The 57,671-nt window shown below is 39.0% G+C and carries 36 protein-coding genes and 1 pseudogene (2 of these 37 only partly in view); 15 read left to right on the forward strand and 22 right to left on the reverse strand.

Going from position 1 to position 57,671, the window contains the following annotated elements; all coding sequences use genetic code 11:
* Window positions 1-523, reverse strand: partial view of a recombination mediator RecR gene (gene recR, locus A9996_RS00765; protein ID WP_066429807.1) — the 5' portion only. It extends 95 nt beyond the left edge of the window; 523 of the gene's 618 nt are visible here — the first part of the coding sequence; the start codon lies at window positions 521-523; the stop codon falls past the left edge of the window.
* A 122-nt stretch (window positions 524-645) separates the two neighbouring features.
* Between recR and A9996_RS00770 the strand changes: the two genes are divergently transcribed.
* Window positions 646-2,088 carry a sodium:solute symporter gene (locus A9996_RS00770; RefSeq protein WP_066429809.1) on the forward strand — a complete coding sequence of 481 codons (1,443 nt, stop codon included), beginning with the start codon at window positions 646-648 and terminating at the stop codon, window positions 2,086-2,088.
* Here the strand turns inward: A9996_RS00770 and A9996_RS00775 are convergent.
* Window positions 2,059-2,430 (reverse strand): CoA-binding protein, encoded by a 372-nt coding sequence (locus A9996_RS00775; protein WP_245905330.1) that lies wholly within the window; start codon window positions 2,428-2,430, stop codon window positions 2,059-2,061. The two genes, A9996_RS00770 and A9996_RS00775, sit on opposite strands and share 30 nt — an antisense overlap.
* A gap of 118 nt (window positions 2,431-2,548) precedes the next feature.
* Here A9996_RS00775 and A9996_RS00780 point away from each other — a divergent pair, with 118 nt between their 5' ends.
* Window positions 2,549-5,008: a TonB-dependent receptor gene (locus A9996_RS00780; RefSeq protein WP_066429813.1), complete on the forward strand. Its 2,460-nt coding sequence runs from the start codon at window positions 2,549-2,551 to the stop codon at window positions 5,006-5,008.
* 720 nt (window positions 5,009-5,728) lie between these two features.
* On the opposite strand, the gene A9996_RS00785 is transcribed toward A9996_RS00780, so the two are convergent.
* Window positions 5,729-6,739: a 3-oxoacyl-ACP synthase III family protein gene (locus tag A9996_RS00785; RefSeq protein ID WP_066429815.1), complete on the reverse strand. Its 1,011-nt coding sequence runs from the start codon at window positions 6,737-6,739 to the stop codon at window positions 5,729-5,731.
* 177 nt (window positions 6,740-6,916) lie between these two features.
* Between A9996_RS00785 and A9996_RS00790 the strand changes: the two genes are divergently transcribed.
* From A9996_RS00790 to A9996_RS00830, 9 genes and pseudogenes are all read left to right on the forward strand, one after another.
* Window positions 6,917-9,367 (forward strand): alpha/beta hydrolase family protein, encoded by a 2,451-nt coding sequence (locus A9996_RS00790; protein ID WP_066429816.1) that lies wholly within the window; start codon window positions 6,917-6,919, stop codon window positions 9,365-9,367.
* A 169-nt stretch (window positions 9,368-9,536) separates the two neighbouring features.
* A complete protein-coding gene (gene htpG / locus A9996_RS00795) occupies window positions 9,537-11,450 on the forward strand; it encodes a molecular chaperone HtpG (protein WP_066429819.1) in 1,914 nt (637 codons plus the stop codon).
* Between the two features lie 251 nt (window positions 11,451-11,701).
* A complete protein-coding gene (locus A9996_RS00800; RefSeq protein WP_066429821.1) occupies window positions 11,702-12,325 on the forward strand; it encodes an arsenate-mycothiol transferase ArsC in 624 nt (207 codons plus the stop codon).
* Between the two features lie 2 nt (window positions 12,326-12,327).
* A pseudogene (gene arsB, locus A9996_RS00805) lies at window positions 12,328-13,375 on the forward strand (ACR3 family arsenite efflux transporter).
* A gap of 397 nt (window positions 13,376-13,772) precedes the next feature.
* On the forward strand, window positions 13,773-17,225 hold the full coding sequence (locus A9996_RS00810; protein WP_066429826.1) for a pyruvate carboxylase: 3,453 nt from the start codon (window positions 13,773-13,775) through the stop codon (window positions 17,223-17,225).
* A 127-nt stretch (window positions 17,226-17,352) separates the two neighbouring features.
* Complete coding sequence (locus tag A9996_RS00815; RefSeq protein WP_066429829.1) at window positions 17,353-17,967, forward strand: transposase; 615 nt, start codon at window positions 17,353-17,355, stop codon at window positions 17,965-17,967.
* A gap of 19 nt (window positions 17,968-17,986) precedes the next feature.
* Window positions 17,987-18,553 (forward strand): hypothetical protein, encoded by a 567-nt coding sequence (locus A9996_RS00820; RefSeq protein ID WP_066429832.1) that lies wholly within the window; start codon window positions 17,987-17,989, stop codon window positions 18,551-18,553.
* Between the two features lie 220 nt (window positions 18,554-18,773).
* On the forward strand, window positions 18,774-21,014 hold the full coding sequence (locus tag A9996_RS00825) for an FUSC family protein (protein WP_066429834.1): 2,241 nt from the start codon (window positions 18,774-18,776) through the stop codon (window positions 21,012-21,014).
* 86 nt (window positions 21,015-21,100) lie between these two features.
* The gene (locus A9996_RS00830) at window positions 21,101-22,756 is read left to right on the forward strand and encodes a serine hydrolase (protein WP_066429836.1); all 1,656 of its coding nucleotides are present in this window, start codon (window positions 21,101-21,103) and stop codon (window positions 22,754-22,756) included.
* A 125-nt stretch (window positions 22,757-22,881) separates the two neighbouring features.
* Here A9996_RS00830 and A9996_RS00835 read toward each other — a convergent pair whose 3' ends face one another.
* From A9996_RS00835 to A9996_RS20905, 6 genes are all read right to left on the reverse strand, one after another.
* The gene (locus tag A9996_RS00835) at window positions 22,882-24,918 is read right to left on the reverse strand and encodes a protein-disulfide reductase DsbD family protein (RefSeq protein ID WP_066429839.1); all 2,037 of its coding nucleotides are present in this window, start codon (window positions 24,916-24,918) and stop codon (window positions 22,882-22,884) included.
* A gap of 262 nt (window positions 24,919-25,180) precedes the next feature.
* Window positions 25,181-26,500 (reverse strand): TolC family protein, encoded by a 1,320-nt coding sequence (locus A9996_RS00840; RefSeq protein ID WP_066429843.1) that lies wholly within the window; start codon window positions 26,498-26,500, stop codon window positions 25,181-25,183.
* Complete coding sequence (locus A9996_RS00845; protein ID WP_066429846.1) at window positions 26,487-29,576, reverse strand: efflux RND transporter permease subunit; 3,090 nt, start codon at window positions 29,574-29,576, stop codon at window positions 26,487-26,489. Before A9996_RS00845 ends, A9996_RS00840 begins: the two co-directional genes overlap by 14 nt.
* Before the next feature lie 8 nt (window positions 29,577-29,584).
* A complete protein-coding gene (locus tag A9996_RS00850; RefSeq protein WP_066429848.1) occupies window positions 29,585-30,643 on the reverse strand; it encodes an efflux RND transporter periplasmic adaptor subunit in 1,059 nt (352 codons plus the stop codon).
* A gap of 572 nt (window positions 30,644-31,215) precedes the next feature.
* The gene (locus A9996_RS20900) at window positions 31,216-31,620 is read right to left on the reverse strand and encodes a LysR substrate-binding domain-containing protein (protein WP_346210577.1); all 405 of its coding nucleotides are present in this window, start codon (window positions 31,618-31,620) and stop codon (window positions 31,216-31,218) included.
* A 46-nt stretch (window positions 31,621-31,666) separates the two neighbouring features.
* Window positions 31,667-32,140: a LysR family transcriptional regulator gene (locus A9996_RS20905; protein ID WP_346210578.1), complete on the reverse strand. Its 474-nt coding sequence runs from the start codon at window positions 32,138-32,140 to the stop codon at window positions 31,667-31,669.
* Window positions 32,141-32,256: 116 nt separating this feature from the next.
* Between A9996_RS20905 and A9996_RS00860 the strand changes: the two genes are divergently transcribed.
* The 4 genes from A9996_RS00860 (at window position 32,257) to A9996_RS00875 (ending at window position 36,775) form a co-directional block, all read left to right on the forward strand.
* Entirely contained in the window at window positions 32,257-32,562 is a 306-nt protein-coding gene (locus tag A9996_RS00860) for a hypothetical protein (protein ID WP_066429853.1), read from the forward strand.
* Window positions 32,562-32,783: a hypothetical protein gene (locus tag A9996_RS20180; RefSeq protein ID WP_066429855.1), complete on the forward strand. Its 222-nt coding sequence runs from the start codon at window positions 32,562-32,564 to the stop codon at window positions 32,781-32,783. Before A9996_RS00860 ends, A9996_RS20180 begins: the two co-directional genes overlap by 1 nt.
* A gap of 117 nt (window positions 32,784-32,900) precedes the next feature.
* Complete coding sequence (locus A9996_RS00870) at window positions 32,901-34,388, forward strand: proton-conducting transporter transmembrane domain-containing protein (RefSeq protein WP_066429856.1); 1,488 nt, start codon at window positions 32,901-32,903, stop codon at window positions 34,386-34,388.
* Entirely contained in the window at window positions 34,385-36,775 is a 2,391-nt protein-coding gene (locus tag A9996_RS00875) for a DUF2309 domain-containing protein (protein WP_066429866.1), read from the forward strand. Before A9996_RS00870 ends, A9996_RS00875 begins: the two co-directional genes overlap by 4 nt.
* Window positions 36,776-36,875: 100 nt before the next feature.
* Here the strand turns inward: A9996_RS00875 and A9996_RS00880 are convergent, their stop codons facing one another.
* From A9996_RS00880 to A9996_RS00935, 13 genes are all read right to left on the reverse strand, one after another.
* Complete coding sequence (locus tag A9996_RS00880) at window positions 36,876-38,291, reverse strand: TolC family protein (RefSeq protein ID WP_066429940.1); 1,416 nt, start codon at window positions 38,289-38,291, stop codon at window positions 36,876-36,878.
* A 25-nt stretch (window positions 38,292-38,316) separates the two neighbouring features.
* Window positions 38,317-38,985, reverse strand: a complete 669-nt coding sequence (locus A9996_RS00885; protein ID WP_066429868.1) for an ABC transporter ATP-binding protein — start codon at window positions 38,983-38,985, stop codon at window positions 38,317-38,319.
* A 108-nt stretch (window positions 38,986-39,093) separates the two neighbouring features.
* Window positions 39,094-40,830 (reverse strand): FtsX-like permease family protein, encoded by a 1,737-nt coding sequence (locus tag A9996_RS00890; protein WP_066429869.1) that lies wholly within the window; start codon window positions 40,828-40,830, stop codon window positions 39,094-39,096.
* A complete protein-coding gene (locus A9996_RS20335; protein ID WP_066429870.1) occupies window positions 40,796-41,530 on the reverse strand; it encodes an ABC transporter permease in 735 nt (244 codons plus the stop codon). The genes A9996_RS00890 and A9996_RS20335 overlap by 35 nt, the downstream gene beginning before the upstream one ends.
* 97 nt (window positions 41,531-41,627) lie before the next feature.
* Window positions 41,628-44,027: an ABC transporter permease gene (locus tag A9996_RS00900; RefSeq protein WP_066429872.1), complete on the reverse strand. Its 2,400-nt coding sequence runs from the start codon at window positions 44,025-44,027 to the stop codon at window positions 41,628-41,630.
* An 88-nt stretch (window positions 44,028-44,115) separates the two neighbouring features.
* Window positions 44,116-46,515: an ABC transporter permease gene (locus A9996_RS00905; protein WP_066429875.1), complete on the reverse strand. Its 2,400-nt coding sequence runs from the start codon at window positions 46,513-46,515 to the stop codon at window positions 44,116-44,118.
* Window positions 46,516-46,605: 90 nt separating this feature from the next.
* Window positions 46,606-48,966 (reverse strand): ABC transporter permease, encoded by a 2,361-nt coding sequence (locus A9996_RS00910; RefSeq protein ID WP_066429876.1) that lies wholly within the window; start codon window positions 48,964-48,966, stop codon window positions 46,606-46,608.
* A gap of 90 nt (window positions 48,967-49,056) precedes the next feature.
* Entirely contained in the window at window positions 49,057-50,043 is a 987-nt protein-coding gene (locus A9996_RS20340) for an ABC transporter permease (RefSeq protein ID WP_245905331.1), read from the reverse strand.
* A gap of 5 nt (window positions 50,044-50,048) precedes the next feature.
* Window positions 50,049-51,476: an ABC transporter permease gene (locus A9996_RS20345; protein WP_245905332.1), complete on the reverse strand. Its 1,428-nt coding sequence runs from the start codon at window positions 51,474-51,476 to the stop codon at window positions 50,049-50,051.
* A 92-nt stretch (window positions 51,477-51,568) separates the two neighbouring features.
* On the reverse strand, window positions 51,569-54,016 hold the full coding sequence (locus A9996_RS00920) for an ABC transporter permease (RefSeq protein WP_066429878.1): 2,448 nt from the start codon (window positions 54,014-54,016) through the stop codon (window positions 51,569-51,571).
* A gap of 53 nt (window positions 54,017-54,069) precedes the next feature.
* On the reverse strand, window positions 54,070-56,502 hold the full coding sequence (locus A9996_RS00925) for an ABC transporter permease (protein ID WP_066429881.1): 2,433 nt from the start codon (window positions 56,500-56,502) through the stop codon (window positions 54,070-54,072).
* An 86-nt stretch (window positions 56,503-56,588) separates the two neighbouring features.
* A complete protein-coding gene (locus A9996_RS00930; protein WP_066429883.1) occupies window positions 56,589-57,335 on the reverse strand; it encodes an ABC transporter ATP-binding protein in 747 nt (248 codons plus the stop codon).
* Window positions 57,336-57,484: 149 nt separating this feature from the next.
* Window positions 57,485-57,671 carry the 3' end of an efflux RND transporter periplasmic adaptor subunit gene (locus A9996_RS00935; protein ID WP_066429885.1) on the reverse strand. The gene runs 1,067 nt beyond the window's last position, so only the last 187 of its 1,254 coding nucleotides appear in the window; its start codon lies off the right edge, out of view — the gene reads right to left on this strand; its stop codon occupies window positions 57,485-57,487.

Below are 57,671 nucleotides of genomic sequence, written 5' to 3' on the forward strand. Positions count from 1 at the left end.
TGCCTCTAGCAATAGTAGAGGTAACAATATCACAATCTTGGATTTGCTTGAAAATATAAAAGTTGGTCGTATCGCCCTCCATTGTAGAACTCAAGGCGAAAATCAGTTCTTTTACATGGCCTTCTTTCACTTTAGTGACTAAGGTTGAAATGTTGAGATCGTTTGGCCCAATGCCATCCATCGGGGAAATTTTTCCGCCCAAAACATGGTATAGACCTTTAAAGGAACTCGTATTCTCAATGGCCATGACATCTCTAATATCTTCCACTACACAAATGATTTCATCTGTTCTGCGTGGGTTTGCACATATCTCGCAAAGCTGAGTATCACTGATATTGTGGCAACTTTTACAAAATTTAATATCATTTCTCATATGCTGTAATGCCGAAGCCAAATGTAAGGTTTGCTCATTGGGCTGCCTTAGTAAATGCAACACCAAACGCAATGCCGTCCGTTTCCCTATCCCTGGGAGTTGTGACATTTCATATACCGCTTTTTCGAGTAGTTTTGAAGAAAATTCCATGGGTTCAAAATTACAATTTTAGTGCACATTTATAGTGTTTTGCGAAATTCTTATTTTATACTGAAAGGTGAAATTTGGAATTTGCATATTTTAATAAGTTATTTGCGCCTTATTTTAAATGCATGAATTCTATAACAATTATCCTGCTTATCCTATCCTATTTTGGAGTTCTTGTTTTAATATCTTATCTCACAGGAAATAAGTCAGACAATAATACCTTTTTTAAAGCGAACAAACAAGCCCCGTGGTATGTGGTTGCCTTTGGCATGATTGGCGCATCGCTATCTGGCGTGACTTTTATTTCGGTTCCAGGTTGGGTTGAAGCCTCGCAATTTAGCTATATGCAAGTAGTTTTAGGATATATTGTAGGCTATCTCGTGATTGGGACGGTGCTTCTTCCACTCTATTACAAACTCAATTTAACGTCTATTTACACCTATCTTGATGAACGTTTTGGAAACGCATCCTATAAAACTGGTGCTTCCTTTTTCTTGATCTCAAGGGTTGTTGGATCTAGTTTCAGACTGTTTTTGGTGGCGAATGTATTGCAAGTGATCCTGTTTGATGAGTTGGGCATTAGTTTTTGGCAAACTGTAACTATTACCGTGTTTTTAATTTGGTTATACACTTTTAAATCTGGGATTAAAACCATTGTGTGGACCGATACTTTACAGACCTTATTTATGCTGATTGCCATTGGAGTGGCCATTTATTCTGTAAGTAGCGACTTAGGCATCAGTGGCGGCAACCTTTTAGGATATGTATTGGACAGCGACATGTCTAAAACCTTCTTTTTTGACGATTTCAAATCTGGTGACTATTTCTGGAACCAGTTCATCTCCGGAGCTTTTATTGCCATTGTTATGACAGGATTGGACCAAGACATGATGCAAAAAAACCTCACCTGTAAAAGTTTAAAAGATGCCCAAAAGAATATGTTCTGGTTTACCATTGTTCTAACCATTGTGAATTTTGTCATTTTAAGCTTAGGATTACTTCTAACCGTCTACGCGCAACAAAACGGGATTGACGCCCAGAAAGATGACCTTTTCCCGATTCTGGCAAAAGAGCATTTGGGTATTGGCGTCTTCGTATTTTTCCTTATCGGATTAATTGCTGCAGCGTTTAGTAGCGCTGATAGTACACTGACTGCCTTGACCACTTCTTTTAGTATAGATATTTTGGATATTGAAAAAAAGTACGATGTTGCCAAGCAAATCGCTATCAGAAAGCGCATTCACATTATGATTTCTTTCGTTTTGATCTTAGTGATCATCGCTTTCAAATATGTCATTAAGGATGAAAGTGTCATTGCCCAGCTCTTTATTTTTGCAGGATACACCTACGGTCCCTTGCTTGGTTTATACACATTTGGCATGTTTACCAAATGGGAGATAAAGGACAAATTAGTACCAATTATAGCAATCTTATCTCCAGTTCTATCTTATGTCATCAGCGTCAACAGCTTGAAATGGATAGGCTTTGAATTTGGATTTTTTATTCTAATCTTAAACGGCCTATTGACATTTACAGGACTAATATTGATTCGTACCAAGCATCACTAGGGTACATGACATTTCAAATTCAATATGTTTCTCTTTCAACAACTTAAAGAATTGAGGATTTTCTGTCCCAGGATTAAAAATCACACGATTAGGTTTTAAACCTATCAGATATTCATAAAATGGCTCCTGTCTTCCGGCATTCATATATAAGGTGACGGTATCAATGCCGGTATAGGGCAGCAATTCTGTATCAATCTCAACGCCCGCAACCACACCTTTCCTTAATCCAAAAGCTAGTACCTGATGACCATGAGCTACCAGTTTGTACATGGCTAAATTGGAATATCGGCTCGGATTTAAAGAAGCACCAAATACCAAGGTTTTTTTATTTTTCTTCATCATATCAAATGTTAAAATTTGTTAAGAAATGCTAAATAGAGTAACAGCTTACAAATGTACTCGTCTGTAAAAGTAACAATCAATTCAAAATTCATCAATCAAATCAAAAAATTAATTACAAATGAAATCAATCTTGCTTTTATGCATTTTAATGTGTTCTACATTGTATGCACAACCATCGGCTACCCACGAATTGAAAGAAGGTTCTATTTCCGGAACCATCATAGATGCAAATCTTAATGAACCCTTACCTTACGTTACCATTGTTATTAAAAACAGTAGCAATGAAACTATTACTGGCGCCATCACACAAGACGATGGAACTTTCAAAATTGCCAAACTACCTGAAGGTAAACTTACAGCAACCATTCAGTATATTGGTTACAAAACTGTTGCACAACCTTTTCAAATTGGCGAAGACACCTACAATGTAGACTTAGGCAACATCCTTTTAGAAGAAGATATTGCAAGTTTAGACGAAGTGACGGTTGTGGCAGAAGTCTCAACCATTCAACAAAAAGTGGACAGAAAGGTAATTACAGTCGGAAAAGATCTGACTACGGCTGGTGCCACAGCTTCTGACATTATGAACAATATTCCCTCTGTGAGTATTGATCAGCAAACAGGCAATTTGAGCTTACGCGGTAACGAAAATGTACGCGTTATGGTGGATGGCAAATTATCCAATGTTCCTGTGGACCAATTGCTCAAACAAATTCCATCAACGTCTATCAAACAAATTGAACTGATCACAAATCCTTCTGCAAAATATAATCCGGAAGGTATGAGCGGCATCATCAATATCATTCTTCACAAAAACACCAATATTGGTTTTAACGGAAATCTTAATGTGGGATTGACCAAGGAAATTAATGCGAGATTTAACAGTTCTATCGATTTAAATTACAGAAACGGAAAATTCAATCTGTATGGAAATTATGGGAACAACATTGGCAACAGCACCAATTATGGTACTATTGAAAGACCTGACGATAACTCACAACAGATTTTCAATTTTTTCAACAATAATAAATCACATCTTTATAAGTTTGGAATTGATTTTTATGCAGATGACAACAATACCATTTCTGTATTTACAAACCAAAATACCTATGACGGCACAGGCATAGGCACTACGAGTATTTTAGCTCCCAACACAGCAGATAGAGGACAAGTATTTAACACTGTTTCAGATAATATTTCATCGCAATACAATGTAGTCTATAAACACAATTTTAAAAAGGAAGGAGAAAAAATCGATCTCGAAGTTGATTACAATGCCTTTGATCAAGGTGAAATCTCAGGTTTTAATTCCTTTAATATTCCATTCCCTCCAAATTATATAGATTTTGTAAATACCAAGCGCGACCAAACCACTATCAATATAGATTATGTCAATCCGTTGAGTGAAAAGGCAAAATTAGAAGTAGGCCTTGAAGCACGCCTGTTCAATACAGATGTCAATTATGATTCTACAGGACAATCTTTTGATGCAACAGGACTTATTGTCGATACGCCAAGTACAGACTTTAATTATCAAAGAGATATTTACTCAGCTTATGCAACATATGGCAAAACTTTTGAAAAATGGAGTTATCAAGTTGGTGCACGAGCAGAAGCTGTTACAGATGATGCCAAAGCCATCAGTATTTCAGAAAGTTCAAGTGAGACGACACCGTTTAAAAATGAATATTTTCAAGTATATCCTTCTGCATTTTTGACCTATACACCAAATGAAAAAAATTCTTATCAGGCAAGTGTGAGCCGTCGTGTAGACAGACCAGGTTTGCAACAAGTCAACCCAATTAGAGAATGGAGTACACCGCTAATTTCGTCGTTCGGGAATACAGAATTACAGCCTCAGTTTACCAATTCAGTTGAAGTGAACTATACCAGAAAACTAGAAAAAGGGTCCATCACAGGAGGTGTTTTCTATAGAATGATTGAAGACGAAATTAACCAAGCCGTTTTTATTGACCGATTGGATTTGAACAAAGTAATCCTCACCTATGACAATTTTGACAATACATCGGCGTATGGTATTGAACTGTCAAGTAATTATAAGCCTACCAAATGGTGGAATTTTAATGCCAGTGCTGATCTTTTTGCACAAACCCAAAAAGGTATTTCTGAAGTTTTAAATACACCGTTGGGGCAAGAACCAACCATAAATGATATTGCACTCACTGAAATTAAGGTAAACAATGTCGCGTACAACTTTAGAATGAACAATACATTTAAAGCCACCAAAAATTTAACCCTTTCTGTTTTTGGGATGTATAGATCAGAACAAGAAGGTTTGCAGTTTACCAACAAGCCCATGTATTTTGTAAATACAGGTTTAAGGTATTCATTTTTGGATGATGCTGCTACGTTTAGTTTTAACTACAATGATATCTTTAATACCATGAAGGCAAGATTTGAGAGCAATAGACCTTATCCACAAATTGGGCAGTTCAATTGGGAAAGCAACACTTGGAGCATTGGTCTTTCCTATCGTTTTGGAGGAGGAAAATATAGTGCATTACAAAGAAAAAATAGAGACGACAATGAAAAATCAGGAAGCGGCGGATTTATGTAAAATAACGACCTACATAATAGTTGATGGTTAATGTTAGGTAAGGTTGTTAATTGAGAAAGCCCAAAACAATTTAAATTTTGGGCTTTTGTTGAGTTAAAATTTTGTAAAAATATCGTAATTCACAGCTAAATTTGCAATTAAATTACGATTTTTGAGCACCTAACAAGCTATAGTCCTTTTTTTAAATTGATTTGAATTAGCCTTCTGATATTTGGAAAAGGTTATAAATAACTTAGGTTCATGTCAAATCCGGAGTTTTTACTTCGGATTTTTCTTTTCTTGTTATATGATATTTTATGTAGGTTTTAATCTCAGAATTCCATTTGGAGAAACCCACGGTTTTAAATCATCTCCCATTTCCATCGTAATACGTTAAATTTGAAAGATTATGCTTTCAAAAGCCAGGACAATATGTTAATTGATTGTTAAATTTTAATTATAACAAAATAAAACACAAGATTTTACGTCTAACATAACGTGATTATTCTAATAAATTAATCACAGTGTTAGTTAATGTTGGTTAATAGTAGAAAGCCCGAAACAGATTTATGTTTCGGGTTTTTTAATTCCTGCTTAGGCAGGAATCCTATAAGTTCACTGAAGTTAATCCTTATCATTCATAAAAAGTGTTGACATATCAGCGCAATTACATCAGCTTAAACAATACGCTCTAGGGCAGTTATTTTTCTTTATATGATTTCTGCCTTCATAAAAATTGGATTACCATTTAATAATCACACTCCCCCAAGTAAAGCCACTACCAAAAGCGGCCAATACCACCACATCTCCTTCTTTTACTTTACCTTTTTCCCAAGCTTCTGTAAGGGCAATAGGAATAGATGCCGCCGTCGTATTGCCATATTTTTGGATATTGTTGAAGACTTGATCATCATCCAAACCAAATTTCTTTTGTATAAATTGCGAGATTCTTAAATTGGCTTGGTGCGGAATGAGCATGTCAATGTCTTCTTTTTGAAGATTGTTTTTCATCAACCCTTCCATAATCACTTCACTAAATCTGACCACAGCATTTTTGAAAACAAACTGCCCATTCATATGTGGAAAATAGCTTTCGTCATTTGGATCATTATCTTTAAGAATATCGTTGACCCAGCGTTTTCCCATTCCTGGGGCTACCAATACCAATTCCTCGGCATGTTCTCCCTGTGAATGTAAGTGGGTGGACAAGATACCTTTTGAATTGTCTTCTTCTCTCGTTAAAATTGCAGCTCCTGCCCCATCGCCAAAAATAACTGTAACCCCACGACCTCGTGTGGTTTTATCCAATCCATGGGAATGGAGTTCGCTACCAATGACCAAAACCGTTTTATACATTCCGGTTTTTATATATTGATCAGCAACCGATATGGCATAGATAAAGCCCGAACACTGATTCCGAACGTCCAATGCGCCAACGGTTTTTATATCTAAAGCATGCTGTACCTGCACACCCGGACCAGGAAAATACATATCAGGACTTAAGGTGGCGAACACAATAAAATCGATATCGTCCTTATCAATTCCGGCACGTTCAATGGCCACCTTGGCGGCTTTTACACCCATTGCAGATGTTGTGTCTCCAGAACCTTCAATTGCCCATCGGCGCTCCTTTATTCCCGTGCGCTCTTGAATCCATGCGTCATTGGTATCCATCATCTGAGACAGATCCTCGTTAGTCACTACATTATCAGGCACATAATGTCCTAAACCAATTATTTTGGAATTATACATAAGTCAATTTGTTAAGTATTAAAAAGTATCGCAATTTAAACAATATTCATAGTATCCGTAAAATTACCTGTTTTAAATGCGTATTTCTGAAAATTACCCCGCTTTTTAACATTATTATAATGATGCGCTACGCCAGTTTTAATTATTTTTAGGACTTTAACTAAAAAACCCTTCATAATGAGAACACTATTATTAAGTTTCTTTTTGACATTGGCCGCAATTAGCTTTGGGCAAGTCAATTTATCCTATCAAAAACCCGATCAAAGCATCCTCACTCTTGCAGAAGCGCCGCTGGCGCCACGCATCAGTATGGACAACAACGGTGAAAATATTATTTTCCTTTACAGAAGCAATTACAAAACCATTGATGAGCTTTCTGAAACTGAAATGCGCCTTGGCGGACTGAGAATAAACCCAGTGACGAACATTGGCAGCAGAACTACCTTTTATACAGATATCAAAATGAGAAAAGGTCAAGAAGGCGACCCTCAAGATATTAAAGGATTGCCAGAAAACGGACGTTTTGCCTACGTGTCTTGGTCACCAAATCAAAAGTATGCCACTTTTACCAATACAACAGCTCAGGGCGTAGAATTATGGTATGTTGACATTAATACTGCACAAGCAAAAAAATTGACACAAGATAACCTGAATGCCAATATGGGCAGTCCTTATACCTGGTTTAAAGACAGTAATTCTCTATTGGTGCAAACACTTCCCTCATCAAAAAAAGAATTGATTGACCCGAAAGAATCTGTTCCTGAAGGCCCAACAATCTCAGTAAGTGAAGCCGGGGTAAAAGCTCAAAACAGAACCTATCAAGATTTACTCAAAAACCCAAATGACGAATATAATTTTGAGCAATTAGCCTTGTCTGACATTCAAAAAGTGAATTTGGACGGAACGTCTTCAAATTGGAAATCTACAGACATCTACCAAAGCATGAATTTTTCTCCTGACGGAAATTATGTGATGGTCACCACCATTAGCAAACCTTTTTCCTATTTGGTCCCTTATAGTAGATTTCCTTCTACCACCACCATTTATGATGCTAAAGGCAAATTGGTAAAGAAAATGTTAGAAGTCCCACTTATTGAAGATTTACCACAGGGGTTTATGGCTGAACGTACGGGCATGCGCGACTTAAATTGGCGTAACGACCACCCTGCAACCTTAGTATGGACTGAAGCTTTAGACGGAGGTGACCCTGCCAATGAAGTACCTTTTAGAGATGAAGTATTTCAGCAAACCGCACCTTTTACTGCTAAAAAACAATCCCTTTTAAAAACTAAGGACCGTTTTGCAGGCATCCGATGGGGGAATGAAAATACCGCCATTGCTTATGACAATTGGTGGAACACCAGAAATACACGAACTTACTTGTTTGATCCTTCCAACGCAAACAAAACACCAAAAGTTCTTTCGGATAGAAATTATCAAGATGTATACAGTGATCCAGGTAACTTTGTGACCACCTTAAATGCCTATGATGAATCTGTTTTAGACCTCCATGATGGGAAAGCGTATTTAATTGGAGACGGTTATAGTGATAAAGGCCAATTTCCTTTTATTGATGAAATCAACCTAAAATCACAAAAAACAGAACGTTTATACCAATCGCAATTGACTGATAAAGTAGAAAATATAGCGTTCGCCTTAGATGCAAAGGCAGGTGAGTTTGTAGTTCAAATTGAATCTAAAAATGAATATCCAAATTACTATATCAGAAATATCAAAAAACGCATCGGCCTTCAGCCTCTGACCCAATTTGAAAATCCGTTCAAAAGCATTCAAGATGTTCACAAAGAAGTCATCACCTACAAACGTGATGATGGATTGCCACTTACAGGAACCTTGTATCTGCCAACAGATTATAAAGAAGGTGAAAAATACCCGATGATCATGTGGGCGTATCCTCGGGAATACAAAGATAAAAACAGTGCAGCCCAAAACACGTCAAATTCCAATGAGTTCACCTATCCGTCTTATGGATCACCTTTATATTGGGTGACCAGAGGTTACGTGGTTTTGGATGACGCTGCATTCCCAATTGTTGGTGAAGGTGACGAGCAACCCAATGATTCTTTTGTAAAACAGTTGGTAGGCAATGCCAAAGCAGCCATTGATGCCGTTGATGCCATGGGCTATATTGATCGAGACCGTGTGGCGGTTGGCGGACATTCCTACGGTGCGTTTATGACAGCCAACCTATTATCCCATTCTAATTTATTTGCTGCAGGTATTGCAAGAAGTGGTGCGTATAACAGAACCTTGACACCTTTTGGGTTTCAAAGTGAAGAACGCAACTACTGGGAAGCTCCAGAAGTATACAATACCATGTCGCCATTTATGAATGCTGAAAAAATGAAAACACCATTATTGCTCATTCATGGAGAGGCTGATAACAACTCAGGCACTTACCCAATGCAAAGTGAGCGCTATTTCAATGCCTTAAAAGGTTTGGGTGCGCCTGTAAGATTGGTGATGTTGCCTAAGGAAAGTCATGGCTACAGTGCTAAGGAATCTATCATGCACATGCTATGGGAACAAGACCAATGGTTGGAAACTTATGTAAAGAATAAAAAGATAGAACAACCGATCAATAAAAAAGAAACAATTAAAAACTAGTTTTTTCATCCTACTTTATCAAAAAGCCATTCTCACTCAGAATGGCTTTTTTTGTGCCATCTTGTCACAAATGGTGAATTGGCATTTTTGTTGACTAGTACATTGAAACCACAAGAAAAATATTGTTCAACAGTTTCCCACTTCCGTGGGAACATTTAATAAATTAAATATGACAAAAGGAAATATTAATGTTTCGGTAGAAAACATCTTTCCATTAATTAAGAAGTTCCTGTACAGCGATCACGAAATCTTTTTACGTGAGTTAATCAGTAACGCTACAGATGCCACTCTAAAGTTAAAACATCTTGCCAATATTGGTGAAGCCACAGTAGAATATGGCAATCCAAAAATCGAGGTCAGAATCGATAAGGAAGGTAAAAAATTGCACATCATCGACCAAGGAATTGGAATGACTGCAGAAGAGGTTGAAAAATACATCAACCAAATTGCTTTTTCTGGAGCTGAAGAATTTTTGGATAAGTATAAAGAGGCAGGAAAAGATGCAGGCATCATCGGCCATTTTGGATTGGGCTTCTACTCCGCTTTTATGGTGGCTGAAAAAGTTGAGCTTATTACCAAATCTTATAAAGAAGGAACTGAAGGTGTCATCTGGACCTGTGACGGTTCTCCTGAATTCACCTTAGAACCTGTTGATAAAACAGAACGTGGTACAGAAATCATTCTTCACATTGCAGAAGATTCTACTGAGTTTTTAGAAGAATCTAAAATCCGTGAACTATTAACCAAGTACAATAAGTTCATGCCTATTCCAATCAAATTTGGAACTAAGGAAGTCAATGATCCTGATCACAAACCAGAGACTAAAAAGGATAAAGACGGCAAAGAAACTACTGAGCCTCAAAAGAAAACTACGGTTGATAACATCATCAATAATCCAAATCCGGCGTGGACCAAATTACCTGCTGATTTGGAGGACAAAGATTACAAATCTTTTTACAGAGAATTGTATCCGATGCAGTTTGAGGAGCCATTGTTCCATATCCATTTGAATGTGGATTATCCGTTCAACCTGACTGGTATTTTGTATTTCCCAAAAATGACCGGCGAATTGAACATCCAAAAGGACAAAATTCAATTGTACCAAAACCAAGTGTTTGTTACAGATAATGTGGAAGGCATCGTCCCTGAATTCTTGACCATGTTACGTGGTGTCATTGATTCTCCAGACATTCCGTTGAACGTTTCACGTAGTTATTTGCAAGCAGACGGTAATGTGAAGAAAATCGCATCGTACATCACACGTAAAGTTGCTGACAAGTTGAAATCTTTGTTCAATGAGAACCGTGAGGACTTTGAGAAAAAATGGAACGACATTAAGATTGTGATTGAATACGGCATGCTTTCAGAAGATAAATTCTTTGACAAAGCAGATGCTTTTGCATTATACCCAACAGTGGACGGCAAATATTACACGTATCAAGAATTATTTGATAAAATTAAAGACAACCAAACCGATAAGGATGGGAAGTTAGTCATCTTATACGCCTCCAATGAAGATGCACAACATAGCTATACTGAGGCTGCACAAGCTAAAGGCTATGAAGTGTTATTATTAGATTCGCCAATTATAAGTCACTTGATGCAAAAATTGGAGTCCACTAAGGAAAACATTACGTTTGCCCGTGTGGATGCTGACCATGTTGATAATTTAATCAATAAAGACGATACTAAAATCTCTAAATTGACTGATGAACAACAAACAGAGTTGGAAACCATTCTGAAAGAAGCAATTCCATCTGAAAAATTCATGGTGCAATTGGAAGCAATGGATAGTGATGCGTCTCCATTTATCATCACACAACCAGAATTTATGCGTCGTATGAAAGAGATGCAGGCAACTGGCGGTGGCGGTATGTTTGGAATGGGCAATATGCCAGAGATGTACAATTTGGTGGTCAATACAAACTCTGACCTGGTAGGTGAAATCTTAAGCACCAAAACCAAGAAAAAGCAAGAACGCTTAATCTCTCAAAGTTTAGATTTGGCACGTCTATCTCAAGGCCTGTTAAAAGGAAAAGAACTGAGCGATTTTATCAAACGTTCTTACGACATGATTAAATAACTAAATTCCTGCGAAGGCAGTCCCCGATACTTCGGGATCATAACTAGAACACAAACCACTTCGAGAAATCGAGGTGGTTTTTTTATGGACCAATCGAAAAATAAAGAGTCCCGTTTTCAAAGTTGTCTGAAAAAACTTTTGGCAATTTAATTGTTAATCGTAATATTGCAATTAAACAATGAATAGAGTAATCTTTGCCACTTTGGTAAGTTACATTTTCAAATTAATCCAGTTATCGCAACAAACATGATATGAAAACAACCTTATTTACGAGAATTGTAAATGTCATCACATCATTAGACATTGACGGAATCACCGATGAACGCAAAGCAAATCTACAACCGCTAACTGAATTTATTCAGTCAAAAGTTTCAAACCATCAGGAGGTTCGGATCAATTTTATTTGCACGCACAATTCAAGAAGAAGTCATTTATCCCAAGTATGGGCACAAACTTTAGCTTCCCATTTCAATATCCACAATGTTTTCTGTTATTCAGGCGGGACAGAGAGTACAGCACTTTTTCCAATGGTTGCAGAAACCTTGGAAAATGCAGGTTTTGAAATCAAAACGCTTTCACAAGGCCATAACCCCATTTACAGCATCAAATACGCCCAAAATGAACCTCCTATTATTGGGTTTTCAAAAACGTTGGATGATGATTTCAATCCAAAATCTGAATTTGCGGCGGTTATGACTTGCGATGCGGCCAATGAAGCATGTCCATTTATTGCAGGTGCAGAAAAACGCATACCAATACCATTTGAGGACCCAAAAGCATTTGACAATACCCCACAACAAGCTGAAAAATACAGTGAACGAAGTTTGCAAATTGCAACCGAACTAGTATATGTTTTCTCTCAAATCAATTCTTAAAAATGGAATCAAAAAAACTAAGTTTTCTTCGATAGTTACTTAACGCTTTGGATATTTATTGCCATGCTTTTAGGTGTGGGCATTGGCTATTTTTTTCCATCCTTTCCAAACGTCATCAACTCGTTAAGTAGCGGAACCACCAACATTCCCATTGCAATTGGTTTAATTTTAATGATGTATCCACCTTTAGCAAAAGTCAATTACGCGTTGTTGCCAAAAGTTTTCCGAAACACAAAAATTCTATCCATTTCGCTAATTCTCAATTGGATCATCGGTCCAATTTTGATGTTCATTTTGGCCATCACTTTTTTACGTGATTACCCAGAATATATGGTCGGCCTCATTTTGATTGGTTTGGCCCGATGTATCGCCATGGTTTTAGTATGGAATGACCTTGCCGAAGGCAGCAGCGAATATGGCGCTGGTTTAGTAGCCTTGAACAGTATTTTTCAAGTTTTTGCATATAGTTTTTATGCGTGGATTTTTATAACTGTGCTGCCACCTTATTTCGGTTTTGAAGGAGCGATTGTCGATATTTCTATCGGAACAATTGCAGAAAGTGTCGCGATTTATTTAGGAATTCCGTTTATCATGGGAGTTTTAAGCCGATTAATTTTAGTCAAACTAAAAGGTGAAGCATGGTATACCAATAAATTCATTCCTACTATTTCGCCGTTGACATTGCTTGCACTTTTGTTTACCATTATCGTGATGTTCTCGTTAAAAGGCGAAATGATTGTTGAAATCCCGATGGATGTTTTAATTATTGCCGTTCCTCTGTTGATCTATTTTAGCTTAATGCTCATCATTGGCTTTTTCTTTACCAAAGCCATGGGTGCCGAATACGATAAAACCGCGGCGGTTGCATTTACCGCAGCAGGAAATAATTTTGAACTGGCTATTGCTGTCGCTATATCAGTTTTCGGACTAAATTCAGGTCAAGCATTTGCTGGAGTTATTGGCCCTTTGGTAGAAGTGCCCGCATTGATATTATTGGTTCGGGTTTCATTTTGGCTGCGTAAAAAATATTACGGAAAAGCTCAAGCTTAAACCGATAAAACACTGCTATTATTCACGGATTTCATTTTTTTGGAATTCCGTGAATTTTTCATATTCCACTAAATGCAAGCGTTCATCAAAAACTGAAAATAGCAGTTCCTACTTTAGCTAAATAACAAGGTCAACACATTAGATCGGGTGGGAAACCCATGTGCAATTGCAATCACTCCACAAAAAATGCAGTAGTATTTTTTGGGGCTACTTTTTGTTTTTGAATAATTTAAAATTATCTTCGAACGAACCGTAGAAAATCTGTGGACCAAAAGCTCATTTTCAGCAAACAGTCATCGTTTCCAAGATCTTATTTCTGGGAAGCACAACTGACATCGCTACTTAAAATTTCCATTTCAACACCACATCCACTCTCATCACATAACACGCAAATATTATGAAGATCAAAAAGGTACTTATTGCCAATAGAGGAGAAATTGCTATTCGCGTCATGCGCGCCTGTACAGAGTTAAATTTAGCTACCGTCGCCCTTTACACTTATGAAGACCGATATTCCCAACATCGGAACAAGGCAGACGAATCCTATCAAATTGGTGAGGACAATCAGCCTTTAAAGCCGTATTTGGATATGGACGAAATCATAGCTTTGGCGAAAGCGAAAAATGTTGACGCCATTCATCCAGGTTATGGTTTTCTTTCTGAAAATTCAGAGTTCGCCCGAAAATGTGCTCAAAATGGCATCGTTTTTATTGGTCCAACTCCAGAAGTTATGGATGCGCTGGGAGATAAGATAACTGCAAAAAAAATTGCCGTAAAGTGTAATGTTCCTATTATTGAGAGCAACAAAAAGAAATTAACATCTTTAAAAATAGCTTTATCTGAAGCGAAGACTATTGGTTATCCTTTAATGCTGAAAGCTGCCTCAGGTGGTGGTGGTCGCGGGATGCGCATCATCAGAAAAGATGAAGATTTGGAACAGAATTTCGATTCTGCCAGAAACGAAGCTCTAAATTCTTTTGGTGATGATACGATGTTTCTTGAAAGATATGTGGAAGATCCAAAACATATTGAAGTACAGATAGTGGCAGATAATCACGGTAATATTCGTCATTTATTTGAACGCGATTGCTCTGTACAGCGTCGCCATCAAAAAGTGGTTGAGATTGCTCCTTCACATAACGTTTCGGAAAAAGTCAAACAAGATCTTTATAAATATGCAATTGACATTGCTACGGAAGTCAACTATAACAATATTGGAACCGTTGAGTTTTTAGTGGATAAAGAAGACAATGTGTTTTTTATAGAAGTCAATCCGAGGATTCAGGTAGAACACACCGTTACTGAAATGGTTACTGGCATCGATTTGGTAAAAACACAGATTTTCGTAGCTGGAGGTTACAAATTGTCAGACCAACAAATCAAAATTCACGAACAAGAATCGTTGAAGACCTATGGTTTTGCCCTTCAATGCCGCTTGACCACTGAAGATCCTGGTAATAATTTTACACCAGATTATGGCACCATCACGACTTATAGAAGTGCCGCAGGAATGGGCATCCGTCTTGATGCGGGAAGCATTTATCAAGGCTATAGCGTGAGTCCGTTTTTTGATTCTATGCTCGTAAAAGTCTCTGCTCATGGGCGGACTTTGGATGGTGCTGTTCGGAAAATGGTACGTGCTTTAAAAGAATTTAGAGTTAGAGGTGTAAAGACCAACATTCACTTTTTACAGAATGTCATTCTTCATGATACCTTTAAGGAAGGCAAAGTGACGGTCAATTTTATTCAGAACACCCCTGCCCTATTCAAGATCAAATTACCACAAGATAGAACGACAAAAGTTACACAGTTTTTAGCCGAGGTGATCGTCAATGGCAATTCTGATGTAAAGAATAAGGATACAAACAAAGTCTTCAGAAATCCGAAAGTGCCAAAGTTCAGTTTAGCGGCACCGCATCCAAAAGGCACCAAAGATATGTTGACGGAATTGGGTCCTGAAAAATTCTGTCAATGGCTTAAAAACGAAAACAAAATTCATTATACGGATACGACCATGCGAGATGCACACCAATCGTTGCTGGCCACCCGTATGCGAACTTTTGACATGATGAAAGTTGCCGAGAGTTTTGCTAAAAACCATCCCAACACGTTTAGTATGGAAGTTTGGGGAGGCGCTACTTTTGATGTTTGTTTGCGCTTTTTACATGAAAGTCCGTGGACACGCTTGCGCGAATTGCGTAAAGCAGTGCCGAACATTCTGTTTCAAATGCTGCTTCGTGGAAGCAATGGGGTGGGTTACAAGGCCTATCCCGACAATTTGATTGAGAAATTCGTTGAAAAATCATGGGAGAATGGCGTTGATATCTTTAGGATTTTTGATTCGCTCAATTGGGTCAAAGCGATGGAACCAAGCATCAATTTCGTAAGAAACAAAACGGGTGGCATCGCCGAAGGAGCTATTAGCTATACCGGAAATATTTTGGATGTCAATGAAACCAAATACAATCTGAAATACTACACCCAACTGGCCAAAGACCTCGAAAATGCTGGCGCACATATGATCGCCATCAAAGATATGGCGGGATTATTGAAACCCTATGCTGCAACTGAATTAGTGGGCGCCTTGAAAGTCACCGTCAAGCTTCCAATACATTTGCATACGCATGACACCTCATCATTACAATCCGCAACCTATCTCAAAGCCATTGAAGCTGGTGTGGATGTGGTTGATGTGGCATTGGGCGGTTTATCAGGATTGACCTCACAACCCAATTTCAACGCTGTTGTGGAAATGATGCAAGGACAACCGAGGGCCCACGAATTTGATATGAATACGCTGAATCAATTTTCAAATTACTGGGAAGATACGCGCGAGCTGTATTACCCTTTTGAATCTGGTTTAAAAGCGGGAACGGCGGAAGTATTTCAACATGAAATTCCAGGTGGACAATATTCCAATTTGCGTCCTCAAGCCATCGCTTTGGGCATAGGCGATCGTTTTGACGAGGTTAAAAAGATGTACGCCAGGGTAAATACCATGTTTGGTAACCTCATAAAAGTAACACCAAGTTCGAAGGTGGTTGGTGATATGGCCATTTTTATGGTGACCAACAATCTGACACCAGAAGACGTGATGGAGCGTGGCGAAGAAATTTCGTTTCCAGAATCGGTAATCAATTTCTTTAAAGGCGATTTAGGCCAACCTGCTGGAGGATTTCCAAAGAAGTTACAGAAAATCATTTTAAGAAATCAAAAAGCGTATACTGATAGACCAAACGCCCATTTGGAGCCTATCGATTTTGATGTAGAGTTTGAAGCTTTCAAAAAGAAGTTCCAAAAAGGCTTTACAAGAGCTATTGAGATGGAAGATTTCTTGTCCTACACTTTATACCCAAAAGTATTTGAACAAGCCCATGAGAATTACAAACAATACGGAAATCTAGCTTTGGTGCCTACCAAGAATTTCTTTTATGGCATGAAGCAGCGCGAAGAAACGTTGATTGAACTGGAACCAGGAAAAACGATTATTGTCAGGTTACTTTCTGTGGGAATTCCTAATGAAGACGGTATCAGAATTGTCTTCTTTAGTGTCAATGGCGAAAACCGTTTTGTAGAGGTTTTAGATAAATCGCTCAATATTAAAAAAGAAACCCATGAGAAAATCGACTCCACAAACACTAACCAGATTGGCGCCCCCTTACAAGGCTCGCTTTATAAGGTATTGGTAAAGCGCGGACAAAAAATCAAAGAGAATGACCCCTTGTTTATTATTGAAGCCATGAAAATGGAAACAACAGTCACCGCTTTTAAAGCTGGACAGGTAAAATCCATTACCCTTAAGGAAGGCACTATGGTGATGCAGGATGATTTGATATTAACCATGGGATAGTGGAGACGCAATATTTTGCATCTCCACATCAAGATATTGCTTCTAAATGCAATATCTAAAGAACAAGCACAATAACCCAGAAAATGTGTTTTCTATAATATTAATATTTAAAGAATTTTAAATTCTGATGTCCGAAAAATTCAGAAATAAATATAGAATAGAATCCACCCGTTTGCAAAATTGGGATTATGGAAGCAATGCAGCCTATTTTGTGACCATTTGCACCAAAAGCAGAAAACATTATTTTGGGGATGTAATAGAGACACAAAATATTGTGTCTCCACAAAATATTGTGTCTCCACAAGATATTGTGTCTCCACAAAACATTGTGTCTGCCCAAGAAATGCAATTATCAGAAATAGGAAATATTGCCAATCAAAATTGGTTATTGATACCAAACCATTTTCCATTTGTAAAATTAGGGAACCATGTCATTATGCCAAATCATGTGCATGGAATTATAATTATTGACAAACCCATTGATTTGGTATTGTTGGAGACACAAAATATTGTGTCTCCACAACAACAACCAAATAAATTTGGTCCACAATCCAAAAATTTGGCATCAATAATTCGAGGTTATAAAGCATCTGTCAAAACATATGCAACGATAAACACCATTGATTTTGCATGGCAATCCTATTTCCATGAGCATATTATAAGATCTGATAAAGCATTCCAAAGAATATCTGATTACATTTTCAACAATCCGAAGAATTGGAAAAAAGACACATTTCTCTAATAAACCTTATCTTGAAAATATGAAAAAATTTCTCTTTATCTTATTGGTAATACCTTTCCAAATGATGGCACAGGTGGTGCCCGGATCTGTTCAATTTTGGGATACACTAAAAAATCATTGCGGAAAATCCTATGAAGGTAAAATCACAGCTGGAGGAGAAGAAGGCGATGGCTTTACAGGGGAAAAACTAGTGATGCATGTGCGCACCTGTGATGAAAACGAGATCAAAATCCCCTTCTTTGTGGGCGATGACAAATCCAGAACTTGGGTACTTACAATGGATGATAAAAATTTGATTCTCTTAAAACACGACCACCGATTGAAAGACGGATCTGAAGATACCGTTACTCAATATGGGGGACTCAGCCCAAATACAGGATTGGCCGATATCCAATTTTTTCCGGCAGATGAGTTTACGGCGAATCTATTGCCCCATGCCTCCAATAATGTGTGGTGGATGACCGTGGATAATAGCTCTTTTACCTACAACCTCCGCAGAATAGGCACAGACCGGATTTTTTCTGTAAAATTTGATCTGAACAAGGAAGTGCAAACACCAAGTGCGCCATGGGGCAATGAAGATTAATCTGAGCGTTGTAGCATGATTCAAAACATTCCAACAGGAATTGACTGCACCAGTTTTTTTGCTCGTCAATATTTAAATTAATCTAACAAATTCACACCACCACATCCTGAAATAAGCCATATTAAGTGTCCAAAAGGGTCAGATTCTCTAACATTAAAATAACATTACTATAGATTAGGGCAAATCAATTCATTTACCTTTGCACCAATAACAGCTCATTTTGAAAGCATATCTTAAAACCATAGAAATATTCCTAAAAAGCTCTCACTTCTATAGAGGTGTCCGGTTGAGCTTTGCTGTGGTGACCCCACTGGCCATACTCTACTTTTTGGGCTATTTTGAATATGCGCTAGCAATTGTTATGGGCGCCTTTTTAAATGCGCCTGGAGACATCCCAGGAAGTCTAAAGCGTAAGGTCAATGCCATTTTGATCAGCACGGTTTTGACCATGGTCATTTTTACCCTTGTACTTTTTTGCAAACCCTATTTCCCGCTTCTGATTATTATGTTGGCGGTCATATCATTTTTCGTATCACTGATTTCTGTTTATGGGTTTAGAGCCTCCTTGGTGTCATTTTCAGGATTGTTGGCGATGGTATTGGCTTTTGCTGTCCAGAAAGATACTGCTCAGGAAATTTTTTCGCATGTGCTATTGATGGGTTGCGGCGGACTTTGGTATTTGTTTGTGTCTTTCGTGTTTAGAAAGTTAGCTCCCAAAAAAGATGAAATTCAATTTCTATCGGAGACCTTGACGCTTATTGGCGACTATCTCAAGTTGAGAGCTCGCTTGTTGACAAAAAAAACAAAGCGTCAAGAATTGATGCAACAGGCCTTTGTACTGCAAAGTAAAATCAATGAAAAACATGAAACCTTAAGAGAATTACTTCTGCTGGAGCGCAAACGTTCAGGACGCTCGCATTATGACGAAAAACATTTGTTGATCTTCATTTCATCAGTCAACATTTTTGAACTTATTGAAGCCAAACATTTAGATTATGACGAAATAGATCGCTTATTCAGCGATAAAAAATACCTGAAAGCTTCCAAAAATCTCAATAAGGTGATGGGTAACCAACTGATAACCTTGTCTGACCTATTGATCCAAAATGATAAAGTCTCAGATAAGGATGCGTTATTAAATGCGCTCTCAAAAGTAAAAGATAATATTACCCAATATATTGAAGACATTCAATTACCAAAAGCGCGGGAAGGTGCTTTAGTACTCAGAAATTTATACGATTACCAGGAACAAATCTCCCAAGAAATTAGAGCAATACGTCGGGTCATGGCAAATGTTACAGACGCCTCCAAAGTGTCCTTAAAACGACAGGATACCACTCAATTTTTAACACTTCAGGAATACCGCTTGAATGTTATCGTGCAAAACTTTAGCTTAAAATCGACCTTATTCAGACATGCTTTACGGTTTACCGTCGCCATTATTTTCGCATTTGTTTTAGGAACCTTGTTGGACATTAGAAATACCTATTGGATCCTTTTGACCATTATCGTGATCATGCGTCCCAATTACGGACTGACCAAAGAGCGCTCCAAAGATCGGATTATTGGAACACTCATTGGCGCTGCCATTGCAATTGGCATAGTATTGCTGACCCAAAATGTCATTGTATACTCAGTTTTGGCCATCATTTCACTCACCTTGGCTTTTGCCTTGGTACAACAGAATTACAAATCGTCAGCCGCCTTGATTACCATCAATATCGTATTTGTGTATTCGCTTATCAACCCTGATGCCTTTCAGGTCATTCAATACCGGGTGATTGATACCATTATTGGGGCAAGTATTGCCGTGGTAGCCAATTATACCTTATGGCCTAGTTGGGAAGCCATGAACTTAAAAAGTGTCCTTGTGGATGCTTTGAACAAAAACCGAAAATATCTATTGGCTACCCAGCAGTTGTACCATGATAAAAGCAAAAACGAACTCGGCTATAAATTGGCAAGAAAGGAAGCCTTTTTAGCCATTAGCAACTTGAACGCCGCTTTTCAGAGATTGACACAAGATCCTAAATCTAAACAAAAAGAATTTCAGTTGATCTATGGGATGGTGACCTTAAACCAAACCATGGTCTCTGCCATAGCCTCAATAGGAAGCTTTGTGATCAATCATCAAACCACACCTGCATCCAAAGAATTTGATGCGCTCATTTTAAGGATAGCCAATACACTCCAGTCCTCCTGTAGTATTTTAGATACTGATCAGGAAGACTGTGAAACTACCAGTATTGATATTGAAAAAGCCCAGGAGAAACTTTTGCAATCCTATCACAGCCTATCAAAAGCGCGTGATGAAGACATACTAAAGGGCCAAACGGATTTGGATACTGAGACGCTTCATAATTTACAGGAAGCCTATTTGATTGCCAACCAATTGGTTTGGTTAAAGACACTTTCTGAAAATTTAAAGAAGTCTACTTTAAAGTACCAAGAGACCTTGTAAAAATTAATTGCATAAAATTCAGGAATGTTGTAACCATTTTACGATTACAAGCGTCATACGTATATAACCATCTGAAAAACAACTTTATGAAATCTTATCAACTCTTTAAATTCTTTTGTATCCTTTTTGTTTTACTTGCCTTTTCAACTGAGATCACCGCTCAAAATTTAGAAAAAGAGGTCGATACTTTTTTATCTTCAGAATATCCAAGTGATGCCCCTGGAGTTATTGTTTTAATTGCGAAAGAAGGCCAACCCATTTACAGAAAAGCCTTCGGAATGGCAGATTTGGAACTTAAAGTTCCCATGCAGCCCTCTAACGTTATTGAAATTGGTTCCATCACAAAACAATTTACGGTTGTTGCTATTTTAATGTTGGAAGAACAAGGAAAACTCAAGATTGAAGATGCCATAACCAAATACATTCCAGAGTATCCAACCCAGGGCAAAACCATCACCATACATCAGTTGCTCAACCATACCTCAGGTATTAGAAGCTATACTGATATGCCCAGTTTTCAAAAAATGGCACGAACTGACATGACTCCAACCGAGATCATTGATGCTTTTAAAAATGAGCCTATGGATTTTGACCCAGGCGAAAAATTTCTTTATAATAACTCTGGGTACATTCTTTTAGGCCACATTATTGAAGTGGTTTCAGGACAAACCTATGCTGATTTTATTCAAAAAAATATTTTTGACGTAGTAGGAATGACAGACTCTTATTATGGCAGCATGAAAACCCTCATTCCAAATAGAGCTTCGGGCTATTCAAGAAATGAAAATGGTTATTCAAATGCAGACTATTTGAGTTTGACATTACCTTATGCTGCAGGTGCTATCATGTCTACTATTGATGATATGCTCAAATGGCAAAATGCTCTGTCTGCCAATTCACTTGTTAAAAAAACGAGCATGGAAAAAGCTATTCATGGCTCATCCCTCAATAATGGAGAGCCTATTAATTATGGTTATGGCTTGGAGGAAGCTGATATAAATGGCTCTAGAAGTATTCAGCATGGGGGCGGTATTTTTGGCTATACCACGATGGGCATTTTTCTTCCAGAGGAAGACATGTATGTGATTGCTTTATCCAATTGTGATTGTGGCAATGTTAATGCTGCCGCCTTAAAAATAGCTGCCATGGCCATAGGGAAACCCTTTCCTGATAAAAAAGATGCTATTGCATTATCTGAAGCCCAACTCAAAAAATGGGTAAGCGTGTATCAATTTGAAGATGAAGTGATCAGATATGTCACTTTTGAAAACGGAAAATTATTTAGCCAGAGAGAAGGCAGCAGTATTCTTGAAATTTATCCGATGGCTGAAAACAACTTCATTTTTGATGGTGGCAATACATCTTATGAGTTTTCTATGAAGGATGGTAAAAAAGAAGCCAAATTCACCTCTGGTAAGACTATAGCTATTGGCAAAGAAATTGATAAGGTAAATCCTTCGGTTAAAACAACAATCAACTTAGCTTCTGAGGTTTTGGCACAATATGTCGGTAAATATGAATTACAGCCAGGATTCATCATGGACATCACCACAAAAGACCAACAAATTTTTGCGCAATTGACAGGGCAACCTCAGTTAGAGATTTTTGCAGAAAAGGAAGATACGTTTTTCTTAAAAGTTGTAGAAGCCCAATTGGTATTTGACAAAAATGATGAAGGAAAAGTAAAAAGTTTGACATTACATCAAGGCGGTCAGCAACTTCCTGCCAAGAAAATAGAGTAACATTTTTATAAACTTTTATATGATGAACCACTTCAATCAAATGAAGTGGTTTTTTTATTTATAACTGAGATTGACATTAGAGGTTCTTTACCAATCTCCGTTTTCTAATCCTTGAAGTAACCCTGTTATTTTTTAAAAGCATCCACGCCCTCATTCATCCATTCCAAATAGTCGTCTACATCTGGTGTGTAGCCAACAGGAGCATTGAGATTTTCCTCATCGTGCCCCATAAGCACATAAAAAGGTTGTGTATTTGTTTTATACTTGATGGTCTGGAACTCGCTCCATTTCTGTCCGATGTATTTTAACTTCTTTCCAGGTCGTAATTTGGATTCTACCACCTCATCGTCCTCAAGCTTGCGCTTGTCGTCAACATAGAGAGAAATCAATACCACCTCGTTCTTAAGAATGTTGAGTATTTGGTCATTTGGCCAAACGTTCTGTTCCATCTTTCTACAGTTTACACAGGCCCATCCTGTAAAGTCCAACATGACTGGTTTGCCAACTTTCTTGGCATATGCCAAGCCTTTGTCATAATCATTGAACGCCAATATTTGATGTGGTGCCAAAAGATGTGCGCCATCAGGAAGTTCTTGGGCATCACCGGTAATAAAGCCTCCTCCTGTTTTTGAATTCCCAACGCCATAAGGTGATTCAGCATAATCCAATGGTGGCGGGAAGGCACTGATTAAATTAAGAGGTGCACCCCAAAGTCCAGGAATCATATAAATAGTAAAACTTAAAACTAGCAATCCAAGACTCAAACGACCCACTGAAATGTGTGTCAGCGGAGAATCATGTGGCAATTTGATCTTTCCGAAGAGATAGAAGGCCAAGGCACCAAAAATAGCGATCCAAATGGCAATAAACACTTCACGCTCTAAGAAATGTAACTGTAACACAAGATCTGCTTGTGATAGGAACTTAAAGGCAAATGCCAATTCCAAAAATCCCAATACCACTTTAACGGTGTTCAGCCAACCACCAGACTTTGGCAGGGAGTTCAACCATCCCGGGAATGCTGCGAATAAACCAAAAGGCAATGCCAATGCCATCGAAAAGCCTAACATCCCAATCATTGGCGCAAGTCCGCCCTTAGTTGCAGAAAGCACTATAATGTTACCTACAAAAGGCCCTGTACATGAAAAGGAAACAATGGCAAGCGCCAAGGCCATAAAGAAAATGCCTGTATATCCGCCTTTACCTGCCTTACTGTCGATTTTGTTTGCCCATGATTGTGGCAGCATGATCTCAAAAGCACCCAAAAAGGAGACCGCAAAAATGATAAGAATAAAAAAGAAAATCAGGTTAAAGGCCACACTTGTGGAGAACTCATTGATGGCACTCGCGCCAAAAATGGCCACAACGCCTGTGCCCAAAAGAACATAGATGACAATGATGCAAAGTCCATAGATGAGTGCATTTTTAATGCCCTGGGCTTTATTTTTGCTTTGTTTGGTAAAGAAGCTCACCGTCATCGGGATCAATGGGAAGACACATGGGGTAAACAATGCGATAAACCCAGCGCCAATACCCAAGATGAATATTGTCCAAAGCCCTGTGTTATCGGCTTCTTTCTCCTGCTTATCCGTAACAAGAATTTCTTTATTGTTTTTTGTTTTTACGGGATTCTGAAAATCAATTATGTTGTTATCTTCTGAGGCATTAGAATCTGATCCGTTAGAATCTGTTCCAGAGAATTTCTCAGTCTTAGTTAAATCAAAACTCAGATCAATATATGATGGTGGCAAACATCTCATATCATCACAGACCATAAATTCCACTTCACCTTTTACAATCGAAAGCTCGTTATTCAGCAACTTAATTCGTTGTCTAAACTCAGCAACATCTTCAAAAAATTTGATACGCATTCCAAAAACTGGATCGTCTATGGTACGTCCTTCCTCTTCGATGGTGTTGCCTGTGAGCTCAAATTTCTCATTGGTTTCAAACGTAAACGTCGTTGGTATTGGTCCGTTATCAGGAACGCTTTGTGAATAAAGATGCCAACCTCTGTCTATTTTTGCCTTTGCTATGAGATCATATTCTGTATCAGAAATCTTTTCTACGGAAGTGGTCCATTTTACGGGATCCAAAACTTGTGCTTTTGCAGCTGTCCATGTGAATGAAACCAGTAAAAAGGAAAGAAAGAAATTTTTCATTTCGATAGTGTTAATTTGGGATTATCAATATTTAAAACAGAAAAAAACATAAAAACCATGTGTTGTAACTTCTCTATCACCAAGACTTTGTAACTGCGGAATACCCTTGTAATAAATTGTCAAAAATATTTATTTTTTTGTAAAATCAATCCGCGAAGGTAAATAAAAGAAACTGGAAGACATACTATTTTGATTGGTTGTGAGGGGTTTTAACAAAGTCTTTAGAAGCTTTTATCTGAAACAATCCAGATATACTTTTCTATTACTGCAAGGATAAATTACCTGCAAGTTGTTTTAATGTAATTTCTGATAGTTTAGCTTGATAGAGGGCATTGCTCAAACGTAAAGTAGCGTTGATGTAATTGAGTTGCGCCGTTCTAAATTCGATGGTAGGAATCGTTCCTATCTTATATTTTGACAACGTGATGTCAAGGTTTTCCTTTGCAATGTCTTCATTATTGGTTTCCAATTCAATCAAACTCAAATTCGTCAAATAGGTCTGAAATGCTACGTACAGTTGCGACTTAATCGTTTGTATTTGCTGGTCTATGACGAGAGATGAATTTTCAATTTGAAGTTTTGCTATTTTTTCGTTCCGATTCTGGATGGAACCGTTAAAGATGTCAATACTGGCAGCAAAGCCGTAGTTCCATCCTTGGGCAATATTTTTTGTGGTAAACCCTAAACTCGATTCTGAATCGCTAAAATTATAACCCGTCGTGGCCGAAATTCTAGGATAACGATTGCCCTTAATTTGCTTCAATTCCAATTCAGAGATACGCTTATTAATAAGTTGCGCTTGCAATTCCGGATTCTGTATCGTTGCCAAACGCTCCAACTCGGCCAATTGTAAATTATTAGCAATCAACACTTCATCTTTAACCCTGAAATTAATGTTGGTATCCCTTGCCATGATTTCATTAAGCCTGATCTTGGTATTCTCGTAGAGCTCGTTCTGTCTTATCTGAAGAGTTTTGTCAGTATTGAGATCTACCTTGGCGTTTAATACTTCCAACTTTGAGGCTTTACCTATACTAAATCGGTTATCAGCCAGATGTACCCGTTGTTGTGAAATGACCAACGTACTGTCCAAAGCGGTCAATTGCTGCTGTTGTTGCACCAAATCATAATAGGTAATCATCACCACACTCACACGATTCAGTAGGGTATTTTGCAGTTGTGCTTTCCCCAGTTTTTCAAGTTCTTTCAATTGGTCGTAGCGCGCAAACATCCCTAAGCCATCAAAAATAGTCCAGTCCAATCCTACCCCATAATTGAGATTGTTGTTTTTGGCATTATCCAATTCTCTTACAGTCCCATCAGAACGCGTTTGCGAAATATTTTGGGTACTGTTATTCGTATTTGCTTCAGCAAAAACCCTTGGGAGCATTCCGGCAAATCCTATGCTTACCCCCAAAGAATCTACTTTCAAATCATTCTGCGCCAAACGAATCTCGTAATTGTTTTGCAAAGTAATTTCTACCGCTTCTTCAAGCGTCAACAATTCTTGGGCAGATGTTTGGAAAGAGAGCATTCCCAAACATGCGCTCAGACAAAGTGACCACAGTTTATTCGGTTTCATAACTATCAATTTTATCAAATTCTGCAATGTGTTTTTTTTCTCGAGACCACATCATATAAATAGATGGAATGACAAATAAAGTCAACACCAGTGAAAACATCGTGCCTCCAATAATAACCACTCCCATCCCGATACGACTTGTAGACGCTGCACCTAGTGATAGAGCAATTGGCAACGCGCCTAAAGCGATGGTTAAACTGGTCATTAAAATTGGACGTAATCTTGATTCTGACGCTTTCATAATGGCATCATGCTTAGTCATCCCTTCTTCACGAAGTTGATTAGCAAACTCCACGATTAAGATCCCGTTTTTTGTCACGAGCCCTATGAGCATGATGGTGCCAATTTGACTAAAGATATTCCACGTTTGACCGAACAGCCACAATGAAAACAAAGCACCAGCGACGGCCATTGGCACGGTAAGTATAATCACAAACGGATCTATAAAGCTTTCAAATTGCGCTGCCAAAATTAGAAATATGAGCAATAGCGCCAATCCAAAGGCAAAAAGCGTATTGGAGCTACTCTCTGTAAAATCACGGGATTCTCCACCCAGATCAGTAGTAAAGGAGTCGTCCAAAACTTTCTCTTTAATGGATTCCATTGCCTCAATACCATCGTTAATACTCATGCCTGGCGCCAAACTAGCAGATACCGTCGCTGCCATATACCGGTTGTTGTGAAAGAGTTGCGGCGGACTGCTTTGCTCTTCAGTTGTCACCAAATTATCCATCTGGATCAATTGTCCCTTGTCGTTTTTAACAAACATCGACTTTAGGTCCATCGGTGCATTCCTGTCCTTTTGATCAAATTGTCCAATAACTTGGTACTGTTTGCCGTTCATCATAAAGTAGCCAAAACGTTGTCCACTTAACGACAGTTGCAAGGTTTGCGCGACATCCAAAACAGAAACTCCCAAGCTCTTTGCTTTCTCACGGTTTATGGTCACATAGATTTCAGGTTTGTTGAATTTCAAATCCACATCCGTATTGGCAAAAACAGCATTGTTTTCAGCCTCCTCCATAAATTCAGGGATTTTCTCTTTCAACTTTTCAAAATTAGGCGCCTGAATGATATATTGAATGGGCATCCCGCCTCTTCTGTTTACGGCAATAGTTGGCGTTTCAGAAACACTGGAACGTGCATTTTCAAAAGTTTTGGTCCATCTGGTAAGATCTTCAGCAATTTCCTTTTGCGAACGTTCACGCTCACTTGGGTCTACCAATGAAATAATGGCACGACCGCTATTGACCGAAGACGACCCCCAACCTGGAGACGTAATAATCAAACTCACTTTCTTTTCAGGAATGGAATCGTTGATCAGCTCTGTAATTTCGCCCATAAACCGATCCATATAATCATACGAAGCACCTTCCGGAGCTGTTACACTAACCCGAATATAACTCCTATCGTCATAAGGCGCTGTTTCTTTTTGAAGCAAGTTGTAGAACACTCCAATCATTATGATGCAAACCGCCAAAACAGGGAAACTCCACCATTTATTTTTCATGAATTTACCCAGGGAACTCGCATATGCCTTGTTCATCTTCACAAAATAGCGCTCTGTAACCTCATAAAATTTTGAGCGTTTCTGTTTCCCAGGTTTTATCAAATAGGCATTGAGCATAGGCGTTAATGATAAGGAAACAAAGGCTGAAATTAATACCGCAGCAGCAATCACCACTCCAAACTCCCTGAACAAACGCCCCACAAAACCTTCTAAGAAAATAACAGGAAGAAATACTGCTGCCAAGGTTACGGAAATTGAAATAACCGCAAAGAAAATCTCATTGGACCCTTTTATGGCTGCTTCAATGGGCGACATGCCCTCTTCTACTTTTTTATAGATATTTTCTGTAACCACAATCCCATCATCTACCACCAAACCGGTAGCGAGTACAATAGCAAGTAGCGTCAATACATTAATTGAAAACCCAAACATCCACATGATAAAAAATGTGGCAATTAATGACACTGGAATATCAATGAGCGGACGCATCGCCATAGACCAGTTTCTAAAAAAGAAATAGATCACCAAGATAACCAACACAATAGAAATAGCCAGAGTTTCAACCACCTCAGTGATGGCGCGTTTGACGAAAAGGGTATCATCTATAACAACATTTAACTTGAAATCTTCAGGCAGATCTTTCTTAAGTTTTTCAAACTCCGCATAAAAATCATCGGCTATGGCCACATAATTAGCCCCAGGTTGTGGTACAATCGCCAATGCAACCATGGGTTGCCCAGAATCACTCAACTTGGTTTCCATGTTTTCAGCTTCCAGGGTGGCATTGCCAACATCACTAAAGCGCACCACTCTTCCACCTTCAGAGCTTATGATGATGTTGTTAAAATCGTCTTGGGTAGATAAGTTCCCTATCGTTTTTACGGTCAATTCCGTGTTTGCTCCGGTAAGTTTACCTGAAGGCAACTCGACGTTTTGCGATAATAACGCTTGTCTTACTTCTGCAACGGTCACACCATAAGACGCCAATTTAATAGGATCAATCCACATGCGCATGGCATAGCGGCGCTGCCCCCATATTTGAACGCTGCTCACCCCAGGGATGGTTTGCAAACGCTGCGCGAGCACATTATCTGCATAATCTGTCAGTTCTAGAATATTTTTATTATCACTTTGAACGGTCATGGAAATAATGGCACCAGAATCGGCATCAGCCTTTGACACTACTGGTGGTGCATCAATATCCTGAGGTAAACTTCTAACGGCCTGGGAGACTTTATCACGAACATCATTGGCGGCTTCTTCAAGATTTTTATCGAGATTAAATTCGATGTTAATCCTGCTCGATCCTTGGTTACTTGAAGAGGTGATATTTCTAATCCCATCAATCCCGTTGATGGATTTTTCGAGCGGTTCTGTAATTTGAGATTCAATAATGTCAGCATTAGCCCCTGAATAACTTGTGCTTACAGATATTTGGGCAGGATCAATAGATGGAAATTCTCTGACTCCAAGATAGGTAAATCCAATAATCCCAAAAAGCATGATGGCCAAATTCATCACAATGGTGAGTACGGGACGTTTGATGCTTAAGGAAGATAAACTCATCAGTTTGCTTAATTCTTAAATTTCACTTTTACTGGTGTTCCATTTTTGAGTGACATCACACCAGAAGTCAAAATGGTATCCCCTGCTTTAATCCCTTTAAGCACACGTACCATACTGTCGGTTCTGGCGCCTGTTTCTACCACCACTTCTTTGGCTTTTCCGCCTTGGGAAACAAATATTTTTTTTCCATTTTGAATGGGAATTAAGGCTTCTGTTGGCACGAGCAACGCATCATTAACCGTTTCAAGCGGCAATGTGACATTTGCAAAAGTACCCGGATATAGTTTACCGTCTTTATTTTCGGCCATGGCCCTCATTTTCAAAGTTCGTGTTGCAATGTCAACCTGAGGCTCAAGGGCGTAAATTTTAGCGGCGTGTTCTTCTTTAGAATTGGATGTTGTGAAGGTCAACGGACTGCCAACCTTCATTCGGGAGACATATTTTTCTGGGATAGCGAAGGTAAGTTTTAGTTGGCTTGTATTTACCAGATTGGCAATTGGGGTTGCTGGTGTAACATAAGTACCCTTAGAAATAGAACGTAAGCCGATGGTTCCTGAAAATGGTGCGCGAACGGTAGTTTTAGACAGTTGTGCTTCTATAAGTTGAGATTCGGCTCGAGCCGATTCAAAATCAGCATTGGACACTTCAAATTCCTCTTGACTGATTGCTTGTTTTTCCAATAGAAGTTTGGCTCTTCTTTGATTTTCAGAGGCGAGTTGTTGCGCTGTTTTTACTTTAGATAGTTGAGCGCGCAGCTCAATGTCATTTACACGAAACAACACCTGACCCTTTGAAACCATTGCGCCTTCTTCAAAGTTGATGCTTTCTACGATACCAGAAATTTCGCTTCGTACTTCAATCTCTTCATTGGCTTCCAAAGTCCCTGAAAGCGTAAGATTATCCGCAAATTTTTCGGCTTTAAGAACTCGTCCCTCAACGCTCATGACATTGACCGTCTTTTTTTCATTTGTAGGGCTGTTAATTTTTGAATTAGTGCTTATTCTATAGACGATGAGCGCAATTATCCCACAGATAAAAAGCGTTAAAAAAATGTATCTTTTTTTCATTAAAGGTGGATGTCTAGGAGTTGAGGATACTTACTCGGCTAACAAATCTAATTTTTTAAATTCAGAAGTTTAGAAACTTAATTTTTATTTAACAAACTTTAAGAAAAATGCAAGGTTTATTATTGAGCACTGATTTTGGCTCTGGTGATTAATGATGTGAAACAAAGCAGCCGTGAAGTCTGACCTTAAGAAACAATCACGTCAACTTTTTATGAGACCCATCCAATTCGACTTTTTTTATGATGTGACAGGCAGAAAGTGCTGAAAATCTTTGACTGAAAGCTAGAGCTATATTATCAGAAATTTAAACCTTTCCAAATTGCATCACAGTGCTCTATATTACTCATTTGAAAGCTTGCGTTCAGAAAGCATTTACATGTAAAGCAATTTATTAACAAGCTCATTACGTACTGAAGCCAGCTCCGCTTCTGATTATCTCTGATATCACGAAAAGTTAAGTTACGTTTTCGAGTTTAAATGTTTTCCATTCTCAAACTTATCAGATTTCTACTATTTGCACTTTTAGTGTTGTAAGCTTTATGCAAGAACAATTATATTACTGCGTTAAGCAATTAAACAGTATCAACCCACGCAAATTGCTCGCCAATCACTCTATCCTTTTCTTCCTTTAAAAATTCAAGATAAGCTAATGCCGCCGGGGATAGTTTTTTAGATTTTAACCAAATTAAGTTCCATTCAGTACTAATAGGCAGTCCTTCAACAGGTAAAATTTGTAATTCTTTATTTCTTAGCTCATTTCTAATGCCAATTAGCGGCATAATTGAGCATCCCAAACCGGAAAGAACAGCTTGTTTTACGGCTTCATTTGAGGTCAATTCGATTGTTTTTCTTACTGAAAAGTTGTTGTTCGATATGAATAGTTCCATTGCATTTCGGGTCGCGGAGCCTTGTTCACGATAAATTAAAGGGACTTCTTCAAAAAGCTTTTTTCTCGACAGACCTTTTTCAAGTTCCAATTTGCTACTAGCCACAAAAAAGAGCTTATTCTGCATCAGGGTAATTTTATTTCACTTGCAGTTTTTTTGGCATGACCGAAACCAATGCAAAATCAACTGCATTCAATTCTAGACTTTCCACAACTCGTGATTTATTGGTCACATCCATAGTCAAATCGACACCTTCATTTTGCTGCATAAAATCTGATAAAAAATAAGGCATGACATATTTTCCAGTGGAAACGATCGAGATTTTAAGCCGACCCGAAAGTTGTCCTTTATAAGCGAGCGTTTTATAATTAATGGCGTGAACTTCATTCAGGATTTTTTCCGCTGCGGCGGCTATTTCCAATCCGAAGTCTGTGACATAAAGTTGTCTTCCCACCACTTCCGTAAGTGGAATTGGAAACTGATCCTGAAAATTTTTGAGCTGTATAGAAACCGCTGGCTGGGTTAAATGTAAAGTTTCCGAAGCCTTTGTAATACTCTTGAGTTCAGCTATTCTCAGAAAAATATGGAGTTGGTGTAGCGTGTAATTCATAAATAATATTTATATATAACATTACAAATATAAATAAAAATTAATGAATTATATATGTAATATTTGCCCCGGTAAACACATTTACTATCTATTAATTTTAAAAAAATTCAATTAAAATGAAAACAAAAGAATTAGCACCAACCGAAAAATTAAATCAAAAAATTCAACTCGTAAAAGGTGAATTTACACCCTCTGAAGCTTCAGATATTATTATAAATCTGATTAACGAGAAAATCAATTTTCACAAGTTACAAAGACTTCAAATGTGGGAAGGCGACCACGCCTGCAAAACTGATGAACTTGATGGACGTATTGGGGAACTCGAAAAAGAGAAAGCGATTGCTCGTGAGTTTATCAATAGTATCAAGGGCTTAGGTAAAAATTTGAAAATAAATGGTGTTCTCGAAATAACCATCGCCTAATGCTAACTAAAAGAAAATCCAAACCACAAATGCCCTTTTCAAAATCAAAAATTCTACCAATCATTGGCTTAGTGACCTTGCTGTTTTTTATTACCATATCTTATTTTGAAAACCATGTTTTTTTTGATAAGCTCATTACATGCAGTCTCATACTCGGTATGGTTTATTTTGCAAGAACGCTAGGCGAAAGCAATGAAAACGAACCAAGTTCAGATATATAATAACACAGACCCAACTTAAAGAACGGCCTTGTATTACTTTAGATATTTGAAAACCAATCGAACAATTGCATCAGCTTAAGCCACTAACGCAAACTAAAATTCACTAAACACTTCATAATGACACTTGAAACTCATTTAGATTCAAACATTACCCAAAACACCAAAAGCGAAGCTGTTGACACACGGGAGCCAATAGTTTCCAAATTTGTGACCTTGCTAATATGGCTTCTGTTTCTTGGAAACCTCGCTTTTCTCATACTCAACTTCTTCAACATGCCAGAATGGAGTTGGAAAAGCTTGTTCAGAATCAATGGTTTTACCGTTCTCATCTGGACTACCGTCACATTTTTTAGTGCCATCGTAAGCAGTTATGCCCTTAATTATCTGTCAGGATTTAAATTCCATTCCAGATTTATGATGCTATGTCTAGGCTTCACCTTATCTGTGATGCTCCTAGTCATGTCCAATCATATTATACTCTTAATTTTCAGCTGGTTAATTATGGGGATTTTCATGTCTCAATTGATTGGTATTGACAAAACCTGGGGTGAAGCCAGAGAGGCATCAAAATTTACCCAAAAGTACTTTTTGATCGGTACGCTTTTTTTAACCATAGGTTTATTACTATTGTCTTTCTTTAGCAATGAATTCACAATTAGTGGCTTGTCAATGGTTGTTGCCGCCTTGCCACTTTACATCGTGATCCCATCGGCGGTTTGTATCATCGCAGCAGCCATGGTGCAATCGGCGATGTATCCATTTCACCGCTGGTTACTTTCAGCCATGACTGCTCCCACGCCAGCTTCTGCGCTGATGCATGCAGGTTTTGTGAATGGGGCAGGAATTTTGTTGGCTTTGTTTGCAACCCTGTTGTTTGCCTCAAATACCTTGACCATTCTATTCATCATAGGCGGACTCACCGCTATTACTGCTCAGTTTACAAAACTGCTACAAGTGAATGTCAAACAAAAATTGGCATGCTCCACTATTGCTCAAATGGGTTTTATGATTATGCAATGTGGTTTGGGTTTTTTCAATGCGGCAGTAGTGCATTTAATCCTACACGGATTTTATAAAGCCTATTTGTTTTTATCCTCCGGTGAGGAAATAGCACAGACGACCCCAGAAAAAACTGTTCAATTAAAAATCAAACCACTTCAAGCGATTGTTGTTTTGCTTTTCGGTGGACTTGGTGCCTACTTATTTGCTATCTGGACAGGAAAAGGTATGGAAATGGATAGTGGTGTATTTTTAACCCTCATCGTTGCCATTACTGTGGGCCAAGCCACTTACAATTTGTTCAAGGAGCAAAGTTTGTCCTTACTTCAAAAAATCATTGTGCCACCGGCACTTTTTATTGCAGGAATAGGTATTTATGCCTTGATGTACAACGGCGTCACCATTCTCATGTTCGATATGCCGATGATTGCCCAGCCAATGCCTTTAACATGGGTACAAATCATCTTCGGCATCATCTTTCTAATTGGTTTTTTCATTATGAAATTGGGAGTCTATAAAAAACTGCCTTGGCTCTATGTCAAATTGATGAACATTTCACAACCGTATAAAAAAACAGTATTAATGTACAAAGCAAAATCAATATGAACCAAGTCATTCTAAACAGCATTAATGAAGCTTCAAAAGTCATTGGTAAAACATGGCCCTTATACACTTTTGTAGCCTCCAATCCTTTATCGGGTTATGAAAACGCATCGTTTCAAGAAGCCACAAGTTCAGCTCAGAAGCATTTTAATGCCAATGCTTTTCCAACAGCAAAACTCTATCGGCAAGCATGGAAAAAAGGCACTATTGATAAAAATGTATTGACTTCAATTCTAAAAGAAAATGGTTTATCTGAATCGCCAGAACTCTATTTGAAACTCTTGGAATCTCAAAAATCTATAGAAAAATTGAATGGCAACCATGGTTTGGACCGAATCATGGCAAAATGGTTATCTGCTTTTATGGATGAAGGCCTTGCAGAATGGGAAATACCTTATAAAAGTGAAGGATTTTACACAGCTTGGCGGTTTTTAGCTATTTACGATTCTGAAATTGGAGCAACGGCTCTAAAGGAAATTCCAAAAACAAGTAGTGAAGCGTTAGAACAACTTTTAAAGGATTATTCCGAAAGTGATTATATCCAAATATTTACCCATCATTTGGCAGCACTCCCGGGATGGACAGGCTATATTAACCATCGTACGCAATCAGATTCCGATTGGCAAAAAGACTTCCCGATAGACTTGATGGATTATTTGGCAGCACGTCTTTGGACAGCCCATAAATTAAATGTCCCGATACTTCAAGAAAACAAGGAAGACGCCGGAAATGACTTCATCCCAAAATTGCAACACCTTTGGTTACAAGCCTGGGAACAAAGCTGGCAGAACCAGTTGGTCAAGACTCTGGAGAATGGAGCCATTTCCACGCCATCTAAAAATGGAGCGGCACTTCCAGATGCTCAGATGGTGTTTTGTATCGATACACGTTCTGAACTTATCCGAAGACATGTAGAATCAAAAGGCAATTACGAGACTTTTGGTTATGCTGGATTTTTTGGCATCGCGATGGATTACCAGAGTTTAAAGGACGGCATCACTCGTAAAGCTTGTCCGCCAATTTTATCTTCGGCATACACCGTTTCAGAAACAGCACAAGCAGATAAAAAAGAGCACTTTACAGCCTATAAAAAGAAAAATGAACGTTCAAAATTCGGGGATTATTTTCTTAAACGCATGAAAAACATGCTACCGTCGGCTTTTGGTTATGTGGAAGGATCAGGATTTTATTACGGCCTGTCTTTGATGGCAAGAACACTAACGCCTGGTTTGATATATCGGAAAAATCAGAGAAACGCCTCCCAAATGGAAGCGACGTGCCAACCTGATATCAACAAAGCACTGCAAGAGGAATCGGACACGCTTGGAATTCCGCTGGATGAAAAAGTAGGGATTGTAAAATCTGCATTCGACCTGATGGGCTGGAAACAGTTTGCGCCTTTGGTACTTTTTGTAGGCCACGGAAGCCACTCTGCCAACAACCCATTTGGTTCGAGCCTAGATTGTGGTGCCTGTGCAGCGAGCCCGGGACGACACAATGCACGAATGCTGGCAAAACTGGCCAACTTACCAGAAGTTAGAAACGCTTTGGCAAAAACACATGGGGTGATGATTCCGGAATCTACACTCTTTATTGGAGCAGAACACAACACCACCACAGACGACATTGTACTCTTTGATTCCGAAGCACCAGATTCGCACAGGCAGCTTATCAAGAATTTGAAAACGAATCTTTCGAGAGCACAGCAAACCGCTACCCAAGATAGACTAGGAACTAAAGGCAACAGTGTTTCTTCAGCGCAACAAAAAGCGAACAATTGGGGTGAGACAAGACCGGAATGGGGCCTTGCGAAAAATGCAGGCTTTATTGTCGGCCCAAGGCACTTGACCAAAAATAGCAATCTTGACAGTCGCTGTTTCCTTCATTCGTACGATTGGAAGTTGGACACCACTGGCAGTGCTCTGGAAGGTATCATGCAAGGGCCGATGGTCGTGACACAATGGATTAATAACCACTACTACTTTTCTACAGTAGATAATAATATTTATGGAGGCGGCTCTAAAATCACCCATAACATTACAGGTAAATTTGGAGTTGTACAAGGCAATGGCGGCGACCTCAAAATGGGTCTTCCACTGCAATCCTTATTCGGGTCTGATGATGCCATGTACCACCAACCCTTGAGATTGTCGGTCATGATTCAAGCACCAATCGCTCGTGTATCAGAAATCCTAGTTAGGAACACCCATTTGAAAACACTTCTTGATAACGAATGGATTTATTTGATGGTTATGGATCCTAAACAAAACAATGAGATATATAGATATAAAAAGTCGATACAATGGGTAGCAATGTCTAAAAGCAATACACCTACAAACGCTAAAAAAATTAACGCTTTAGAATTAGCCACAACCGAAATTACGATATAAGGACTATTGAAAGGAAGCTGAACACGTAAACTTGTGATTAAAATGAACCTTGAATCGGTGAGTTTTTCCTATGAACTCTCGGAATGAAACATGTCCATTTTCAAATAGTTCCCCGATAATATTCTAAAATTTTAACTCGAAGCGCGTATTCATATCTTACATTGGCCAAATTGGTTTCGGCATTGTCTAAGTTGTTTTTGCTGATAATATAATCCACACTATTGGAAACACCGTTATTAAAGCGTATTTCATTAATCCGGAACGATTCCTTGTAAGCCTCCACTTGGTGCTGTAACAATTTATAGCGTTCAAAAGCAGTGCGCATGGCACTGTAGGATTGCTTGATGGATTGTTTAAGCTCCAACTTTATCTGGGCCAAGGCTGTTTGAGCTTCCTCCTTTTTAATTTTTTCGAGAGCCACATTATTTTTAGCTCTGAAGCCATTAAAAATTGGAACATTCACTGAAACCCCTACGGAAGAGTTCAGGTTATTATCAAATTGATCCGGATAGGGAATGTTCTCACTTCTAAAATTGGTTTGCTGAGAAAAAATGTTATACTCCTGATTATTCACAGTCACAAAATTACCCGTTTCAACAATGCTTGTACCTGATTCATTAAAAAGTCTGGCTGCACTGGAATAGTTGGTGTTAAGATTCGCAAAGAGATTTATTTCTGGCACATATTGCGAGCGTGCCACTGCGATACCTTTTTCCGCTGCTTCTAAACTTAAATCACGAGCCTTTATAGTTGGAAAAACCAGTAATGCCTGTTCGTAAACTGCCTGTGCCGTGTGGCCATATACGTCAACATCCAATTCCATATTTAAAGGGGCAGCTGTGATGGTCCCTTCTGAATTAACAAGTGTGTTAAGATTGATAAGTTCGGTTTCAAGGTTGTTTTTGCTTTCTACAATACTCGATGCATCCAAAGCCAATTGACCTTGGAGGTCATGATATTCAGCCGGATTTCCAGTTTCCTCTTCATAGAGACTTCTCAATCTGTCCAGTTGACCTTGGGTGGTTTTCAATCTGGATTCTGCCAATTTAACCAAGTCCTGGGCATTCAACACTTGTAAATAGGTCAAGGTGACATTTAAAATCAAGGATTGTTTGGCAGCTTCCACTTCCATTTCGGCCGATTTCAAGTTTAATTTTGCCTGTTTCCAACGGTTTATAAGTCTGAATCCATTAAAAGCGACGACATCAAGACCTAAGGCGGCATTAGAAAAAGTTAGTTCTTGGTTGACAATACCGTTAGTAAAAGGATCAATACTCCGGCCATTTACAACACCTAAATTGTAGGATCCGTTGACACTGGGCAACAATGCATTTTTAGTTTGTCTGAAATTCACATTCCACGTGTCTTTACTCAGCTTTGTCGTTTTAAGGTCTAGATTGTTTTCTATCGCCAAACTAATGCACTCTTCAAGCGTGATTGCTGTTCTCTGTTCAGTTTGGGCAAGAAGAACTATGGTGGCTGCAAAATACAGCACTATTGAAATTTTAAAAGTCATAATATATGTGATTGATGAATTGTTTCTACTGTTGATCCCGTCTTCCATCCAAAAGATGTATAACTCGCGACCCATAAGCGGCATTCGTTTCGGAATGTGTCGCTTGAATGATCGTAACGCCTTCTTGATTGAGTTCTTTAAAAAGCTGCATAATCTCCTCGCTCTGTTTAGAATTTAGATTTCCTGTGGGTTCATCGGCCAAAATGAGTTTTGGTTTGGCAATTAAGGCACGGGCAACGCCCACCAATTGCTGCTGACCCCCGCTCAACTGACTAGGAAAAAGATCTTTTTTGCCCACCATATTGAACCGGTCAAGCATGTCGGCCACCAAAGCTTTGCGTTCAGAGGACTTTACATTTTTATAGAGCAACGGTGTTTCAATATTTTCATACACTGTAAGTTCATCAATAAGATGGTACGCCTGAAACACAAACCCGATGTACTCCTTATAAAGTTTGGAACGGTTTTTTTCTTTCATTGAATGAACCGATTCGCCCAGAAAATTATATTCACCCTCTTGAAAACCATCGAGCATTCCGATAACGTTGAGAAGCGTAGATTTTCCTGAACCTGAGGGTCCCATAATGGAGATAAATTCGCCCTCCTCCACTTTGAGGTTGATATCACTCAGGAGATAAATCCGCTTTCCGCCCTGGTTTACCCATTTAAAGATGTTGTTAAGTTCTAGTAGCATGTTTTTTAATTATTTATTAATATTATTTTTTATTATCCCCTCCCCAACCCTCCCCAAAGGGGAGGGAGCTAGTTCCGAGTAGGCGTTCCCCTTCGGGGGTTAGGGGGATTATTCAGTACGCAAACTTTTTACGGGATTTGTGATGGCGGCTTTTATGGCTTGGAAGCTAACAGAGATAATAGCTACCAAAAAAGCAGCAACACCAGCTAGTCCAAAAATCCACCATTTCAAGGTTGTCTGATAGGCAAATTCCTGCAACCACTTGTCCATAACATACCAGGCTATAGGTGCAGCAAAAATAAAACTGATGGCCACCAATTTGAGAAAATCCTTGTTGAGTAAGGTTAGAATTTGCATGACTGATGCACCACTCACTTTTCTAATGCCGATTTCCTTTTTGCGCTGTAAGATGGTATATGATGTCAAACCAAAAAGCCCTAATGCGGCAATAAAAATTGCCAGTCCTGTAAACAATTGAAATGCAGCACCAAACTTTGTATCCTCTTCATATTGTGCTTCGAACTTTTTATCTAGAAACGTATAATCCAAAGTGCTCTGCGGAAAAAGCTCATTCCATTTTTGCTTAATCTGCTCTAGATTAGTATCCATTGTCGCTAAAGAAAGTCCTGCCGTGTTCATTTTGACTATGACATTATCGAGACCGCCAGAGCCAAAGGCCCAATTAATGTCACCAATAAACATCGGCTCTATCTTACTTTTCAATCCGAAGTGGTGATAATCTTCAAAAACGCCAGTAATTATCCAAGTTTCATCCCAAAACTTTACATTTTTTCCAACAATTTCTGACATATCGGTAAAACCCATGATTCGGGCAAATGTCTCGTTGATCACAATATCGAAATTTTGGACACCGGGGTCCTTCCGCAGATAGGTTTTTCCTGCTAAGAACTTTATTCCTAGTACATCAAAATAATTGGGCTGTGCACCGTATAAATAAAATACTAAGCGTTCATTTTTTGTTCCATTAGGATATCCAATACCTATATTTGACGAAAGGTTATCAAATCCATCGCCAGGATATGTGTTTGCTTGGGTAACGCTTTCAATAAAGGGCAATTGCATAAGTTCAGACTGCAAAACAGTTGATTTTTGACGGATAATAGAATCGTTTTCGTTTGCCAATATTTCGCCCTTAAGAGCAACTGTCTGGCTAAGATCCACACCTAACGGTTGTGCTCTTAAAAATTGTATCTGTTGTGATACGACCAAGGTTCCGATAATTAAAACCACAGTCGCAAAAAACTGTAGACCAATCAATCCTTTACGAATGTTGACGCCATCACGAGTCGCAATTACTTTCCCTTTCAAAGCGCGAATTGGCGAAAAACCACTGATTACTAAAGCTGGATAAAGACCTGAAAGTAAGGTGCCCAAAAGTATAAAACCAAGATATGGCAATATGACACTCAAATTAGAAAATCCTAAATTGAGCTCTATACCAACAAAGGTGTTGAATAGTGGAAGTGACAAGTAAACCAGCCCTATTGCGAAAAGCATGGCGAGCAAATTCAGCAGCAAAGACTCCCCCAAAGATTGAAACATCAATTGTGATCGTTGGGCCCCGGCTACCTTACGTATGCCAACTTCCTTAGATCTTTCGAGAGATTTTGCAGTGGCCAGATTTATATAATTCAGCCATGAAAGGATAAGGATAATAAATGCAATTGCCGATAAAAACCGAACCCTGCTTAAGCTTCCGTTCGCTTCTGCTTCAAAAGGTTTATTGGAATTTAGATGGATTGCTGAAATTGGCTCAATATTATGCCTTTCGTCAGGATCATTTTCAAAATCACTCGCAATTATTTTTTTTTGTAAGAGCCTCAAAATCTATATGTTCAGCCACTTTTACGTAGGTGAAAAAGTTGTTTCGACTCCAATTGGGTTTGGCATTATTTTCCATCCCTTCCCATGTATTGATGGTTGAAAATGAAATTAGAAAATTTATTTTAAAATGTGTGTTTTTGGGGATGTCGTTAATAATACCCACAACTTCCATCGTTGCCTCGCCATCATCAAAAACCGAAAGCCTTTTTCCAACGGCTTGCTCTTTTCCGAAGATCTTTTCAGCCAATGTTTTTGTAAGGATCATCGTATTAGGCTTTTCAAAATCGATTAAATTACCAGCGATCAATGGATTGTCAAAAATCTTAAAGTAACTCGCATCTGCCAATGAACCATAGGGTTCTGTAATTAACTTCTGGCCGTTTAAGAATACCATGTTTTCAATACGGTAAAGGCGAACCTGCTCGATAATTTCGCGAAATTCCTTTTTTAAAGTTGGTCCCGTGAGGTTATAGGTCTGCGCATCGCCGGGAACAAAGTTTCCGCCCTCGGCATAGTCCATGTATATTCTATAGACCTGATCTGAACCGTCGAATTTATCGTAGCTGCGCTCATAACCCACATAGAGCATGATGATCACAAAGGCTGCAATCCCCAAGGCCAACCCAACAATGTTGAGGATGGAGTACAATTTATTCTTAAACAAATAACGGCGTGCAATTTTGAAGTGATGACGTATCATATATAATATTATTTTTTATTACTCCCCTCCCCAACCCTCCCCGAAAGGGGAGGGAGCTAGTTCCGAGTAAGTGTTCCCCCTCTGGGGGTTAGGGGGCCTACTCCGTCCTCAAACTTTTCACTGGATTGGTGACGGCGGCTTTTATGGCCTGAAAACTCACCGTAATCACCGTCAAAAGCAATACTCCAAATCCTGCAATCAAAAATATTCCTGCTGAAATATCTGTCCTATAAGAGAATTTCGCAATCCAGTCACTCATAAAATAATAAGCTAGCGGGGTTGCGATGAGAAAGGCAATCATCACCAAAACGATAAAATCTTTTGAAAGCATAACCCATAAATTAGTGACACTCGCTCCAAGGATTTTGCGCACACCAATTTCTTTGGTACGCTGTTCCGCTACGAAAGCGGCTAGTCCAAATAGTCCGAGAAAACTGATCATAATGGCCAAAATTGTAAAGATGTTAGCAAGGCTTGCAATTTGTTCTTCCGCAGCAAAAGTCTGCGCATATTCCTCATCTACAAAATCATAGCTAAAAGGCAGGTTAGGAAAATTTGTTTTGAATATTTTTTCTACGGAAGCTAAACTTTTGCCGGTTGCCTGATTGGGATTAAGCCTCAAATAATAAAAGCCGCCAGTACCCTGACCAAATTGATACATTTGAGGGGAAACAGGTTCGTAAGGGGACTCATTGATCACATCTTCCACCACACCCACAATCTGCATTGGGACATCGTTAGGACCTGCCGCATTCCGACGAATGTATTTTCCTACAGGGTTCTTAATATCCATATATTCGACAGCAGTTTTGTTTAAAACAACCGCATTTGAATCTGTCGCAAAGTCACGCGAAAAAGAACGACCTTCTATTATTTTCATTCCTACAGCATCTATATAATCAAAAGAAATAGCCATTTGCGCGAAGCTTTCATTAAAATCAACAGGCTTACCGTCCCAATCATATCCAGAAGAATAATTCCAAATACTTGTTGTAGGACTGGTACCCCATCCCATTTTGGTCACAGAGCCAGAACTTAAAAACGCGTTGCGAATGAGGTCATACTTACCTGAAAAATCTTGACTCGAGGTCGGTAGCTGGATCAATTGAGCACTGTTGATACCTACCGGCCTATTTTTACTATAATCAATTTGATCCTTTACAATCAGCGTTCCAATAATAAGTGCGATGGAGACTGTAAACTGGGTTACCACAAGCACCTTTCTTGGCAGCGCAGTAAACTTGCCCATTTTAAAAGTACCTTTCAAGACTTTTATGGGTTTGAATGACGATAGGTATAATGCGGGATAGCTACCAGAAACCAATGCTGTAAAACCTATAAACCCTAAAGATACCATCCAAAATAGACTACTTGACCACGGAAAGATGACGTCCTTTCCTGCTATGGTATTGAATGCGGGAAGTGAGACTAGTACAAACCCCATGGCCAGGAAAAAGGCGAGTAAAACAACCAAAAATGATTCACTCAAAAATTGATATATCAGTTGTCTTCTTGTCGAGCCGATAGATTTCCTGATGCCGACTTCGAGTGCACGTTTTTCTGATCGAGCCGTGCTAAGGTTCATAAAATTAATACTGGCAAGAATGAGCACAAACAATCCGATGATACCGAATAACCAGACGTTTTCAATGCGTCCACCAACTGGTTTGCCATTTTCAAAATTGGAATGCAAATACCAATCTGTCATAGGGAAGACAAATAACTGGGAATTAAAGACATCCCCGCCCGGACGGTTATCTTTCTTTAGGTTCACGATTCGAGCATTCACCGCGGCCAAATCTGCGTTTTTTGATAGCTTTACATAAATAAAAAATGGATTATAACTCCAATCAGAATCTTGATTTTCAAGCCAACCCCATCGCGTAGACATCCAATGTTTGAAAGGCATGATAAATTGCATATCACTAAAGCTGTTATTCGTGGAGATATCCTTATAGATACCGGTTACAACCATAGTGTACTCATTGTTTGAGACCACAGTTTTCCCCAATGGACTTTCACTTCCAAAAAGTATTTGAGCCGTAGTTTCAGATAGTAGTATAGAATTAGTTTCCTTCAGTCCTTTTCTTGTGCCTTCAATCATATCAAGCTCTAACAAGTCTGGCGCATCAACTTGCATAAAACGCCCAGTACTGGATATTACTTTATCTTTTAAGCTTAAGTAGCGTTCATCAGGTCTTGATGACATTACGATATACCCAAACGCATCACCAAAATTATCTCGCAGTTGAAATTCCAGTGCTAGAGGAAGACCTTCACTGGTTTCTATAGACCCATTAATAGTCTGGTTTTGCATGATCTGGGCAATCTGATCTTTGCTCTCAAAATGATCATTATAGTTGAACTCATCTACAATCCATAATCCAATAATCATCGTCACCGCAAGACCAAGCGCGAGTCCAAAGATGTTTATAAACGAGTACACCTTGTTCTTCTTGATATTTCGCCAAGCGATTTTGAAATAATTTCTTATCATGATTTATATTTTTTATCCCCTCCCCAACCCTCCCCGAAGGGGAGGGAGCTAGTTCCGAGTAAGCCTTCCCCTTCGGGGGTTAGGGGGATTATTCCGTTCTCAAACTTTTCACCGGGTTTGCAATTGCAGCTTTAATGGCCTGAAAGCTTACCGTTATCAATGCAATTAAAACAGCGGCCAATCCGGCAAAAACAAACACCCACCAATTAATTTCTGTTCGGTATGCAAAATCCAGCAACCACTTTTGCATCAACCAATAGGCAACCGGCGCTGCAACAACAAAGGCAATAAGCACCAATTTTAAAAAATCTTTGGACAGCAATCGCGTTATTCCTGTAACAGTAGCTCCCAAAACTTTTCTGACACCAATTTCTTTTTTACGCTGTTCTGCTGTAAATGCCGCCAATCCAAATAAGCCGAGACACGCAATAAAAATGGCTAAACCTGAAAAGATGGTTACGGTACTCGCGGTTTTTTCTTCCGAAGCGTATAACTGCGCTACATGCCTATCGACAAATTGATAATCGAAAGCTGTATTGGGTAACGTTTCGTTGAAAGTTTGCTGCAATTGCCCTATAAATTGTGACAAGTTCTGGGAGTTATAGCGTACTAAAAGTGTACGAATCCCTTCTGGAGCGCTGATCGCTTTGTAATACATATAGCCACCAATATCTTCTTTGAACGAATTGAAATTGAAGTTTTCCACAACGCCAGTTATTAGTGCTCTTGATCCCAATTCTGTATGGATAATTTTCCCAACGGCCTCTTCAGGGGTTTTATAATTTAAATAACTAACGACTTTCTCGTTTACCAAGGTGTAAATGATGGAATCGCCCTCAGCTATGGTTACCGGAAGTTCGTTGCCTGCAATTACCTTTAATTTTAAAGTGTTAACAATATTGCCATCAGTACGACAACTCGCAATAGGAAGTCCCGTATTGTCAGTAGCCAATTTATAGACAGAACGTCCGCTTTCGTTAGTTCCTGGCATAGCTTGTACGGCCGAAACACTTTCAACGTTAACCTGACGTTCCAAACTTTTTATCAAGCTCGCTACCTGTTGTTCGGTTTCGGCAGATTTGACCGAGACGGCAATAATTCCGTTAGGATCATAACCCAAATTTTTATTTTTGATAAAGGCCATCTGTTGAAGGATAATGGTAACCGCAATGATCAGAATGATGGAAGCTGCAAATTGAAAGACTACTAATCCCTTCCGCACAAACTCAGAAGCTGAGCCTTTTTTCTTGGATTTATTCACCAAAACCAGTGGAGAAATACCGGACATCGAAATAGCCGGATAACTGCCTGCAACAAGGGTTACAACGCCCCATGTTAGTAATATCCCGACGAGTATTGGCGTTGCAAGCAAATCTGAATACCCAAGTTCGTTTCCAGTAATACTTTTAAATAACGGTAAGGCCAAAAAAGAAACGGCATATCCTATTATAATAGATAAAAACACCATAATCCCAGTTTCAACATAAAAGAGTGACAGCATTTGGTTTCTGTTCGCCCCCAAAACTTTATTTATCCCAATGCCTTTTGCCCGTTTTTGGGAGTTGGCAGTGGCAAGGTTCATATAATTGATACAAGCTATTAACAGTACAAGTAATGATAGGAATAGAAGACTTTTAATAGTGGTTATATTTCCGAGTTTGGTAGAATAACCTTCCCTAATATCGGCCGAGTAGAGGTGTATTTTAGGTAGTGGCTGCAGAAAGAATTTTGTGAAATATTGACCTTCTTTGTCCACGTATTTATCGATTAACTTGCTTGCTTGCTTTTCAACTTCGGCACTATTTACATTCGGCTGAAGTTGGACATAGGTTTCATAACTGGCATTGCTCCAATACACATTGGTACCCATCCATGAATCCATGATATTATAAACCATATTGAAGTCCATCACACTATTTTTTGGCAGATCGGCATACACTCCTGCAACTTGTAACGTATCGCGATTATTTACAGTTATAAATTGATTCATTGCATCCTGTTCGCCAAATAAGCGCACTTTTGTTGACTTTGAAATAACGATGGATTTGGGTTTCGAAAAAGCGCTTTCATGAGTACCCGATATAAATTTGAAGTCGAACATTTCAAAAATTGTGGAATCTGCTAGATAAAGTCCGTTTTCGGTAAAATTCTTCTCACCTATTTTCAGTGAAGCAGTCGCTCCAAAATCATCTTTTATAAGGCGTGTCATCTTTTTTACTTGCGGAATATCCTTTAACATCGCTGGGCCCACGGCGTTTGGCATTGTGGCCCAAGTTTCAAAATCATAATCTTCTGAAGTTTCCATATTTACCCGATAGATGTTCTCTGAATTTGAATACATTTTATCGTAGCTCAATTCTTTATTTACAAAAGAAAACAGGATGATGCAAACGCATACGCCAATCGCCAAACCAGCGATGTTGAGCAGGGTAAAGAGTTTGTTGGCAAGTATGTTTCGCCACGCGATTTTAATGTAGTTTCTTATCATGATTTTATGTTTTTTATCCCCTCCCCAACCCTCCCCGAAGGGGAGGGAGCTATTTCCGAGTAAGCATCCCCCCTTTGGGGGTTAGGGGGATTATTCCGTCCTCAAACTCTTAACGGGATTTGCAATCGCCGCTTTTATTGCTTGAAAGCTTACGGTTATTAAGGCAATCAAAACCGCTGAGAACCCGGCAATTGCAAAAACCCATAGTTTTATATCAATCCGGTAAGCAAATCCCTGCAACCAATTTTGCATAACATACCACGAAATGGGAACGGATATTAGTATTGACAATAACACCAACACCAAAAAGTCCTTTGATAAAAGTTTTACAATCCCTAGTACGCTAGAACCTAAAACTTTCCGTACCCCAATTTCCTTGCGGCGCTGTTCTGCTGTAAAGGCCGATAATCCAAAAAGTCCCAAACAGGAGATTATGATTGCCAACACGGCAAAAATCTGAGAAAGATTCTCCACCAGTTGTTCGCTTTTAAAACGCTCGTTAAAGGCTTCATCTACAAATCTATATTCAAATGGAAAACCGGGATTTTGCGTTTTGAGAACATTTTCAATTGCGGTTAGCGTGTTAGTGATCGCTACACCAGCCGCAGGTTTTATGTACATATAATTTGCGCCTTCAGCTTGATGGTAAAACATAACCGGATCACTCGTACCGTACATATCGCCATATAAAAAATCTTTGACAATGCCATTTATGGTGAATATTTGGTCATTCCAATTAATGGTTTTTCCAATGACATTATCAGAATTCATAAGTTTTGCAAAAGATTCTGAAATTAAAACCTTAGTGCTATCCGCAACTTGAGACGTTCCAAAACCTTTACCTTCTTTTATTTTCATACCGGCTGTATTGAAAAATTGCGGCGTAACTGTTCTCACAGAAATCAAGATATCTGCGTCTGCTGGTTTTCCTTGCCATTGTATTCCTGAAGTATTGTTTCCACCAGACAAAATTTGCGAATTCATCAAGGCTACACTTTCAACCCATCCAGAAGAGGTGAGCTCTTGCTCAATCGATTTAAAATTTTTAATAATGTTTCCATTTGCCGCTGGCATTTCTATAAGGTTTTCCTTTACCATTCCCAAATTGCGGTTTTTTATATGCTGCACTTGTTGAAACACCAAGATAGTGCTGATAATAAACATAATAGATATTGAAAATTGGATTACAACCAATGTCTTTCTGGTAAAAGATGCGCTACCCGATGGTCTTCGGCTTCCCTTTAAGACTTCAATAGGTTTAAATGACGAAAGATAAAATGCGGGATATAAACCAGAAATAATTCCGCAGAAAAAGGTTATTAAGAAAATTGGCATAAAATGGACTGGTTTTGTAATTGCCAAGCTTAAATTCTTATCAATGAGAGCATTGAAATGTGGGATTAAAACCATCAAAAGTAGTACGCTAACTATACCGCTAATGAACGCTGTTATAACCGCTTCAGACATAAACTGAAAAACCAATTGCTTTTTGCCTGATCCGAGCGCTTTCCGCATTCCTACTTCATTGGCGCGCTTTTCGCTCCTTGCCGTAGACAGATTCATGAAGTTAATACAGGCGATTATAAGAATAATTAATGCAATAAAAATGAATAAGCGCACGTATGCAATACGGCCACCATCAATCTTGCCATTCTTAAATTTGTCACGTAAATGCCAATCGTTGGCCGAAAATAAAATCGCTTCGGTTTCTGTGTTGCCTGTTTTGGCGGGTAAGATTGCTTTTACTTTTGTATTAACTTTTTCGACATCTACACCAGGCGCTAATTTTACGAAGGTATTTGTAAAGTTTGAGCCATACTCTTGGGTCCATTCTTTACCATCAGTAAAATTCTCAAATGGCACCAACCAATCAACAGCGTAAGTTGTGTTTTGGGGGAAATCCGCAATTACACCTGTTATATTATAGGTATCCTTCTTATCAAATTGAATAGTTTTGCCAATGGCATCTTCACTGTTCTCGAAAAAGAGAGAAGCCGTTTTTTCAGTGAGAATCACTGACTTTTTATCCTTAAAGGCGTCTTTGGAATTTCCTGCAATAAAATTGAGGCCGAAAATAGGTATCAAATCTTCATCTGCAAAACTGCCCTTGCTATTTACAGATTTTTCGCCAACGCTAATCAACTGGCCAACATCTCGTTTTCTTGCCGATTTGGTAATTTCAGGTATTTCAGATTTCAAAACTGAAGCTAAAGGACCTGGAGTAGCCTCAAAGAAGGTTCGCCATTCGCCATCATATTTTTGATTGGTAGGTATACTATAAACCAATTCTTTATCAGGGATGGATTGGTCAAAATTCACCTCATCTTCAACCCAGAGAAGAATTAGGCTGGCACAGGTAATCCCAATAGCCAGACCAAAAATATTGATGAATGAATAGCCTTTGTTTTTCCAAAGATTCCGCCATGCGATTTTAATGTAGTTTCTTATCATGATTTTATGTTTTTTATCCCCTCCCCAACCCTCCCCGAAGGGGAGGGAGCTAGTTCCGAGTAAGCGTTCCCCCTCTGGGGGTTAGGGGGATTATTCCGTCCGTAAACTTTTTACCGGGTTTGCGATGGCCGCTTTAATCGCTTGAAAACTCACTGTTAAAAGCGTTATAATTAGCGCAGCTCCTCCAGCAATAAGAAAAACCCACCACTCGATATTGATTCGATATGGGAAATCCTGCAACCAATTTTGCATTATGAAATAGGCGAGTGGTGCCGCGATTATAAATGCAATGCCTACCAATCGTATAAAATCCTTAGTTAAAAGCCGTACCATATTTTGAACGCTTGCACCCAAAACTTTACGGATTCCTATTTCCTTTTTCTTTTGTTCCGCCACGAATGAAACCAGGCCGAAAAGCCCTAAACAGCTGATTAAAATTGCCAAGGATGTAAATACGACGGAAATTTTACCCAATCGCTTCTCTTCTGCATATAACTTTTCCACTTCCTTATCCACAAAATTGAAAACAAAGGGCGTATTGGGATTTATAGTTTTCCAAGAGCTTTCCAAAGTATTGAGAAGGGCTTCATAATTTTGTGTTTCAGCCTTTAGGATTATCCAACCTGGTGTATTTTCATTGTAAAGCAAAATAGGTTTGACTTCTTCTTTTAAAGAGGCAAAATTATAATCAGCGGTTACACCTACAATTTCAAACTCATCAACCTCACCTTCATAGGTTTGTATAATTTTTGATCCAATAGCCTTGTTTAGCGGAATTTCAAAAGCATCCAGTGTCGCCTTATTTACCAAAATTTGATTTTCATCATTATCTCTTAACGTGCGGCCTGCCAAAAGGGAAGTACCAACCGTTTCAAGGTAATTAGGACTAACGCCATTGTAAATTACCAAGGTTTGGTCTGCCGGATTTCCCCCGGGTAGCGTCATTCCCATATCTCCCAGAATTTTTTCAGAAGGGTAATAGTTGGTGCCCGCAACTTGTTTTATGCCTTTGATTGTTCGGAAGTTTGACTGTATCGTGCTGAACTTTTCTGAAACGTTTTGCGTTCCGAGTCGCACAGCGATCAGGTTTTCCTTATCAAAGCCATATCCATTTTCTGGGAATATTTTACCTGTTGGGTGATGATGATTACTACGGAAATCAAGCCAATGGAAACCACGAACTGAAACACTACTAGGGCTTTTCGCAAATAGCCGTTGCCTAAATTCAAGTTTACTGAACTTTTCAAAACTTTAACGGGCTTGATAGATGACAGGATCAGCGCGGGATATAGTCCTGCTATGAGTCCGGTTAAGATTCCTAAAACCAAAAGCGCAACTAAAATTCGCCAGTCCAATAGATTAGAATACCCAATATCACCTTGCGTTAAAGTATTGACAAATGGTAATGCAATTGCAGTAAACGGAATGCTTAAAATAGAAGCGAATAGCGAAAGCAAAATAGATTCTCCTAAAAATTGACGAACCAAATCGCCCTTTTCTGCGCCTATTGCTTTACGCACACCAATTTCCTTTGCCCTTTTATTGGCGCGTGCCGTACTCAAGTTTATAAAATTAATACAAGCCACCAATTGAATAAAAAGTGCCAAAATAAGCAACATATAAAGGTAGTTGATGTCTGAAACGGTACCTATCTGGTTTCGGATGTCTTTTGAAAAGAGATGAATGTCGGTCACTTTTTGCAATGATAGCGATTTACTAAATCCTACCGCTGCCAAATCCTTGGCACCGTGCCTTTGTAAAAATTCTGGAAACTTGGCTTCTAAACGGCTTGTATTTGCGCCGGATTTTAATCTTAGGTAGCTCATCGTAAAATTCTGTGTGGCAAAATTCTGGATTTCCATCACACGGCGGCCGAATCCTCCCGAATCCATAGTCAAAATATAATTTGGGTTTAAGTGCGACTTCCCAAAATCTTCCTTAAAAACACCTTTAATAGTAAGGGTCTGTTCCTCTGCCCCACTGCCTAGCACCAATGTTTTGTTTAGCGCTTTTTTACTTCCGAAGAGTTTCTTAGCCAGTGTTTCTGAAAGCACGATAGAATTGGGTGCGCTTAAAGAACCTTCAGGATTTCCTTCGACAAATGGATAATTGAACATTTTGAAAAAGGTGGAATCCGCTAAATATCCTCGGGTTTCATAATACGCTTCATCACTCTCCGGATTTCTTAATAGTCCGTCATTTCCTTCCCCAAAATAAACAACACGGCAGACTTCCTTAACTTCTGGAAAATCTTCCTTCATTGCAAAAGCAATTGGTGGTGAAACTCCAGCAGAGGGTGCGCCGTCTTCGTTCTCATTTATAATCGTGTTTAATCTGTATATTGAAGAGGAGTCTGCAAACTGTTTGTCATACCCAAACTGTGCAATCACGTGGATCAGGATGCTCAAACAGCAAACCGTACCCACCGTTAATCCCAACAAATTAATGATGGTCTGCAATTTATTTTTTTGAAGACTTCGCCAAGCGATTTTAAAATAGTTTCTTATCATGATTTTATGTTTTTTTATCCCCTCCCCAGCCCTCCCCGAAAGGGAGGGAGCTCGTTCCGAGTAAGCATTCCCCCCTTCGGGGGTTAGGGGGATTATTCCGTCCTTAAACTTTCTACAGGGTTTTTCATTGCTGTGGTAATAGTTTTTACGCTCATGATGATGAGTGCCAATACAATAATTCCTAAACCGCTTATAGCAAATATCCACCAGCTAAGAGTTGTTTTATAAGCATAATCCTGAAGCCAATTATGCAGTCCATACCAAGCCAATGGTGCTGCAATTATGAAGGCAATACCTATCAACAGTAAAAAGTCCTTGCACAGCAATAGATTGAGTTGCGTCAATGAGGCGCCCAAAATCTTGCGTACACCAATTTCTTTTACGCGACGTTCAGTAGTATAGATGACCAAACCTAAAAGACCGAGGCAACTGATCAGTACTGACAGTCCTGTAGCCCAATTAAGGAGCTTGGTCATACTGCTTTCCTTGTCATAAAATTTCGCCACGGTTTCATCAATAAATTCCATTTTGAAATCTGATTCTGGATAAATGGTTTGCCACGCCTCTTCAGCCTTTGCGATAGCTGTCGACCAGTTGCCAGAACTATTTTCATTCCATTGAATGTGGATCGTGTTAAATTGCGAGTAGCGCTTTCTGCTCCAATCGCCAATTAAGGCCATAGGCTCAATTTTTGATTTTAGGGAACGTTGGTTAAAATCTTCCATAACCCCAACAATTGGAACGGCATTCTCACCCTGACCTAAAACTTGGCCAATAGCTTCTGCGGGAGTTTTGAACCCCAAAATGTTGCGATAGGTATCGTTGATCACATATTCATGGATGGTATCATTGCGTACTGTCCTGCCTGCCAAAAGTTTGATGTCATAAAGATTGAGATACGTATCATCACCATATAACAATTGCAAATCAGAACGCACTTCTTTTTGCCCGTCCATATAAACAACACTTGTAGCATGGATGCTGAAAGATGCTGGTGGAGAACCACCGAGACTCACGCTTTCAACTTGCGGAATTGTTTTTAATTTCTCAATGAGCACCTGTCTTTTCTGAAGGGAGCCGTCCATCCAAGGCGTTTTTATGTAGGTCAATGCTTCCGTTTTGAATCCCATATCTTTTTTCATTAAAAAATGGATCTGCCGGCCAACCGCTATCGTTGATATGATAAACACCTGCGCTATAACAAATTGAAAAACAATCAATCCCTTTCTGAGCGAAACATTGCTATTGTTTGAAACTATGCGATTTTTAAGTACCGAAACAGGCTTAAATGAAGACAGTACTAGTGCCGGGTAGAAACCTGAAAGCAAACTTATAATGACAATAAGAACACCGCCGAACATTATAATCAATGGATCAGCAAACAAACCAAAATGCAAGCCTTCTGGGATAAAATCAGCAAACACCTTTAACAATCCGGCTGCCAAACCTACCGATAAAAGTGCCGCGACAAGGGTAAGCAAAAATGTTTCCGATAAAAATTGGGATATCAACTGCTTTTTGGAACTCCCCAAGGTTTTACGGATTCCAATTTCCTTAGCCCGCTGTGTTGCTTGTGCCGTATTTAAGTTGATAAAATTAATACAGCCCAACAGTAGTAAAAATGCAGCAATCCATAACAAGCTTACCAAGACCGTTTTGTTGGGAGTATATTCAGTAAAGTCGAATATGCCGTAATTTTCGCCAAAATGAAGTTCTCCTAAGGGTTGCAGATAAAAATTACGGTGTGAACTGTACTTAACAGCATTTTCGCTCTCGTTTTTTTTGGCCACTGCATTTAATTGTTGCTGCACCGTTGTCTTTGCTTTTTTATCGTTTAGCTTTATAAAAAACTGCGTACTGGAGCTTGTGCTGTTCCAATTGTCATCAGTCAGTTGGTCTTGCATATAAGATTGCTTCCCCGTTTCCAAAGAAATAATTTCTTCAAAAGTGAAGTCGGTGCGTTGCTTAAAATTTGCAACGATACCCGTAACTGTGGTAGAAACGGAATCATCATAAATAAGAGTTTCGCCAAGGATGTCGTTATAGTCTTTGTTGGGAAAATATTTTTTCGCCCGATTTTCAGTTAGCACCACCTTATTGGGAGCATCAATAGCAGTTTCTGAATGTCCCGCTATCCATTCATAGTCTAAGAATTTAAAAAAATCGGTCTCGGCATAAATAACTTTTTCCGGATTATTAAAAGCTTTTGAAAAGGACGCATTCATGACCCTGCTCGGCTCTGCGGTAAAAAAGGCAGTAGATTGCTGAATGCCTGTGATGTTTTGTTTCACTTCTCCAATCAAGGGAACAGACACACCGTAATTATAATCCTCCCCCTCGGGCGAACTATAAACGGTTGTTATCCGGTAAATGAGATCAGCATCTTTGTGAAACTTGTCAAAGGTAAAATCATAATAAACCATCAAGCCAATCACAAAGGATGCACTCAAACCAATGGCCAAACTGATCACATTGATCGTCGAGAACAGTTTGTTTTTCCAGATATTCCGCCACGCGATTTTGATGAAGTTCCGTATCATTTTGAATATTTTGTTTTTTTACTGAATACTGCAACTGAGACTACATACTTTTTTCACTCCGTCCTTAAACTTTTTACCGGATTCGCAATAGCTGCTTTAATGCTTTGGTAACTTACCGTCAGTATCGCAATGACGATCACTAAGAAGGCCGAAAAGGCTAATATCTCCCAACTGATCTGTATGCGATAGGAAAAATCCTGTAACCATATATTCATAACATACCAACCTAACGGTAATGCGATTGCAGTAGCAATAGCGACTAATTTCAGAAAGTCTGTGGTCAACCCAAAAGTGATTTGACTCACACTTGCGCCCAGTACTTTTCTCACTCCTATTTCTTTAGTTCGTTTTTGGGCATTAAATGCAGCCAGACCAAACAGACCCAGACAGGCTATGAAAATGGATAAGCATGTAAAAACAATAAAGATGTTGCCCAATCGACGCTCTTCTTTATAAGAGGTATCAAATGCGTCATCCATAAAGCGATAATTGAAGGGCTGGCCAGGAGCTTGCTCATTCCAGATGTTTTCAATACTTGAGATGGCACTGGCAAAGTCATCGGTTTTCAATTTAACAGCCATTGATCCGGTTGACTTATTCAGGAATAGTCCCAGCGCACCAATGTCTTCTCGCAAAGATTCATAATGAAAATCCTTGATCACTCCAATAATGCGATAGAACACAGGCTTCCCAAGTTCGACTTCCTCTGTGATTCTTTTTCCAAGAGCCTCCTGTGCACTTAAACCAAGTGTTGTAAGTGTGGATTCATTAATGATAGTGGCGGTAGAATCTGCTACAGATTGATTGTTAAAACCTCGGCCGGCGATTAACTCCATTCCAAAAGTTTTCATGTAATCGTGATCCACATCCCAAGTTTGCATTTGAATCGCAAATTTTTGATCCATAGCGTCTTCTCTAAAAAAGGGACTATTGGATCTAGCTGAAGCTATAGGCATAAAGCTGCTCAACGTGGCGCTTTTAACTGCGCTCAAACTAAGCACCTCTTGCTTAAAAGCATTTACCTGTTGTCCTGCTGCATAGGTGTCACTAATTACGAGAACCTGTTCTTTACTGTATCCTAAATCTTTGGTCTGTATAAATTGCAATTGTTGAAAAATAACGAGTGTTCCTACAATTAAAAATACAGCAATCCCAAATTGAAATACGACAAGCATGCTCCTGATATTCCACTTGCTACCGTTTTTAAATCCATTTCCCTTGAGTGTCTCCACGGGAATAAATCGAGATATGACGAAAGCTGGATAGCTGCCCGAAAAAAGTCCCAATACTATCGTGAAGAGTAAAATGGCAACATAGAATAAAGGCTCTGTGTAAGGAATTGAAATAGTCCTACCAGCCAGATCATTAAAAAAGGGCAGCGCAATAAAAGCTACTATAACGGCAAGAATCATGGATGCAAAAGAAATCAAACTCGATTCTGTCAAAAATTGAACTATTAATTGGATTCTATTAGACCCTAATGTCTTACGTATGCCTACTTCCTTGGCTCTTTTTAAGGAATGCGCAGTGGATAGATTCATGAAATTAACGCAGGCTAAAAAAATAAGGAAGAACCCTATAAAGGAGAAAATGTATACGTTTTGGATGGTTCCCTTTTCGCCCATTTCAGTCTTGTTGTCAGAATGGAGGTGAATATCTGTTAACGGGATGGTGTGGTACCTAATGTAATTTCCGGATGCTGCAAAAGATGCTGCAGTCATACCAGGAAATGTCTTTTGAGCCCATGGCAATACATATTTTTCAAGCAAACCATCCAGTTGTAGTTGGAAATGATCCATTTTGGTTTCTGGCAACACCTTGACGAATGTAAAGTAGTTATTGCTACCCCAAATATTTTCTCTGGAGGCTACATTTCCGGCCATTGCCATAAATATGCTGTAATCCTTAAGAAAGGAGTTTTTAGGTAAATCCTCCATGACGCCGGTCACGATATAGGTATCTTCATTATTCAATAAAAGACTTTTTCCTACCACGTTGATACTGCCAAAATGATTTTCAGCAGCCGTTCTGGTCATTACCAGGGTATTGGTTTCCTTTAGTGCCGTTTCCTTGTTACCATCAATAAGTTCAAGACCGAACATATTAAAAAAGGTAGCATCCACGTAGGTCGTTGAGAGCTCTTTGATATTCTCCGATTTATCACTGCTTCTAAATAGATTACTACCTAAGGTTCTAAACCGGACGGTGTTTTCAACCTCAGCAAAATCTCTATGCAAAGCAGCAGCCATAGGTGGCGCAGTTTCTGCACTTTTAATTTCTGCACCGCCAAATTTGATGTCCATATCAATGCGGTAAATACGATCAGCATCTACAAACATCTTGTCATAGCTCAACTCATCATAAATATATAATGCTATCAATAAGCTACCAGCCATACCGATAGCAAGACCAAAGGTGTTGATCAAGGTAAAAAATGGCTGCTTTTTTAAGCTTCTAAATGCTATTTTGATATAGTTTCTAAACATGATTGTTCGTTTTTTGATTTTTGATTGATAGACCTCACAGTCCTGAAGCTTCGGGGTTCAAAACCTGTTAGGTCTATATTTTCCGTTCACTTATTAATTTCCGCCCCAGTAAGAGTTCCCCCTTCGGGAGTTAGGGAGCTTACCGGGCTTTTATAATCCGCCAAAATATTCTCAGTAACTTTTTGCCCATCCAACATTCTAATGATGCGGTGGCTATATTTAGCATCATGCTCACTGTGGGTAACCATGATGATGGTGGTTCCGGCCTCATTCAATTCGGTCAGTAAATCCATGACTTCGTTGCCATTGGTGCTGTCCAAATTTCCCGTAGGCTCATCAGCCAAAATAAGTTTCGGATTATTCACCACGGCGCGGGCGACGGCCACACGCTGTTGCTGACCACCTGATAATTGCTGTGGGAAATGCTTACGCCTGTGCATAATCTGCATTTTTTCGAGAACGGCTTCTACTCTCACTTTGCGCTCGGCAGGTTTCACGCCAGTATATATGAGCGGAAGCTCTACGTTTTCAAAAACCGTAAGCTCATCTATCAAATTAAAACTCTGGAATACGAAGCCGATGTTATGCTTCCGCAATTCGGCACGTTTGCGTTCGTTGAAACCGGCCACTTCTATGCCGTTGAACACAAAACTGCCGCCGTCTGGATCATCCAACAAACCCAAAATATTGAGTAGCGTCGACTTTCCACAACCTGAAGGTCCCATGATTGCCACAAATTCCCCTTCCTTTACTTTAAAGGATAATTTGTTCAATGCAATAGTGCGCACTTCTTCTGTGGCGTAATACTTTTCTAAATCGGATATTGTTATCATTTTCTATAAGTAATTATTTCTATTAGTTAATTCTATTGTCATTCCGAATACATCGGAGTAGTGTGATTGTTGCTCTGTTTTTTTACTAGTATTGAGACCTTAAATTGCCGCTCATCCCCGATTCATTCCTTGCAGTTCTGGATATTGTACTAATCCTTCAAAACTAGTTCCTGCACATCGCCATAATTATCATAGCTACTGGTGATCACTTTATCGCCAGGTTGGAGCCCGGTCAGTACTTCATAATATTCTGTGTTTTGGCTTCCCAAGGTAATATCAACTCTATAAGCAGTGTCACCATTGTCACTCACCTTAAAGATCCAATTACCACCGGTT

Origin of the sequence: Gelidibacter algens, from assembly GCF_001678675.1 — a bacterium.
In the GTDB taxonomy this organism is placed as follows: domain Bacteria; phylum Bacteroidota; class Bacteroidia; order Flavobacteriales; family Flavobacteriaceae; genus Gelidibacter; species Gelidibacter algens.

Bases quoted from the DNA above. Each gene is read 5' to 3' on its own strand.
- A9996_RS00770 (WP_066429809.1), top strand. From the start codon at position 646: ATGAATTCTATAACAATTATCCTGCTTATCCTATCCTATTTTGGAGTT.
- A9996_RS00775 (WP_245905330.1), bottom strand. From the start codon at position 2,430: ATGATGAAGAAAAATAAAAAAACCTTGGTATTTGGTGCTTCTTTAAAT.
- A9996_RS00780 (WP_066429813.1), top strand. From the start codon at position 2,549: ATGAAATCAATCTTGCTTTTATGCATTTTAATGTGTTCTACATTGTAT.
- A9996_RS00785 (WP_066429815.1), bottom strand. From the start codon at position 6,739: ATGTATAATTCCAAAATAATTGGTTTAGGACATTATGTGCCTGATAAT.
- A9996_RS00790 (WP_066429816.1), top strand. From the start codon at position 6,917: ATGAGAACACTATTATTAAGTTTCTTTTTGACATTGGCCGCAATTAGC.
- htpG (WP_066429819.1), top strand. From the start codon at position 9,537: ATGACAAAAGGAAATATTAATGTTTCGGTAGAAAACATCTTTCCATTA.
- A9996_RS00800 (WP_066429821.1), top strand. From the start codon at position 11,702: ATGAAAACAACCTTATTTACGAGAATTGTAAATGTCATCACATCATTA.
- A9996_RS00810 (WP_066429826.1), top strand. From the start codon at position 13,773: ATGAAGATCAAAAAGGTACTTATTGCCAATAGAGGAGAAATTGCTATT.
- A9996_RS00815 (WP_066429829.1), top strand. From the start codon at position 17,353: ATGTCCGAAAAATTCAGAAATAAATATAGAATAGAATCCACCCGTTTG.
- A9996_RS00820 (WP_066429832.1), top strand. From the start codon at position 17,987: ATGAAAAAATTTCTCTTTATCTTATTGGTAATACCTTTCCAAATGATG.
- A9996_RS00830 (WP_066429836.1), top strand. From the start codon at position 21,101: ATGAAATCTTATCAACTCTTTAAATTCTTTTGTATCCTTTTTGTTTTA.
- A9996_RS00835 (WP_066429839.1), bottom strand. From the start codon at position 24,918: ATGAAAAATTTCTTTCTTTCCTTTTTACTGGTTTCATTCACATGGACA.
- A9996_RS00840 (WP_066429843.1), bottom strand. From the start codon at position 26,500: ATGAAACCGAATAAACTGTGGTCACTTTGTCTGAGCGCATGTTTGGGA.
- A9996_RS00845 (WP_066429846.1), bottom strand. From the start codon at position 29,576: ATGAGTTTATCTTCCTTAAGCATCAAACGTCCCGTACTCACCATTGTG.
- A9996_RS00850 (WP_066429848.1), bottom strand. From the start codon at position 30,643: ATGAAAAAAAGATACATTTTTTTAACGCTTTTTATCTGTGGGATAATT.
- A9996_RS20905 (WP_346210578.1), bottom strand. From the start codon at position 32,140: ATGAATTACACGCTACACCAACTCCATATTTTTCTGAGAATAGCTGAA.
- A9996_RS00860 (WP_066429853.1), top strand. From the start codon at position 32,257: ATGAAAACAAAAGAATTAGCACCAACCGAAAAATTAAATCAAAAAATT.
- A9996_RS20180 (WP_066429855.1), top strand. From the start codon at position 32,562: ATGCTAACTAAAAGAAAATCCAAACCACAAATGCCCTTTTCAAAATCA.
- A9996_RS00870 (WP_066429856.1), top strand. From the start codon at position 32,901: ATGACACTTGAAACTCATTTAGATTCAAACATTACCCAAAACACCAAA.
- A9996_RS00875 (WP_066429866.1), top strand. From the start codon at position 34,385: ATGAACCAAGTCATTCTAAACAGCATTAATGAAGCTTCAAAAGTCATT.
- A9996_RS00880 (WP_066429940.1), bottom strand. From the start codon at position 38,291: ATGACTTTTAAAATTTCAATAGTGCTGTATTTTGCAGCCACCATAGTT.
- A9996_RS00885 (WP_066429868.1), bottom strand. From the start codon at position 38,985: ATGCTACTAGAACTTAACAACATCTTTAAATGGGTAAACCAGGGCGGA.
- A9996_RS20335 (WP_066429870.1), bottom strand. From the start codon at position 41,530: ATGATACGTCATCACTTCAAAATTGCACGCCGTTATTTGTTTAAGAAT.
- A9996_RS00900 (WP_066429872.1), bottom strand. From the start codon at position 44,027: ATGATAAGAAATTATTTCAAAATCGCTTGGCGAAATATCAAGAAGAAC.
- A9996_RS00905 (WP_066429875.1), bottom strand. From the start codon at position 46,515: ATGATAAGAAACTACATTAAAATCGCGTGGCGAAACATACTTGCCAAC.
- A9996_RS00910 (WP_066429876.1), bottom strand. From the start codon at position 48,966: ATGATAAGAAACTACATTAAAATCGCATGGCGGAATCTTTGGAAAAAC.
- A9996_RS20345 (WP_245905332.1), bottom strand. From the start codon at position 51,476: ATGATAAGAAACTATTTTAAAATCGCTTGGCGAAGTCTTCAAAAAAAT.
- A9996_RS00920 (WP_066429878.1), bottom strand. From the start codon at position 54,016: ATGATACGGAACTTCATCAAAATCGCGTGGCGGAATATCTGGAAAAAC.
- A9996_RS00925 (WP_066429881.1), bottom strand. From the start codon at position 56,502: ATGTTTAGAAACTATATCAAAATAGCATTTAGAAGCTTAAAAAAGCAG.
- A9996_RS00930 (WP_066429883.1), bottom strand. From the start codon at position 57,335: ATGATAACAATATCCGATTTAGAAAAGTATTACGCCACAGAAGAAGTG.